Genomic DNA, 57671 nt, shown 5'->3' on the forward strand with positions numbered 1-57671 from the left:
AGGCGGGGCGGTGAAGCGCCTCGTGCTCATGGGTGGGGAGTGGCGTCGGCTCGCTCATGGGCGTCAGGGTAGGTTCTATTGAACGAAAGTCAACAGTCCCTGGGTCTCAGGAGGGGGAGCGTGGGCGTCCCTTCATGGGGGCGGAGTTCGGCCCTTTTCAACGCGAGCGCGCGCCATGCTAGACCGCCCGTTCAAATGCTGTGGCCAGGGTCGGCCGCGCGATGAAAGAGGATCTGACGAAGCCTGGGCGCACAACTTTCTTTGCCCATCGTAAGTCTGGGATGATCTTGAGCCCGCTGCTCATGGACTGCGGCGCCATCCCGAAGGTCCCCGGGTTTTCGGCGATATCGCCGCCGCGGGGAGCTGCCCCGACCTCACGGTCGAGGCCCTCACGAGCCTCGACTTCGCCAAGGAGTTCAAGATCTCGGCCGAGGCGGGCGCCAAGCTCAAGGCGGGCGTCATCGCCAGCATCGAGATCAAGGAGTTCGCCGGGAAGATCGACGCCGACCTCATGACCGCCTGCGGCGGCATCGCGAAGGACCTCGGCGACGCGACCGCGTTCAAGACCGGCGAAGAGGCCTGCAAGGCCGCCGCGAAGGCCATGGGCGACGTGAAGGGCAAGATCGGCGCGAACGCGAAGATCGCCCTCGTGGTGAAGGCGCCCGTCTGCCGCGCCGACGTCGGCGTCATGGCCGACTGCGCCGCCAAGTGCGACGCGAAGGTCTCCGGCGGCAGCGCGAAGGTGGAGTGCGAGCCCGGCAAGCTCTCGGGCTCCTGCGACGCGAAGTGCGAGGGCACCTGCGAGGTCGAGGCGGGCGCCAAGTGCGACGGCGAGTGCAGCGGCAAGTGCGACGCGGCCATGAAGGGCAGCTGCTCCGGCAACTGCACCGGCAAGTGCGACGGCAAGGACTCGAAGGGCGCGGCGTGCGCGGGCACCTGCGACGGCAAGTGCGACGCGAGCGTGCAGGGCGAGTGCAAGGGCAAGTGCGGCGGCAGCTGCAAGCTCAAGGCGGCCGCGAAGTGCGAAGGCACCTGCGGCGGCTCGTGCTCGGCCGAGATGAAGGCGCCGAAGTGCACCGGCGAGGTCAAGCCGCCGGAGATGAGCGCGGAGTGCAAGGGCCAGTGCGACGCCAAGGTGTCCGCCAAGGCCGAGTGCAGCCCGGCGCAGGTCGGCGTGGTCATCACCGGCGCGGCGGACGCGAAGGCGGCGGCGGACTTCAAGGCCACCATCGAGAAGAACCTCCCCATCGTCCTCAAGGTCGCCGTCGGCCTCGCCACCTCCGCGCCCAAGGTCGCGCTGAGCGGCAAGGCGGCGGTCGAGGGTGTTCAGGCGAGCATCAAGGACATTGCGGCCAGCGCGGGCGCGGCCCAGGGCGCGATGGTCACGGGTCGCCTCACGAACTGCTTCGCGGCTCCCTTCAAGGGCGCGATCGACGGCGCGGCGAGCATCCAGGCGAACGTGAGCGTCTCGGTCGACGTCAAGGCGAGCGCCTCGGCGAGCGGCGGCGGCAGCGCGGGCGCGAAGAAGTGAGCTGAAGCTCGGCCCTCCAGGGTCGTGGCGCGAGATCCGTGCAGTTTGCACGGGTCTCGCGTCGTTTTGTGGGGAGCGTGAAGCACCTCCGGGAAGGCCCATCGCGCGAGGCCACCTCGACCGCGCCTCGACCGGAATCGTTCGGCCGCGGACACGCCTCGCGACGTCCGTGACGGCACCCACCCGGCTCGTCGCCCCGCGAATCGCGCCGCCACGCTTACGGCACGAGCGCTGCAAAGGCCCTCGCATGCAGCCGGCGCCGAGGTGGCCTACGATGGGGAGCATGACGAGCGCTCCGCTCCGCCAAGAGGGCGTCACCTACGTCCGCGCCATCCGGCCGCTGCACTTCCCCGACAGCGATCCGGAGTGGGAGATGAGCGAGAGTCACCGCCACAAGCGCCTGTGCGAGCTGCTCTATCAGGTCCTCGCGGCGGTGCTTCCGGGCGACCACGCCTCGATCGGCGCGGATCAGTTCGTGTATTTCGATCCGCTGGACCCTCGTCGGAAGTGCGCGCCGGACGGGTTCGTGAAGCTGGGCGTGCCCGGCGAGTCGATCACCTCCTGGAAGACCTGGCAGAAGGGCGCGCCGGAGCTGTGCGTGGAGATCCTGAGCCCGTCGGACACGGAGGAGAAGCTCACGCTGCCCCAGAAGCTCGAGCGGTTCGCCGCGATGGGCGTGCTCGAGGTCGTGACGTTCGACGTCGACGCGAAGATCGGAGAGCGCATCCGGGCGTGGGAGTCGGTGAGGGGCGATCTGGTCGAGCGCGTGGTCCTGAACGAGCGCACGTACAGCGTGGTGCTGGGCAAGTGGTTCGTGGTCGCGCCGTACCTGGCCGAGGGGCGTCCCGCGCTCCAGCGCCTCGACGCGGCGCTGCGCCTCGCCGAGGACGCCGAAGGCCGAACGCTCGTGCCGACCCCCGACGAGCTCGAGCGTGCGCGCGCCGAAGAAGAGCGTGCGCGGGCGGAAGAGGAGCGTGCGCGGAAAGGGGCGGAAGAGGAGCGTGCGCGGGCCGAAGAAGACCATGCGCGGGCGGTGGCTCGCATCGACGAAGAGCGCGCGCGCGCCGACGCGGCGGAGGCCGAGCTGCTGAGGCTCCGCGCCGCGCTCGCCGAGCGATTCGGCTGAGCGCCACCACCGTCGTTTCTCGCCGCAGGGCCTTCCACGCGCCGAGCCACGAGCCGCCCACGGACACCCCTCGCGACGTCCGTGACGCCACCCGCCCGGCTCGTCGCCCGCGAATCGCGCCGCCCCGCGCACGGCACGGCCGCTGCAAAGGGCCCAGACATGCAGCCGGCGCGAAGGTGGCCTACGATGGAGAGCATGACGACCGCTCCGCTTCGCCAAGAGAAGGCGACGTACGTCCGCGCCATCCGGCCGCTGCACTTCCCCGACAGCGATCCGGAGTGGGAGATGAGCGAGAGTCACCGTCACAAGCGCCTGTGCGAGCTGCTCTATCAGGTACTCGCGGCGGTGCTCCCCGGCGAGCACGCCTCCATCGGCGCAGATCAATTCGTGTATTTCGATCCGCTGGACCCACGGCGGAAGTGTGCTCCAGACGGCTTTGTGAAGCTGGGCGTGCCCGGCGAGTCGATCACGTCCTGGAAGACCTGGCAGAAGGGCGCGCCGGAGCTGTGCGTGGAAATCCTGAGCCTGAGTGACACCGAGGAGAAGCTCACGCTCTCCCAGAAGCTCGACCGCTTCGCCGCGATGGGCGTGCTCGAGGTCGTCACCTTCGACGCCGACGCGAAGGTGGGGGAGCGCATCCGAGCGTGGGAGTCGGTGAAGGGCGATCTCGTCGAGCGCGTGGTGCAAGACGAGCGCACGTACAGCGTGGTGCTGGGCAAGTGGTTCGTGGTCGCGCCGTACCTGGCCGAGGGGCGCCCGGCGCTCCAGCGCCTCGAGGTGGCGCTGCGCCTCGCGGAGGACGCGGAGGGGACAGCGCTCGTCCGGACGTACGACGAGCTCGAGCGCGCTCGCGCCGACGAAGCGAAGGCTCGCGCCGACGAAGCGCGTGCGCGCGCGGACGCCGCAGAGGCCGAGCTCGCGAGGCTCCGCGCGGCGCTCGCCGAACGATCCGGCTGAGCGGCGCGCGCGTCGTCACGCCTCCACGAGCACTGTGCCGACGGAGCCCGGGGCCTCGATCTCACGGAACAGATCGGTGGGCGCGAGCCGCCCTACGACGTGGACCGCGCGCACGCCCTCGGCGATGGCCGCGAACGACTCCTCGAGCTTGGGGATCATGCCCTTCGTGACGACGCCCTCGGCGATGAGGCGGGCCTTGTCCGCCCGCGTGATCCGCGGGATCCGCGTGGCAGGATCGGCGAGGTCGCCCATGACTCCGGGCACGTCGGTCACGAGCACGAGCGCGGCCGCGTCGAGGAACACCGCCACGCGGTTCGCCACGACGTCGGCGTTGATGTTGTAGACTGCACCCGTCTCGTCGGCGCCGAGAGACGCGAGCACCGGGAGGTAGCCGGCCGACACGAGCGTCGCGAGGAGCTCCTCGCCGAGGCCGACCACGTCGCCCACGTGCCCGAAGTCGATGGGGTCGGGGCCGCCGCCCGCGACGACCCGCGGGGGGCGCTTGACCGCGCGCACGACGCACGAGCTCGCGCCGTGGAGCCCCACGGGGCGGGCCCCGGCGCGGACCAGCGCGGCGCACAGGTCGACGTTGACCTGGCCGGCCACAGTCATCTTCATGACGTCGAGGGTCGCCGCGTCGGTGATGCGCCGCCCGGCGACCACGTTCGGGGTCTGGCCGAGCTGCTTCTGGAGCTCGGTCGCCTGCGGGCCGCCGCCGTGCACCACGACCACCGGGCGCGTATGCGCGAGCTCCTTCAAGTCTCCGCAGATCGCCGAGAGGTAAGGCCCCTTGACCACCTCGCCGCCGAGCTTCACGACGACGGCGCGCCCCTTCTCGATCGCGGTCACGGGTACCCGCCGGGGTCCTCGAGCGAGAGCCGCTCGTCGAGGCCAAGCAGGAGGTTCATCGACTGGATCGCCTGCCCGGCGCCGCCCTTGATGAGGTTGTCGGTCGCGGCGAAGCACGCCACCACCGAGCGACCGGGCTCGGCCGTGTCGGCGCCGAGCTCGAAGCCGACCTCGGCGTAGTTCGTGCCGGACACCGCCACCACCTCGGGCAGGCGCTTCTGCGGCACGCGCACGAACGGCTCGTCGGCGTAGAGGTTCGTGTAGAGTGCACGCAAGACGTCCTTCGTGACGCCCGCCACGTGGGCGAAGCAGGTCACGAAGATGCCTCGCGAGAGCGGCGCGCTCACAGGCACGAAGCGGAGGGCCAGGTTCGTCGCGCCGGCCTCCTCGAGCGTCTGCACGACCTCGGGGATGTGCTGGTGGTCGAGCGGCTTGTACGTGCGAAGGTTCACGGCGCGCACCGGGTGGTGGGTGCCCGCGCTCGGCACGGCGCCGCTGCCCGAGGAGCCGGTGATGCCGACGACCTCCACCGGCCCGGTGAGCAGCCCGGCCCGCGCGAGGGGCAGGAGCGCGAGCTCGATCGTCGTCGCGAAGCACCCCGGCGACGCCACGTACCGCGCCTCGCGGATGCGGTCGCGATTGAGCTCGGGCAGGCCGTACACGAAGGTGCCCGCGAGCTTGTCGGGGCAGGGGTGCTCCGCGTGGTAATAGCGCTTGTAGACGGCCGGATCACGCAGGCGGAAGTCGCCCGAGAGGTCGACGATCTTCGCGCCCGACGCGAGCAGCTCGGGCATCTTGGTGGCCGCGACCTTGTGCGGGAGCCCGAGCAGCACCACGTCCATGTCGCGCGCCGCCTCGGCGGGCGTGAGGCCCTCGAACACGAGCGACGATCGACCCTCGAGGTTCGGGTGCGCCGCCGAGAGGGGCTCGCCCACGAGGTCGATCGACGCGACCCGCGCGAGCTCGACCTCCGGGTGGAGGAGGAGCCGTCGAATGAGCTCGCCGCCGCCGTAGCCACTTCCGCCGATGACGGCGGCCTTGAAGCGCTTTGTCATGGGCGCAGCCTACCGCAACTCGCGTCGCGCGGCGCTGCCCGGCCCGACATGGCGCAGGGAGGGGGGAGCGCGGCCGCCCACGCGCGCAAAACTGCTGTATTCCTGAGACGATGTCCTGCAGAGCTCGGAGCGCGCGCGCCCAGGTCCCGTGGACGCGGCGCGCCGCCGCCGCGTCCTCCGCGTTCGCCGTCGCGGTCGCGGTCGCGTCCGCGTTCGTGGCGCCGCTCGCGTGGGCCGACAGCACGCCGCCGCCGCCGACGAACACGCTGCCGATCCCCGCCGAGCCGCCGCCGAGGGCGCGGCCCATCCCGCTCGCGCTGGTGGTGTCCGGCGGCGTGTCGCTCGGCGCCTACGAGGCCGGGTTCCTCCACGAGCTCCTCGAGACCCTGAAGACCTCACCAGGCTTCGTCGAGCTGAAGGTGGCCACCGGGGCCTCGGCGGGCAGCATCAACAGCCTTCTCTCGCTGCTCACCGGGTGCTCGCCGAAGATCGACGACCCGCAGCAGGGGCCGCTCTTCCAGACCTGGTCGGACGTCGGCTTCCCCGGGCTCTACGATCCCAAGGGCACGACCGCGATCGCGCTCTTCTCCCGCGCGACCATGCGGGCGGTCACGACGCGCCTCGAGCAGCGCTTCTCCGCGGGGCTGCCCTCGTCGTGCGACGTGGTGCTCGGGGTCTCGACGACGCGGCTCGCGCCCCAGAAAGAGTCGCTCGCCGGCGATCCCGAGCTCCGCCTCGCCCGCACCGAGGAGCGCTTCGTGGTGCGCCTCCGAGGCGAAGGCGTGGGGCGCGCGCCGCGCACCGAGAACTACGTCGACGTGGGGTACGGCTTCCCGCAGGCGCTCCTGCCGCTGGAGGAAAACCCGACACCTTTCGCGGAGATCCGCGATCTGCTCTATGCGTCGAGCGCGTTCCCGTTCGCGTTCGAGCCCGTGCCCCTCGCGCACTGCATGACCGGCGGCGGGGGCGCGTGTACGCCGCGTTCGGCGAAGCGGACCCTCTTCGTCGACGGTGGCGTGTTCGACAACCAGCCCCTCGGCCTCGCCGCGCGGCTCATGAGCGACGGGCTCGGCGCGAGCGGGCCGCCCGGGCCCCGCGGCGAAGCGGCCGCGTTCGTGGCGCCCCTGCGACGGGGCGTGGGGGGCCTGCCGGACGACGCGCTCTTCGTGTACGTCGATCCCGAGATCACGAGCTACCCGGCGCTCCCGGAGGGCACGGTCGCCGAGAAGACCGTGAGCGCGCAGAGCCTCGTCACGCACTACCTCGGCATGTTCATCGAGTCGGCGCGCTCGTCCGAGCTCGTGTCGGTGCTCGAGGGTTCGCCCGGCCTGCGTGACAAGCTGGCGATCGCAGCCGCCGACGTGCCGCCGGTGAGCGGATCGCTCGCGTCGTTCTTCGGGTTCTTCGACAAGAACTTCCGAGTCTTCGATTTTTACCTTGGGATGCGCGCCGCCCGGCGCTTCGTCGACGACCGCCTCGCGCCTCGGGTCGCGCGCCGCTTCGGCCCGCGCGCCACGCTCGCCCCGCCGCCGCGGGGTGCCCACCACGAGCCGTACCGCTGCCTCCGCGCGGTGCTCGACGGCGAGGGGCGCCCCGAGGCCGCGTGCGCGGGGGTGTCGCTCGACCTTCGGGCCGCGCTGCAGACCTCCCTCGCGAGGCTCTACGACCGTTGCAAGGGCGCCCGCGAGGCCGGCGCCGCGGAGACCGGGGCGAACGCCTCCTGCGCGGCCGCCATGCGAGGCTCCGAGCCGCCTCAGGTGCCCGGCGTGCCCGCCGCGCCGCGGGGATTCTTCCGGCAGCGCCCGGGCGAGGCCGAGCTCCCGTACGTGGTGCGGCTCCTGTGCGCATACGGCTTCGTGTTCCGCGATCTCGGCGTCGACACGCCGGACGCGGCCCGCGTGGAGCGGGCGATCCACGAGCAGCTCCGCGAAGTGATCGACAGCTTCCGCAAGGCCCAACCCGAGGGCGGGGCGATCGTCGGGGCGCTCGGGCGCACGCTCATCGGGCAGCTCACGTACGTGCCCGCCACCGCGATCGCCCACGTTTCCATTGGCCCAGTGCTCGAGACCGGCATCAGCTTTCGGCTCGGCGCAGGCCCCACACGCTTCCTCCGCGGGGGGGCGGCGCTCGACTTCGGCGGGCTGTCGAGCTTCTCCGGTGGCGGCGGCGCGTACGTGACGGCGGCCCCCATGGCGGGCCTCGAGGCCGAGCTCCTGCCCATCTCGGGTCCGACGGTGCAGCCGCGCCTGGGCCTCCGCGGCGGCTACCTGTTCTCCAGCGTCGACTCCTTCGCGTCCTCGCGCTGCGAGCAGCCCGACAAGCGCGTCTGCTCGCGCCCGACGGTGCAGGCCTACGTCGCGGCGTCGCTCTTCGACCGGCTCCGCCTGCAGGTGGCGTTCGCGATGTTGCCGGCCTCGCGCGCAGGCGAAGACTTCTCGTGGTCGATCCAGCCGACCGGCGGTATCCAGCTGCTCTGGCCGTGAGCGCGCCACCCGCTTGCCGCTGGACTCACGTCTCTTCGATGCGTTCTGAATGAATAGAACGCAAGCCGCCTTCGCGCCGCCCGCCAAGAAATCGGTGCACACTGCCGTCATGCCTACCCACTCGGACGACGCCGTGAAATGGCTCGCGGAGCGCGAGGGCGCGATGCTCGATCGGCTCGCCGAGCTCGTCTCGCAGAACTCGTACACCGACAACGTCGAGGGCGGCCTCGCCGTGGGGCGTCTGCTCGAAGACACCTTCTCCGTCGAGGGGCTCGGGCTCTCGCGCGTCCCGTCGGCGCGCTTCGCCGACCACCTCGTGCTCTCGAGCCGGGGTGCTCCGGGCGTGGCCCCGCTCGCCCTCGTGGGGCACCTCGACACGGTGTTCCCGCCGGGCACGTTCGAGGGCTACCGCGACGACGGCGATCTCGCGCGTGGTCCGGGGGTGCTCGACATGAAGGGCGGGCTCGTGGTCGTCGCCTACGCGCTCCGCGCGCTCGCGGCCACGGCCGGGCTCGACGCGTTGCCTCCGCTGCGCGTCGTCATCGTGGCCGACGAAGAGGTGGGCTCACCCGAGGGGCAGGGGGTCATCCGCGAGGCCATCGCGGGCGCCTCGGGCTGCCTCGTGTTCGAGGCGGGGCGCAAGGGCGACCTCGTCATCACGCGGCGCAAGGGCACGGGCGGCATGACCGCGGTGGCGCGCGGCCGCGCGGCGCACGCGGGCGTTTCTCATCGAGAGGGCGCGAACGCGATTTGGGCGCTCGCGCGCTTCGTCGACGCCGCGCAGGGCCTCACCGACTACGCCCGCGGGCTCACGGTGAACGTGGGCAAGCTCACCGGCGGTCAAGGCAAGAACACGGTGCCCGACGAGGCCACGGCGCTCCTCGACCTCCGCTTCGAGAGCGCGGCCGACGGCGCCTGGCTCGAGCAGCGCCTCCGCGACGCCGCGCGTGTGGCCGCCGAGGGCGTGCCCGGCACCTCCGTGCAGCTCACCGGCGGGGTCTCCCGCCTGCCGCTCGAGCGCACGCCCGAGAGCGCCGTGCTCATGGATCGGTACCTCGAGGCGGCCCGCGCGGTGGGGCTCGGCGCGGGGGAGGCGCCGCTCATCGGTGGCGGCTCGGACGCGAGCACGGCCTTCGCGATGGGCATCGCCTCGATCGACGGGCTCGGCCCGCGGGGCGTCGGCTTTCACACGAAGGACGAGCAGATCGAGCGTGCGACGCTGGTCCGCAAGGCGCAAGCGCTCGCGAGGTTCCTGCTCGCGACGGTCCGCGCGTGAGCGCACCGCCGCCCGCCGCGGACCAGGCGTCGCCTCGCCGCGAGCACCCATGGCGCCGCGCGTGGCGCGTGTCCCATCGCGCGATGTCTAGCCGCTGGTCTCCCTTGTGGGTCGCGACGATGGGGCTCGCGGCGATCGCGTCGCTCGCGGGGTGCCCGCGCGAGGGCGAGGTCACGCCGCCCATCGCGGTGTCGCCCGGCGTCGCGGGGCGCATGGGTCTGCTCGCGCGGCGCGCGGGAGTGTCCGGCGAGCGGGCCGGCGGCGACGCGGGGCCGGAGTCCCGCGCGAGGGCCCACGTGATGGCGCGCGGCGAGGAGCTGCGGGGCACCAACGCGGTCGGGCGCCCCGGCGACATCGTGCTGGAGAACGACGAGGTCGTGTTCGTCATCGATCGCCTCGGCACGGGCGCGGGCTTCGCCGAGTCGGGCGGAAACATCGTCGACGCGGCCGACGCGAAGGTGCGAAAAGACGAGCTAGGACAACTGTTTAGCTACTTCGGTCGGTTCCCGCGCCAGGGCGTCTACGACCGGCTCACGTTCCGCGAGGAGTCCGACGGCGGCGCGCTCGTGGAGGCTCGCGGCCACGAGCTCACCGAGCCGAAGCTCGCGGTGGTGACCACCTACCACCTCGCGGGGAGCGATCGCGCGCTGCTCCTGCGCACCGACGTGACCAACACCGGCAACACGCCCGTCACGCTCCCCGGGGTCGGCGACGCCATCCAGTGGGGCTTCGCCGAGAAGCTCGCGCCCGGCAAGGAGCGAGGCTTCCGGGGCAAGTCGAGCGGCTCGTTCATCGGCGGCGTGGGCCGCGAGACCAGCTACGCCATCACCTCCACCGAGGGCCGCATCGACGCGGTGAGCGGCGAGTCGTGGAGCGACACGGTGCAGGAGGCGAACGTCACGCTCCCGCCCGGCGTCACCAAGACCTACGACCGCGTCTTCCTGGTCGGTGCGCGCGGAGACACGGCGAGCCTGGTGGCCGAGCTCGCGAAGAGCGGCGGCGCGCAGGTCGGCGCGCTGCGCGTGGCGCTGCACGCGGCCTCGTGCGCGGGGCCTCCGGTGGCGGCGCCGCTCGGCGCGAGGGTCTCGGTGCGCGCGCCCGACGGCCACGAGGTGGCCACGCTCGCGGCCACCGGCGCGGCCGTGCTCGAGGGGGAGCTTCCGCCGGGCAAGTACCTGGTCACGTACGCTGGGGGCGCAGGGCGACGCGGGGTCGGCCCCGAGGTCGGAGTGACCGTGGTCGCGGGCCGCGTGGCCGAGGCCGAGATCGCGGTCAGCGAGCCCGGCGCGCTGTCGTTCACGTGCGAGGACGCGACCACGGGCGCGAGCCTGCCGTGCAAGGCCACGCTCACGGGAGAGGACCGCACGCCCACGCCCGACCTCGGCGTGCGCCACCAGGCCGGGCCCGCCAGGAACCGCGTGACGACCGAGACCGGCCGAGCGGAGGTCGCGCTCGCCCCGGGCACCTACACCCTGACGCTCTCGCGCGGGCCCGAGTACACCGCCCCCACGGCGCGCGTCGTCGTGAGCCCCGGCGCCACCGCGACCGTCAACGGCAAGCTCGCGCGCGTGGTCGACACCGCCGGGTACCTCGCGTGCGATCTGCACCAGCACTCGATGCTCGGGGCCGACGCGCCGGTCGCGCAGCGCGACCGCGTGATCTCGAACGCCGTCGAGGGCGTCGAGCTCGCGATGACGACCGAGCACAACCTCGTGGCCGATCTCTCGGGGGTCGTGCGGGACCTCGCGCTCTCGGCCTACTTGGTCCACGTGCCTGGCGACGAGGTGACCACCGACGCGCAGGTGACCCCCTTCGGACACCTCAACGTGTTCCCGCTCGCGGTCGACGCGACGAAGCCGCGCGGCGGGGCGTTCGCGGTGCGCGGCAAGTCGGCCACGGAGGTGATCCAAGAGGCCCGCGCGCGCGGCCCGGTCGTCGTCCAGGTGAACCACCCGCGCTCCGGCAACAACGGGTATTTCGATCGACTCAAGTTCGATCCTGCGAAGGGTCGCGGCGAGGCGCCCGGATACGCGGAGGAGTTCGACGCCGTCGAGGTGTGGAATGGGCGCGATCTCGGGCAACGGGCGCGCTGCATCGACGACTACTTCGCGCTCCTGCGCACGTCTCATCCGGTCACGCCCACGGCCAACACCGACACCCACGGAATCGTCGGGCAAGAGCCCGGCTACCCGCGCACGCTCGTCCGCGCGCGCGACGGCGACCTCGCGGGGTGGGACGCGGGCCGCACCTCCGAGATCGTGACGCAGCTCCGCGCAGGCCGCGACGTGGTGCTGACGAACGGGCCGTTCCTGCGTGTGACCGTCGAGGGCAAGTCGCCGGGGGAGGTCGCGCGCGTCCCCGCGAGCCGGGTCGTCGCCGTGAAGGTGCACGTCGAGGCGCCGACATGGGTCGATGTGCGTACGGTCTCCCTCCGCAGCGCGCGGGTCGAGGCCGGGCCCTCGGTCGACCTCCGCCAGGCGAAGGACGCGGCGGGCAACCTCGCCTTCCGCTGCGACGCCGCGGGGCGCTGCCGCGGTGACGTCACGCTGCGGCTCCGCGTCGAGGCCGACGACGCGGTCGCGGTCTTCGCCACCGGAGAGCGCGAGCTGCGCGAGGTGATGGACGGCGAGGGCCCGGAGCTGCGCCCGTTCGCCATGACGAGCGCGGTGTTCCTCGACGCCGACGGCGACGATCGCGCGCTCGGCGTGCGGGCGCGCTGACCCGATTCCGCTCGCCAGGCAGGGGATTCTCGGCCCATCCTGTCGGGATGAAGCGACCCCTGCTCTTGTCGTACGCCGCGTGTGGGACCTGCAAGAAGGCGCGCAAGTGGCTCTCCGAGCGCGGCATCGAGGTCGACGTGCGCGCCATCGTGGACGATCCCCCGCGCCCCAGCGAGCTCGACGCGTGGCTGCCCGCGAGCGGCCTGCCCGCGAGCAAGTGGCTCAACACGAGCGGCGCCTCGTACCGCGAGCTCGGCGGGAAGGCCACGTTCGACGGCGCGAGCGACGAGCGCATCGCCGCGATGCTCGCGGGCGACGGCAAGCTCGTGAAGCGGCCTGTGCTCGTCGACGAGGTCGCCGGGCTCGTCGTGCTCGTGGGCTTCTCCGAGGCGGCCTACTCGGCCCATTTCGAGCCCCCCGCCACGCTGAGGTCGGGGAAGGCGCCCTCCGCCGCCTCGCCCAAGCCGGTCGCCCCCAGCGGCGCGGCCGCGACCGCGAAGAAGCCTGCGAAGAACCCCGCGAAGAAGGCGGCCAGCGCGACCCCCGAGAGCCCAGCGACCCCCGCGAAGAAGCCCGCGAAGAAGCCCGCGAAGAGGGTGCCCTGATTTTCCCTTGCGGAGTGCGGGCTCCGAGGTCTATGGTCCGCCCGCTTTCGCAGAAACGCGACGGCGGATCGGGGCGTAGCGCAGCCTGGTTAGCGCACTAGACTGGGGGTCTAGGGGTCGGAGGTTCGAATCCTCTCGCCCCGACAGAGGTTCGGAAGGCGAAAGCCTCCGAGCCTTTTTCGGTTTACAGGGGTCGCGGTTTGCGGGGTCGGCCGACGGGCCGCGGCCGCCAGACGTGGGGGCCCCGAGCGCCCTGCCCAGGCGCCTCAGCGCCTGAGGCTCCGGTCGATCGGGCTCGTCGGTGGCCCTACGCTCCGGGCGTGCGAAGGCGCTTCACCGCCTGCGTGACGTCCTTGCCGTTCGCGTCGACGCCCGCGGCCTTGAGCGCCTTCATGGCGAGCCCCGTGGCGGCCCCGTCGTTGGGCGCGGCCACGAGCGCCTCACGCTCCGCGGCGAGCTTCGCGACCAGGTCGTCGACCGACAGGGTGGCCGGCATCAGCGAGCGGAGCACGGTGAGCTCGGCCTCGAGCGTCGCCCGGGTCGCCGCGTCGGAGGTCTGCGCGAGGGTCTCGGTGATCGACTTGGCGAGCTTGCGCACGACGGCGAGCGCGGCGGCGTCGCTCGCGGCGGGGTCGATCGGCCCGGACTCCCGGGACTCGGCGGTCTGGATGTCGCCCAGCGCCACGCGCAGGACCTCCTTCTCGACGACGTCACCGCTCTTCATGGCCTGCTTGATGCGACGGGCGATCTCTTCTCGGAGCATGCGCGCATCATGCGGCCGAACGCCGCCCGCGTCGACGCGCGAGGAGGCCTCGCGCAAAAGTGAGCGCGCGCTCGCCACTTCGGGGTAGGGTCTCCGCCGAACCGCGTATCGAGGAGCTGCCCGTGAGCGTCACACCGAACGATCTTCGTAAGATTCCGCTCTTCTCCGACATCTCGGACGCGCACCTCATCGAGCTGCTCGCGAGCCTCACCCGCAAGACCTACGCGAAGGGCCACGTGCTCTTCAAAGAGGGCGATCTGCCGGACAGGTTCCTCCTGCTCGTCCGCGGCTCGGTGAGCCTCACCGAGAGCCAGGCGCCCCGCTTCGTGCTGCACCCCATCGCGCCCATCGGCGAGCTCGGATCGCTCACGGGCATCCCTCGGAGCAGCACCGCCGTCGCGCAGACCGAGATCGAGGTCTTGGCCGTCGGCGTCGCCGACCTCCGCGCGTTCTTCGAGCGGCGCGCCGAGATCGCCTTCCCGTTCTACAAGAACCTCCTCGCCGTCGTGACCGAGAAGGTCGTGCGCGATCGCCGCCGCCTCGAGGAGATCCGGGGCAACGTCATCCGCACGCAGAAGGCGATGAAGAAGCTCCGCGAGGTCGTGCTGCACGCGCCCGAGACGGCCATCTCGAAGCCGGTGTGCGACATGCTCGACGAGCACATCGAGCAGAACCGCAGGGCCCACTACCGCGTCGCCCCGGTCGAGGGGCTCCCCGCGCGCCTTCGCCTGAAGGACCGCACGGAGCTCGCGATCGTCGACCTCTCGGACGCTTACCTGAAGGTCGACGCCCCGAAGACCCAGGTCGCCCCCGACGGCGATCTCGTGGCCGTGCTGGTGCTGCCTTCCACCGAGATTTTGGTGTCTGGCAAGGTTCACCGCGCCGGCAAGGACGGCGTCGTCGTGAAGCTCGACGTGCTGGCAGACGAGTACCACGCCGCGCTCGAAGACTACGTGACGCGCCTGCAGATGCTCGACTTCGTGGTCTGAAGTGCGGCGCCGCGGCCTCGCTGCGCTCCAGTCCCGACAGTAAGATCTGCTCTATTTTTGGTGGCGCGGAGGGGCTCGGTGGAGTGGGCGCGCGCCTGCGCCCACCCCCCCTGAGCACTCGCGCTCACGCCGCCTCTAGCCGCAGCCTCCAGCCGCCGCGCCGCCAGCGCCACCAGAAGAGCCCCGCCGAGACCGCGGTCTCGGCGACGAACCCGAGCCACCCCCCCAGCGCCCCGAGCTCGAGCCGCTTGCCGAGCACGTACGCGGCGGTGGGGATGAACGCCCACGTCGCGAAGAGCCCGATCGCCGCCACGCCCGCGACGTCCTTCGCGCCGCGCAGCGCCCCGCGCAGCACGATGTTCGCCGCGTCGAGGAGCTGGAAGACCGAGGCGACCCAGAGCAGGCGAGTGGCGACGACGACCACACGCTCGTCCGGCGAGAAGAACCGCGCGAGCGAGCCGCCGAAGACCGCGAAGCCGATCCCGCAGAGCGACATGAACGCCATCGCCACGCCCAGGCCGGCGCGGGTCGCGGCGTCGGCGCGGTCCACGCGTCGCTCGCCGAGGGCCCTGCCGACGAGGACGCTCGTCGCCTCGGAGACGGCGATCCCGGGGAGGAACGAGACGCGGATCGTCGAGAGCGCGATTTGGTGGGCGGCGATCTCGTGGGCGCCGAGCGAGCCGAGCACCGCCGTGAAGGTGGTGAACGCGAGCAGCTCGCCGGCGAACTGGAGGCCGGTCGGAGCGCCGAGCGAGGCGACCTCACGCAGCGCGACGCCGAACGCGAGCGGCGCGATCGCGCGCGACTTCGCGGCGCTGCGGCGGGCGCGGGCCTCGTCGCGCACGAGCAGCGCGCCGAGCAGCGCGAGCTCCGAGGTCTTCGTGATCGCGGTCGCGTAGCCAGCGCCCGCGACGCCGAGCGCGGGCAGCCCGAGCTTGCCGTACACGAGCGACACCGCGAGGGTCGCGTTCAGCGCGTTGGCCGCGATCCCCACGATCATCGTGAGGCGCACGTGCCCCATCCCCTGGCGATGTTGGATCAGCGCCGCGCTCGCGCACGTGGCGGGCGCGCCAAAGGCGAGCGCGCGGAGGAAGTCGGTGGCGTAGGGGAGCAGCGCGTCGTTCGCCCCGACGAGGTGCAGCAGCGGGCCCGGGTGGCGCATGACCGCGGCCACGCCGAACCCGTACACGAGCCCCATCAGCACGCCGGCCCGCGCGTACGCGAACCCCTTGTTGGGCGCGCCCTCTCCGATGGCGTGGCTCGCGCGCACCTTGACCGCGCGCATCGCGCCCCAGGCGAAGGCGTAGAGCGCGTACATGAGGGTGGTGGCGAGGCCCACTCCGCCCAACGCGGAGGCGCCTAGGCCGCCAGTGATCTTGGTGTCGACGAGGCCGAGGGCGGTCTCGCCGAGCATGGCGGCGGCGATCGGCCACGCGAGCGTCAGGAGCTCACGGACCGCATCACGCGCGCGAATGGCGCCGCGCGGCGAGGGCGAGGGAGTCGGTCGCTTGCCGTTGCCGCGTGGACGGGCGGAAGCGACCCGCCGTCTTTTCCTGTAGTATGCACGATTCTTCACGACGCACTCCTCGCGAGCTCCTTGGGGCCTGGCCGAACCGGCCTCCTCCTTGAGCTCGCGGGTGCGAGGGGAACCGGTGAGTCAGCGCTGGACGCGCTTGCACGCGACCTGCGGTCGGCACGTGAAAGCGGAGCGGGACATCACCATGGGAATGTCATGACAGCGCGGACGCGCTGCGTCAAGCGCGCGCCCCAAGAAAACGCGAGGCGACCGGTCGACCTCCGTCAGGCGCGAGGCGGCGAGCGAAACCGGTAGACCTGCGCGGGCTTGGACGACGTGAGTCGCTTGCCACGCGCGTGCTCGAGCACGCCGTCGTCGAGCATGCGGAGGAAGCGCTTCCGGAAGTTGCCGGGGTCGAGCGCGGTGCCCTTGACCACCTCGTGCACGGCCCGGAGCTGCTGGACGGTGAAGGTGTCGGGCACGAGCTCGAACGCGAGGTGCGAGCGGTCGATCTCTTCGCGGACGCGCGCCAGGGCGCAGGCGACGATCGCGTCGTGGTCGAAGGCGAGCTGCTCGCCCTGCGTCGCCTCCGCCAGCGACTGCCAGCGGACCTTGTGCACGTCGCCGCCGGGCCGCACGAGCGGGGCGAGCGTGGGGCGCACGAGCGCGTAATACGCGACGCTGATGACGCGCATCCGCGGATCGCGGCCGGGCGCGCCGAACGTGTGGAGCTGCGCGAGGTAGATCGCGCCCTCCGGCAGGCCGGTCTCCTCGTGCAGCTCGCGCCGCGCGGCCTCGTCGACGCCCTCTCCCTGCTGCTCGCGAGAGGGCCCGACCCTCACGAACCCGCCCGGCAGCGCCCATCGCCCCTTGAACGGGGGCTCGTTGCGCTGCACGGTGAGCAGCTTCAGATCGCAGTCGTCGACCGTGAGCACGACGAGATCGACCGCGACGGAGGGCCGCGGGAAGTCGGCGGGCTGGTAGCTCTCGAGGAACCGGGCTTCGTCCTCGTCGCGGGCGGCCATCGGCGGAGAGCCTACCACGACCTCACAGGCCCGTGCACGACGCGGGCCTCACGGCCCGAAGAACCCGCCCATCGGCACGCCGGCGCGCGCTCGGCTCATGCGCAGCGTCGACTGGCTCACCATCTGGAACAGCGCGCGAATGCTGGACGCCGTCGCCTGCGCGCTCACCGCGACCGAGCCCCGCGGGAAGCCCATTTTCCTGGCCACCTCGTGGAAGTCGACGTCGGCGCCGACGCCCACGAACGCGAGCTGGAAGGTCTCGGTCGCGAGGACGTCTCGGGCGAGCGCGTGGCAGTGCGATGCCCGCCTACGCGAGCCGCAGTCTTCGCCGTCGGTGAGCACCACGACGATGCTCCGCGTGGGCGTCCCCGCGGCGCGGAGCCGCTCCGCGTAGGCCACGTTCGCGAGGACACCGTCGCAGAACGTGTCGTAGAGCTTGGTGCCGCCGAGGCCGCGGTAGTTGCTCGGGTCGAGCCGCGTCGCGTCGGTGACCGGGACGTACGAGTGGACGACCCGCGCCTCGTCGTTGAACGTCCACAGGGCGAGCACCACGGAGTCGCGCTCACGTGCGTCGACGAAGGCGCTCACGAGCTCGCCGTAGCCCCGCATGACGGCGTCCTCGAGGCCGCGGGTGTGGATGCTCGTCGAGGCGTCGACCAGCACCGTGACGAGGGTCACGTCGGAGGCCACGAGGTCCTCGGCGTCCACGCCGGCGGCCCCGGCGATCACGATCTGCCCAAGGTCGCCACCAAGGGCGGAGGTCTGGGCGGCGACGGTCGCCTGGCTCAAGGTGCCCGACGCGGCGGCCTGGCCGAGGAGCTTCGAGAGATCGGAGGAGTGGCTCATGGGAGTCCTTTCGCTTCAATGGGTGTATACTGCATGTGAATGGGGCGAGCGCGCCGGGGCGGAGACCGCGCCGCGGTCACTCAGGCTCTCTGTCCGGCTTTCGAGGGGCGCGACGTCGGCGCCGCGCGGCGGTCAGATCACGATGGGGTCGGTGGTCTTGACGATGCGCATACCGGCGGCGCGCAGCTCGTCGAGCCCGGCCTCGGCGATGCGGGGAAAGTCGAGCTCGGCCGGCAGGGGGGAGAGCGGCGGCGCGGGCACCGGGCTCATCGCGTCCTCGAGGACGTACACCTTGTCCATGAGCGAGCGGTCGGTGGCCTCGATGTGGGTGCGCATGTCGCGCAAGGTCGAGAGCACGCAGTGGCTCTTCGCTTGGCCAAACACGTACACGCGGTCGTATTCCATGAGCATCTTGAAGAAGGCGGCGTTGAACGTGCCGACGCTCCGACCGCCGAGCTCGAGCACCTCGGGCGACATGACCGAGTAGTTCTCCGTGAGCGCGTGGGTGCCCTTGGTCTCGAAGTGGGTCTGCTGGCGGCGCGCGACGGAGTGAAAGATCGCCGCCTCCATGAGCGCCGGCACGAGCGCGTGAGAGAGCCCGCCGAGGAGCGTATGATACGGCCAGATCGTGAGCACGTATTTGCCCTGCTCGGCGAGCCGCCGCGTGTACTCGAGCGACTCGCGAGGGTGGGCGACCGGCTGCCACTTCCCCGCGCGCACGTCGTCGTGCGTGATGACCGAGAAGGGCGCCGGATGGCGACCGTCGGCGTCAACCCACCAGGAGGGGTGGAAGATCTGAAAGACGCGGTGGGTGTCGAGCGAGAAGTGGAGCCCGGTCACGAGGTGGAGATTCCCGTAGAGCCACCGCAGGGTCCGCCGGGTGTCGTCCACCGCGCCGGGCACGAACAGGCTCGCGCCGGGGACGCAGAAGCCAACCTGGCAGTCGATGCCGAAGGCGGCGATCCGGAACGTGTCGCGCGTGGCCGGGGTCACGTTGTGGGCCTGCGCGTACGCGGTGGCCTCCTCGGCGACGAGGGCGGCGCGCTCCAGTACGAGCTCCGAGACGCCACCGGGACGGGCGGGATCGTAGAACGAGGGGAAGGGGAGCATGGGTCGGGTCCTTTCTGCGGGATGGCCCGCGAGGGGTCGTGGGCGTGGTCAAGGGAAGGGTCAGGAGAGCGCGAGCCGCACGATACGTGTGAAGTGCACGGCGTAGAGAGCTCCGCGCGCGTCGACGTGGAGCTCGGGGGCGCCGTCGAGCCACGGGGTGATCTCGGGGAACGAGCGCACCTCCCGCAGCGCGCCGGACACCGGCCCGTAGAGCCGCACGCCCTGGGCGGAGGGCACGGCGAGCAGACCGCGGGCGAGGGCGCCACTTCGGGCCTCGGCGAGCAGCGGCGACGAGTCCGCCGGGCCGGAGGCGGAGGCGAGGAGGCGGCCGCCGCGTTCGAACATATGCAATATGCAGATAGTTTCGCGGCCGTCGTCGAGGGCGAGGCCGAAGAGCACGTGGGCGTCGTCGAAGTGAGCGAACGCGTCGACCGTGCGCCCCTCGAGCGCCGGGAGCTCCACCTGCCGTAGGCCGCCCGACGTGGGCGAGAAGAGGAAGCCGAGCGCGACGCGCCCAGCGCGGTAGAAGGCGAAGGCCTGGTGCTCGCCCGAGAAGACGCGAGTCCGCCCCGCGAACACGGCCCCCACGCGGGTGCCCGCGCGGACGCGCTCGAGCCACCCGTCGCGGACGCGGAGCGCCTCGCCGGCGCCTGTGGTGGCGAACGCCTCTCGCGCGAGCGGATCGCCCCCGCCGATTCGCTCGACCGTCCCGTCGTGGCCGTGGCGGACCGCCGCCTCCGCGGTGACCACCCAGGTCGCGCGCGGCTCGAGCTCGATCCTCGCGAGCGGCGGAGGCTCGGGCAGCGAGAAGCCGCCCTCGCGCACGAGCCGGCCGGCTCGCGCGAACGCGAAGAGGAGCGCGCCGCCCACGACGCGCGCCGCGACGACGCCCTCTCCTTCGTGTAAGATGCACGCATCGACGCGCTCTCGCGCGCGCGGTCCGGCGCTCGGGGTGGCGCCGCTTGATCGTGTGCAGGCCGGGCAGGCGCGCCGCGCGTGCTCCGCGCCGCAGCCCGCGCAGCGTGAGAAGCGCGCGCCGGCGAGCGCGGGCGGCGGGGCGACGCAGCGATCGCGCTCGAACACGCCCTCGAAGTAGTCGAGCCACGCGTCGTCGAGCGAGTCGGGTCGCGCGGCGACGCGCGGGCGCGCCACGTCGTGGCGGAGCGCGGACACCCTCGCCGCGGCGCGGCGCGCGAGCGTGGCGTGCGACGCGTGCACGCCGCCGTAGGGGTGCATGAAGAGGAGCGCCTCGAACGCCAGCACGGCGAGCGCGTAGAAGTCCGTGCGTGGCGAAAAGCACGGCGCCTTGGCCAGATCGCGGCCGTAGAGCGAGGGGTGCACGTACCGCTCGTGCGCCACAGGGCAGCCGAACGCGCCGTGCTGCATCGAGTCGGCGTCGATGAGGTGGGTCTCGAGCGCCTCCGGCGCGCGGCTCAGCAGCACGTTCCCCGAGTTCAGGTCGCCCACGACCACGCCGCGCGCGTGGAGCGTCGCCAGCAGCGCAGCCGCAGAGAGCACCCACCGCGCGACGTCGTCGCCGGTGACGTGCTCGCGCTCGCGGAAGCGGCGGTCGCCGAGCCGCCCGGCGTCGAACGCGCCGTCGACGAGCCGCATCGCGTACCCGCTGAGCTCGCCGGTGCGCGGATCACGCGCCAGCCGTCGTGGCGCGACGACCTGCCGTGGAAGCCCCGGCGGGAAGGCCGCGAGCCTCCGGGCGCGGGCGCGTGAGGGAGCGAAGAAGACCTTCACGGCCTCGGCCCCGAGGCGGTACACGCGGCCCTCGCCCCCCTCGCCGAGGAGCGCGTCGTCCCCCAGCGTGACCGGCGCGCTGGCGCCGTCGAGCAGCACGGTGACCGGCGCCGTCGCGGACGCGCTCACGACGCCCTCGCCACGATCGCGACGGCCACGTCGTCCATGAACACGCCCTCGTGGCTGAGGGCGCGCAGGCGTCGCTCGAGCCACGATGGGTGCCGCGCACCGACCGCCCCGTCGCGGAGCGCCGCGAGCGGATCTTCGTCGGGGGCGCCGGTGCCGAGCAGCGGGAAGAGGCCGTCGGTCGCGATGAGCAGGGACTGCAGCTCGACCGCCGGCCGATCGAAGAGCACCGTAGGCCCACCGTGGGGGAGACCGAGGAGCCCATACCCCGGGTAATCGGGCGCGTTGCCTTCGCCCGGCAGCACGGCGCCCCGCTCGTCGTTGTACGCCGCGAGCCCGTCACCCTGGGCCAGCACCGCCACGCGCTCCGACGTGACGAACGCGCACACGAAGGAGAACAGGAACATCGACGCGACCGCCTCGTCGCGCGCGCCGTCGGCGTCGAGGGCGTCGACCACCGAGGCGAGGAACCCCTGGAGGTCCTCTCCGAGGCGCCGCGCGAGGTCCCTCGGGGCCACGGACGCGAGCGCACGCGGGCCGTGCGAAGCGAGCCAGGTCGCGGCGAGCCGGGCCCCGACCTCGGACCCCGGGGCGCTGCCGCATCCGTCCGTGACAGCGAGGCCGAGCCCGGCCGGGCCTCGCCACACGGCCAGCCCGTCCTGCCCGTCGCGCAGCGCGCGCCGGTGCTCGCGCCCCTGAATCCGCCCGCAGTGGAGTTCATACAACCGTGAAAGAGTCATATGTACTTGTTGTGGCGTGGGCGAACGGAAGTCAAGGCGCCTCGCGTCGCTTTTGCGAGCCGTCGGCGCCGGCTGAAGTCTCGGCGCGGGCGAGCTCAGCGCGTGATGGGCGGCATGGCTACGCGGACGAGGATCCCGTCCTGCGCGCTGGTGAACCACGAGGACCCGACGCCGCAGTGAGTGCAGCTGAGGCGGTACGCGCGCGTGCCGTCGATCGAGAGCGCGACGTTGGCGCCGTCGGCAGGACACACCGTGGGCGCACCCGCGCGGTAGCTGGCCCACAGCCGCTCGACCTCCGCCTCGGTATACTGGGGTGCGCTCATCGCGTTCTGCTCCGATGTTCGTGAAGATCCCGCCTCGGGGGCACTCGGCCGAGGAGCATAGTACGGCCCGTCCCCCGGTGGGGAGCGGCCGCGCGGGTCCTCGCGCTTTTGTGGCGACGCTCGCTTAGCCAAGGCTTCCGCCGGAGCCTCCGGCTCTGTAATGTTCGCCCGATGCCACACGGAGAGCGGAGGGGCCGAAAGGTGCTGGTGGTCGGCGCGACCGGGCGCCTCGGCGTCGCGATCGCGCTCGGGCTCGCGCGGCGGGGCGATCTGCCCGTGCTCACCGCCCGGGATCCGGCCAAACTGGCCAGCTTGGCGGACCTCCTGGCTGCCGAGGTCCCTGGCCCTCCCGCGCCCACCGTGTGCGCGGATCTATCCCGGCCCAACGCGGTGGACGACATCGTGGCCGGGCTCCGCGCGGGTGTGGGAACGGTGGACGACGTCGTGCTCGCGTGCGGCCCATTCCCGCGCACGCCGTTCGAGGCCCTCTGCCGCGAGGACCTCGAGCGGACGCTCACCGTGCACGCCGTCGCGCCGCTCCTGCTCGTGCACGCGCTCGCGCAGGATCTCGCGACCGCGCAGGGCGCCGTGGTCGCGCTCGGCGACGCGGGCACCACGAGGCCGTATACGAACCACGTCGCCTATCTCACGGCGAAGGGCGCGGTGCGCACCGGGCTGCAGGCGCTGGCCGTCGAGCTGGCGCCCGCGGTGAGGGTCAACCTGGTTCAGCTCGGCATCGTCGCCGATCCCGAGGCGGACGCCGATCCTACGAGGCATCACCGGCTCGCGACGAGGTCGCTCCTCGGTCGGTTCGGCACGCCCGAAGAGGTCGTGCACGTCGTGCTCTCCCTGCTCGACGCTACCTGGGCGACGGGCGAGGTGTGGGGCGTCGGCCGGTAGTCGAGCTCGGGATCGCCCGTCACGTCGACCCCGAGCGTCACGAGCGCGCCCTCGACCTCACTCCGCCGCGCGAGCCGAACGCGCTCTAGTCGCGGCCGTCGAACCGGGGGATGTAGAAGCCGTCGCGCTCGGCCTCCGCCTCCTCGCGCTCGGTCTTGGGATCGCGCGCGGCGTCCAGGACCGCTTGTTGCGGGGGCGGGCCGCTAGGAAACCAGATGGGTCGCATCAGGTTGCCGTAGGGCAGGCGCCGCTCGCGCGCCCGCTCGGCGGAGAGCGGCACGGGGATGCCCATCGGCGTGCCGTTCCAGTTCACGGCGTCGTACGGCAGGGGCACGTAGGGTTGCGCGCACTCGGCCACGCCGTCGGGCCTGCGCCGGTACACGTCGAAGGCCGCGAGGCGGTACTCGAAGCAGTAGTGTTCGAGGAGCCAGCGACCAGGCTTCGCGTAGGCGCGCATGGGCCTCGCCATCATCACGCTGCCCGCGTCGACCACGATCTCGGGGCGTTCGCGGTCGAGGTCGGCGAGCAGGGCCTCGACGCTGCCCGGCACGATCCGGGAGCGCTCGAGCTCGAGGCGGTCCCAGAACCAGGGCACGAACCCCGTGACGTAGGTCTCGAAGACGAACCGCCCCGCGGGCCTGCGGTGCGCGTACTGGTAGATCCACGGGGAGAAGCCCCACACGAAGATGCGATCTTCCGGCTTCGTGCCGGCGGCGATGAGCTTGCCGCACAGCTGCGGGGTCCTGTCGTGGGTCACCCGGCCGTCGACGCGCTCGCCGAACACCGTGCTCAGCCCAGACGCGAAGATGAGCATCCCGAACGCCCCGATCGCGAGGCGGTTGAAGGCCGCGCGGTGTCGCAGGCGCTCTGCCGAGGGGCCCAGCATGGCCCCCGCGGCCAGCGCCAAGAACGGCAGCGACTGCACGAAGTAGTGGGGGAAAAAGCGGTACATGGCCGACGCCGACAGCACCGCGAGCGCGAGGTTCGCGACCAGGTAGCGCCGCACACCAAAGCCCCGGAGCACGGGCCAGGCGACGCGCGCCTGCATGGCGCGCACGAGGCGCCGCGCGCCGCTAGGGATCGCCGCGCTCGCGATGCCGAGGAGGAGTAGGAAGTAGCCGGTCTGCTCGGTGAGGCGGAGGAAGAACGGGGTGAGGAGCGGGAAGAGCTTCCGCGTCGGCCGGAGGTGGACGTCGCGGTTGTAGACCACCGTGTAGTAGTAAAGCTCCTTGAGCGTTCCCTCGTGGGCCGCGTGCGCGATGAAGAGGGCGGGGAGCAGGGCGGTGCTCGCGGTGATGATGCCGAGGTCGGTGAGCCACTGCTTGGCCGGTTGCCGGTTGCGCCGGGCGCTCGCCAGGAGCCATACGCAGAGCGCGACGGGGTGGAGCGCCGCGCTCTGCTTGATCGCGACCGCGATCCCGAAGAGCAGCCCGGACCCCGCGAGGAGCCACCGCCTGAGGTCCGCCGCGCGTGGGCTGGGCTGAAGCGCGAGCGCGCCGAGCAGACACCCGAACGTGAGGGGTGGGAGCTGGAGAGACTCGCCGTGGAGCGCCAGCCCGTCGAATGGGGGCACACCGAACGCGAGCGCGTACGCCATCACGAACGTGGCGATGAGCACACCCGCGCGCGGCAGGAACGCCCGCGCGAACAGGTACACCGCGTAGAGGTTCAGCAGCGCCACGCCGAGGGCCCACAGGCGAAGCGCCCGGAGGTTGTCCCACCCGTGGAGCCACGCGACGAGCGTGTACACGTAGTACATCAGCGGGCCGCGCTGGCTCACGGCGCCGACGTAGAGCTTGTGCCCGTCCAGGATGCGGCTCGCGAGCGCGCCCGCGTAGGCCTCGTCCACGTTGGCGAACGTGCCATAGGCGACGAGCGGGCTGTGCACGGCAGCGATGCTCGCGACGCCCCCGAACAGCGCCAACCGCTCGGACCAGTGAGCCTGGCGGTCAGCCATCGCCCGGCCTCTCCCGTGCGTCTCGCGGGGCTCGCACGCGCATGGGATGCGGCGGAGGGAGGCGCAGGCGCGGGGATGCGCTCTCTAGGGCGATCGGCGACACGCCGCGGAATCTAGAGCACGCCTCGCGAATCGCGAACCCGATTCGCGAGACCTGGGCCAAACGTCGCCCCGAGCCGGCCGCCGGACCCCTCCGCGACGGGAACCTCGGCAGGCGCGCGGCGCTCTCGCTCAGTTCTTGCCCTTGCGCTGAAGCTGGTTGCGCGCGGCGTTCGCGACCGCGCCCGCGACGTCCTTGCTCTTCGCGACGTTGCGCAGATCGCTCTCGCGCAGGTGCGTGACCCACTGCGACGCGAAGGCGAACGGGGTGCGCGGGTTCGCGACCAGGGCGTACTTGATGGCGTAGGAGCGGGTGTAGTCGCGGTTCATGGCGATGATGCGGAGCACGTCTTCGGACACGTTCCGCATGCCCGCGATGCGCTGGATCTCGCTCTCGGTGATGCTCGGCGACTTGACGGCGGCCACGGAAACGAGCGGGTTCGGATCGCGCACACCGAGCATACGAACGGCGGCCGCGTCGAGCGTGCCCTCGAAGTCGGGGTTGTCGCGCTTGTACGAGTCGACGCCGAGCTGCAGCAGGCGGATCTTCGCGGGCGGGCGCATCTCGGCCCAGATGCCGTTCAGGGCCTTCGCCTTCTGCGTGACCTCCTCCTTGCCCGTCTCGTCGACGACGTGGGTGTCTTCGTCGGGGGCGAGCTGGGTCGTGGCGGCGAGGCCGTGCAGCTCGTCGAACTGGTCGTCGTCGAACGTGCGCTCCTCGGTCGCCTCGGCGACGAGCTCCTTCGCGATGGCCGCCGCGGCCTCGCGGAACGCGGGGATTCCCGGGAGGTCGATTTTGTTGCGAACCGCGAGCTCGATGATGCGGTCGGCGGTCGACATGCGCGTCGACTTGTTCAGGTAGAGCTTCTCGATGATCGTCGGGTTCGCGAGCAGGCGCTCTTCGTTCGTGGCGATGAGCTCGGCGACGCCCTCGCTCGCCACGGCGGCGAGCTCCGCGACCGTCTCGTTCGCGAGCGAGCGGTGCTGGAGAAACTGGCCGATGAAATTGAAGTCCCCGGCGTAGGTGAGCGTCAGGCGATCGAGCACCCAGGGGTGCAGATCGCCCGCCAGCGCGCCGGTGATGAGCGGCTTCGGCAGCTTGCCGAAGGTCTCGGACGCGGTGGTGGCCGTGGGCCCGTCGCCTTGCGCGAGGAGCGCGATGACCGTGACGATCTCGCCGGGCCGCAGGCCGGGCACCACGCCCTTCGCGGCCATCTGCTTGAGCGGCGCGGGCCCCGCGGGGTCGAGGATCTTCTGCGCGGGGCCGGGGAGTGAGGAAATGTCGACGGGCTCAATCACGCCCGCGAGAGTAGCAGATGCGGGCGCGTGCCATCACCCCCGTGACGCGCCGAAAGGCCACGAAAAGTCGTGCGTTTTCGCGGGCGCAGGCGCGTCGGAGGCGAAACGAAGCCCCGCGTCGCGCCGATGTCGCTTCCGTCTGGCGTCGCTGGGGAGAGGGTCTTATTCTGCTCGAAACCGGCGGCACGTTCGCCGCCGCTTCGGAGGCAGAAACGATGGGAGTGTTCGACTTCGTCCAAAAGAACGTGAGCGCGATGATGATCGCGCGCGCCGACAACCAAAAACACCTCATCGTCTACAAGCATCCCGATCAGAACTTCCCGATGTACTCGCAGCTCACCGTCGACAGCGACGAGTGCGCGGTGTTCTTCAAGGATGGTCGGGTCGTCGGCGTGCTGCCCCCCGGGCGGCACACGATGCACACGCAGAACATCCCGTTCCTGGGCAGCATCGTGAACCAGTTCACGGGCGGCAACGTGTTCATCAGCGAGATCTTCTTCGTGAAGACCACGCCGGTGCGCAGCATCCCCTTCGGCGGCCCCGCGGGCGAAATCGTCGATCCGGGCACCGGCCTGCAGGTGCCCATCCGCATTTTCGGTGAGTTCTCGGTCGTCGTCACCGACCCGGTGCGCTTCATCGTCGGCTACTCGGGCCAGGCGGCGGCGGGTGACAACGACCAGATCCTCCAGTGGGTGAAGGGAAAGTTCATCAACTCGGTGGGCACCGTCCTCTGCGAGCTGGCCGAGGCTGAGCAGAAGAGCATTCTGTCGGTCATCAACAACAAGGAGCGCCTGGCCCAGGCCTTCGTCGCGCGGGCGCCCGCCCTGAACGACATCGGCATTCGCATCACGGAGATGGGGAAGATCGACCCCAACATCCCTGAAGAGCACATGGTGGAGCTCCGCCAGGCTGTCAAGGAGCTCGCCGACGCCCAGCGCGAGGTGCGCAAGAAGCAGATCGCGATCGCAGGCGCTGCGGCCGACGCCCAGGCGAACCAGTTCGCGCTCGACCAGAAGTTCGGGCAAGACGCCCGCTACGTGAACCAGCTCGCCGGCGGCAACTTCGGCGCCTACGCGGCCGGCCAGGCCATGATCGGTGCTGGCCAGGGCATGGCGCAGCACGGCATGGGCGACGGGCTCGCGGGCGCCGGCGCCGGCATGGCCGTGGGCATGGGCATGGGCAACATGATGGTCGGTGGCTTCCAGCAGGGCATGCAGCCCGGCATGGGCGCCATGGGCGCGCCCCCGCCGCCGCCCGCCTCGGTGAGCCCCGGTGGGGTGCTCGTCACCTGCGGGGCGTGCAGCTTCAAGCAGGGCGCGGGCAAATTCTGCTCGAACTGTGGCACCGGCCTGCCCCAGGCGCCGAAGAACTGCACGGGGTGCGGCACCATGCTCAGCCCCGGCGCGAAGTTCTGCGCGAACTGCGGCACCAAGACGGCGTAGGCCACGCCTCGAGGGCAGGGGACGCACCTCCGGTGGCGTCGCGCTTCCGTAAGCGCTTCGCGAAGGCCGGGCAGCTTCCCCCGACGCGGTCGTCGCGCGTTGCTTGACCGCACGCGCGGCGGTCCGCATCCTACGCTCCGAGATGGCCAAGGAACAGCTCCTCCTCGTTGACGCCGACATGCGCAGTCTGCGCGTGCTCGAGGTGAGCCTCCGCAAGGCGGGCTACAACGTCACCGTCGCGACCGACGGAGAGGAGGCGCTGCGCTGCGTCGAGAGCGCGCCCCCGGACCTCGTTCTTTCGGACACCAAGCTGCCGAAGCTCGATGGGTACGCGCTGGTGCGGCGCCTGAAGGAGCGCGCCGAGTGGGCCCGCATCCCGGTGGTGTTCCTCACGAGCCAGCGCTCGGTCGAGGACAAGATCCGCGGGCTCGAGCTCGGGGTCGAGGACTACCTGACGAAGCCCATCTTCGTGCGCGAGCTGCTCGCGCGCGTCCAGCTCCTGCTCGCGCGTCGCGACAAGGAGAGCATGTCGCGGCCCCAGCACGCCGCGCGCACCCAGTTCTCGGGCTCGATCGAGGACATGGCGGTGGTCGACCTCCTGCAGACCTTCGAGGTCTCCAGAAAGACCGGCGTCGTCAACCTCAAGAGCGGTGTGCGGAACGCCACGATCTACTTCCGAGACGGCAAGGTCCTCGACGCCGAGCTCGGTCCCCTCACGGGCGAGGAGGCCATCTACCGCGCGCTCACCTGGAACGAAGCGACCTTCGAGGTCAACTTCGAGCCCGTGTCCCGCGGGGAGGCGATCGAGGTCTCGACGCAGGCCGTGCTGATGGAGGGCATGCGGAGGCTCGACGAGTGGAGCCGGATGACCGAGCAGCTCCCGGCGCTCGAGCAAGCCCTCGTCGTCGATCACGCGGAGCTCGCGCGCCGGATCGGCGAGATCCCCGACGAGGTGAACGGCATCCTGCGGCTCGTCGACGGTCGTCGCTCGACCCTCGAGGTCGTCGAGGAGTCGCCGTTCGAGGACCTGTCCACGCTCTCCACGCTCTCGAAGCTGTTCTTCGAAGGGCTGCTCATCAGCGCGAAGGACGCGCGGGCGCTCGAGCCCTTCGTGCCGGGCGTGCCCATCCACGATCCCGAGACCCTGCGCGGGCTCGCCGCGGCCATCCCCGCCGAGGCCCTCGAGCTCGCCTCGCCCTCCTCCTCCGGCGCGGAAACCCTTGTAACTCCAAATGCTTACGCGCCCGGCAAGGCCGAGGCCTCGCGGCCTACGGTGCCCTCCAAGCTCGCCGAGCTCGCCAAGCTCGCGATCGCCGTCGCCGGCGTCGAGCGTGCGCCCGAACCGCCCCCGCGCGCGCCGACTCGCGCGCCCTTCTCGCCGATCGCGACGCCGTCGGAGACGGAGCTCGCGCTGACCCAGCCGTCCGCGGCGCTCCGCGCGAAAAAGGACGACGCCCCCGCGAAGACGCAAACGCCCGCCAAGGCGAAGCCCCCAGAGGCGAAGCCCGCCACCAAGACGGCCGAGGCGACCGCCGCGCCCAAGGCCCCCGAGCCGGTCAAGCCCATGAAGACGGCGGAGGCCGTGAAGCCGGCAAACGCCGAGCCCGCGAAGGCGGAGCCCGTGAAGGTGCCGGCAAAGGTAGAGCCCGTGAAGGCGGAGCCCGCGAAGGTGCCCGCGACGCCGGCGGCGGAGCCCGCAAAGGCGCCCGCGAAGTCGGCGCCCGCGCAGCCCGCGCGGCCTGCGACGGCGCCCGCCGCGTCGAACGTGACGCCCGGTGCGCTCGGGCTCCCCAGCCTGAAGGCCACGCTCGCGCCAGAGCCGCTCTCTCCCGCGCCCGCCTCTGTGGGGTCTGCCGCGCGCGGGGCCCCTCGCATCGCGCTCGCCGACATCGTGGAGGCGACGAAGGCGCCCGTGGCACCGGCGCCCGCGAGCTCCCAGCCCGCGCTGACCGACTCGGTGATGACCGAGCTGCGGCGCATCGCAGACGCGCCGCTCGACGGTCCGGACGAGACCCAGCTCGTGCCCGAGGTGTCGCCGAAGTTCCCGGCTCCGCCGGCGGTGCTGATCGCCATCCCAATCGACGTCTCTCCAGCCGCCGCGAGCTCGGCGCCCGAGACCCAGCCCGAGATCGTGACCGTGCCGGAGCCCTCGCCGCCGTTCGAGGTGAGCATCGACGAGCTCGCGTTCGACCCGACGCCGACGTCCGGTCCCGTCTCCAGCCGCCAGCAGTCGAAGGCGCGGCCGCCGCCGTCGCGGCGCAACGTGAAGCTCGAGCCGAAGGTCGTCGTCGCCGACGAGGATCGCGAGCCGGAGCCGCCGCCCTCGCGGTCGAGGCGCCGCGCCGTGGCCGACGACCAAGTGGCTCACGACGACAGCGAGACCGCCCCGTCGCGGCGCAGGCAGGCCGAGGGGCGCGCCCCGGAGCGCATCCCGGGGCCACGCGTGGCGCTCTGGCTCGTCGGCGGCATCGCGCTGGTGCTGGTGTTCGGGATCTTCGCGCGGCGCGTGGTGAGGGGCGAGCACGACACCGCGGCCGGCCTCGGCACGGGCCCGGACGCTGAGGCGCTCCAACCGCGGCCAAGCGGGACGCCCACCGCCTCCGCGCCCCCGGGCCTGCCCGCCCTATCGTTCACCTCGATCGACCCGGCGCCGATCCCACCGGAGACGGCGTCGGTCGCCGCGAGCGCGGTTCCCCCGCCGACCCCCGCGCCTCCGTCTCCCCGTACGTCCGCTGCTCCCGCGCCCACGCCCACGCCTGAGCCGCCTGCGCCCACGCCCGCGGCGGGCACCGCCCCGCCCGCCGCGGCCAGCGGCGAGCCCCCGCGCGTCAGCGACGTCAAGCAGGCGCAGCGCCTGCTCGAGCAGCACTCTCCCGGCAAGGCGGCCGAGGTCGCGCTGCGCGCGACCCGCCAACAGCCAGGCAACGCCGAGGCGTGGCTCACGCTCGGCGCCGCGTACGAAGCCATCGGGCGCAAGGCCGCCGCCAGGGAGGCGTATCGTTCCTGCGCGAAGCAGGCCTTTGGTCCTGGCGTGGTCGAGTGTCGGGCGCTCTCCGGCGACTGAAGAGCCGACGGCGAGGGGTCAGCGCGCGCGCCGGGCGCGGGGGTCGAGAAAGTGGACGCTCAGGTCCACGAACATCGTGGCGAGGACGACGCCGGCGCTCGTGACGAGCACCGTGCCCATGAGGACGGGGCCGTCGCGGTCGAGCAGCGCCGACACCGCCAGCGAGCCCAGGCCAGGCCAGCGGAAGAGGGTCTCGGTGACCGCGGCGCCGCCGACGAGGGCGCCGAGGTCGAGCCCCACGACCGTCACGAGGGGCACGAGCACGTTGCGCAGCGCGTGGCGGAGGACGCCGAGCTCTCCGAGCCCCTTCGCGCGGGCCGTGCGCACGTAGTCGTGGGAAAGCGCGAGGATCATTTCGTCGCGCGTGAGCCGCGTGTAGAGCGCGGCGCCGAAGAGCGCGAGCGTGCTCGCCGGCAGGATCACCGAGACGAGGTGCTCGAGGGGCGTCGCCCCGAACCCGTCGAGCGGCAGAAGGTGGAGCGTCTTGGCGAAGAGGAGCTGGAGCCCGAGCCCGGACATGAAGGTGGGTGCGCTCGTCGCGAGCAGGCTCGCGCTCACGGTCGCTCGATCACGCAGCGTGCGCTTGTGCCGCGCCGCGTAGACACCCAGCGCCACCCCGAGCAGCGACTGGAGCGTCACGGCGGTGAGCGCGAGCAACAAGGTGCGCGGGAGCCGCTCGCCGAGGATGGCCACGACGGGGCGTCTCTGTTGGTAGCTCCTGCCGAGATCGACGTGCACCGGGCCCATCGCCCCGCACGTCGCGTGGCGTGCGTCGCGCCCGCGGTCGAGGGGCCCGAGGTGGACGAGCCGCCGGAGGTAGGCGCCGAAGCGGACGGGCATGGGCCGCTCGAGGCCGAGCTCCGCGCGGATCTTCGCGACCTCCGCCGGTCTCGCCTGCGCGCCCGCCACCATGCGCGCGGGGTCGCTGGGGAGCACGTCGTTCACGAGGAAGGCGAGCGTCGCCGTGGCGAACAGGACGGCGAACCCGTGAGCCGCCCGCCGCGCCGCGGTCGCCGCCAGCGTAGCGCGCGCGCTCATGGCCCGAACAGGCTCCCGAGCGCGCGCGGTCCTACGACGGCCCCAGGCAACGCGCCGCGTGTCGCGCCCGACGCCGCGCGGTCGAGCCAGGCCGACGAGAGGTCGCGCGCCCACACCGCGTGGGGGCGATAGCCTCGGAGGTAGGGCTGGTGGACCTCGTAGAAGCGCACGGTGTAGGCGAAGGCGAACGGCGCCTCGTCGCACACGAGGTCCACGGCCTCCGAGATGAGCCGCCCGCGTCGCTTGGGCTCGAGCTCCCGCTTGGCGGAGTCGACGAGCGTGTCGAACCGCGGGTTCGAGTAGAACGACACGTTGTTCGCGTCCTCGTCGGCGATCGAGCGCGAGTGGAAGAGGGAGTCGAGGAAGTCGATGGGGTCCGGGTAGTCCTCCGACCACCCCCACGGCCCGATCGCGACCTGGCGACGCCGCGCCACCTGCGCCAGGTAGGTGGGGTAGTTCACGAGCCGGAGCTCGATGCGGAGCCCGATCTTCGCGACCTCCTGTTGGAACACCTGCGCGGTGTACTCGCTCGCTCCTTGCCGATAGGTGTAGTACGGAATGACGTGCGGATAGCCGCCCGTTTTCGTAGCAGGATCATAGGGATAGCCGGCGCGCCGCATGTGCTCGAGCGCCTTGGTGAGATCGTGTTGCTGGCCCCGCTGTGCGGCGTCGTACCCGGGCGTCCCGGGGGGGATTGGCTGGTTGGCCGCGCGGAGCAGCGAGGGCTTCACGGCCTCGTAGTGGCGGCGATCGATGGCCGCGGCCACCGCCCGCCGCACCTCGACGTTGTCGAACGGCGCGACCTCCGTGTTCATGGCCTCACCCATGATCTGGCGCTCTCGCTCGTAGGCGCCGAGGGGGCGCCAGCGCGCGTCGGAGGCGAAGCGGAGCACGTCGCCTTGCGTGAGGTCTCGGAGGGTGTCGAGGTCGCCGTGCGTGAACTTGTACTTCGACGTCGAGAGGGTCATCCCGAAGGTGAAGACCACGCGGTCGAGGTAGGGTTTCCCCGGCTCGTAGTAGCCGTCGTGCCTCACGAGGGTGAGGCTCTGTCCGCGCACCCAGCCGCCTTGCGCGAGCTTGAAGGGGCCCGCGCCGCACGCGAGGAAGTCGTCCGAATAGCGACGGCCCGCGCTCTTGCAGACCGGGCGCAGCGGCTGCATCGCGAGGAGCGGGAGGAAGGTGGAGTCGGGTTGCGACAGCCGGAACGAGACGACGTGCGAGCCCTCGACCGTGACGCCCGCGAGGTCCTCCCGGCGCTTGCTGGCGAGGTCGTCGTAGCCGACGATCGAGGAGTAGAAGCTGGAGTACGGGTTGGGCGCGGAGGGGTGCAATGCGCGCTCCACCGAGCGCTTGACGTCGTCCGCGGTGAGCTCCGTGCCGTCGTGGAAGAGCACGCCGCGCCGCAGCGTGAAGCGGTACTCGAGCCCGTCCGGCGCGGTCTCCAAACGCTCGGCGAGCCGCGGCACGACCGCGCCCTGCTCGTCGAAGTCGACGAGTCCGGCGAACAGCAGCTGGTGCATGCTGGAGACGAGCCCGTCCGCGATGTTCGCGGGGTCGAGGCTGCGGATGTCGCCGAACGAAGAGGTCCGTACCGTGCCGCCACGGCGCGGGATCGAGTCGTCGGGGTGGGCCGTGGGCAGCGGAGCGGGCAGCTCGCCGCTGCAGCCGAGCGCGCCGGCCGCGAGACACGCCGCGGCGGCGTGCGCACAGAGGTGGCGGCCCGCGTGGCGCGAGGCGTGAGGTGCACGCCGAGGCACCGTCACTCGCTCCGGGGGTCGAGGGCGTCGCGGAGGCCCTCGCCGAGCAGGTTGAAGCCGAGCACGCACGCGAGGATCGCCGCGAACGGCGCCGCGAGCAGCCACGGCGCGGTCGCGTAGACCTCCTGCCCCTCGAAGAGCATGTAGCCCCACGTGGCGGTCGGCGGTGACAGCCCGACCCCGAGGTAGCTCATCACGCTCTCCGCCACGATCATCTGGGCGACCGAGAGCGTGGCGAGCACGACGATCGGACCCGCGACGTTGGGCAGCACGTGCAGCCAGAGGATCCGCGGCGTGCTCTGGCCGAGCGCGCGCGCCGCGGTCACGTACTCCTGGTTGCGCACCTGGATGGTCTTCGCGCGCACGATCCGCGCGATACCGAGCCATCCCGTGAAGCCGAGGGTCAGCAAGATCGTCGTGGCGCTCGTCCGCTCGAAGACCGACGCGAGCGCCATCACGAGGAGCAAGAAGGGAAACGCGAGCCCGATGTCGACCGAGCGCATGAGGGCGGCGTCGAGGCTGATCTCAGGGCCGGCCCGCAAGAAAGCCCGCCCGAGCGCGGCGAGCCCCGCGAGCCCCACGATCGGGAGAACGCCGTGGTGCGCGAAGACCTTCGTCGTGACCACCGGCGGGCCGAACACCGTGAGCCCGAGCAGCGCGACCAGGCCGCCGACCACGAGCCAGGGGAGTCGGGCGCCGCGCGCGCCCTCGTAGTACCCCGCGAGCACGCCCACGAGCGCGCCGACGGACGTCGCCAGCGCCGTCGAGGCGAGGCCTATCCAGAGCGACGTGCGCCCGCCGAGCGCGAGCCGCGTCAGCTGATCGCGGTAGAGCCGGTCGGCGCCCAGCCAGAACTCCGAGCTCGGGCCGACCGGGCCCAGGGGCGCGGCGCCGCGCGAAAACTCGCTCGTGATGCCGTCGTGGGGCGAGAACCACGGGGCGAGGAGCGCAAAGAGCGCGACCGCGCCCACGAGCGCCGCGCCGAGCCTCACCTGCGCGTTGCGCAGCACGCGCGCGCGCCCCGAGACCGGCACCCTCAAGGGTCGTCCTTGCGCGAGGCCGGTCGTCGCGAAGGTGGCGCCGTGCCGGCCTCCTTGCGGCGCCGATTGGGCCGGGCCCGGCTGCGCTCGGTCTCGAGGAACTCGAGGGTATGGCGCGCCACGAGCTCGGGGCAGTCCTCCGCGGGAGAGTGGCCGCTGTCGACCACCTCCAGCCGCGCATGAGTGAGCTCGCGCGAGAGCTTGCGGCCGAGCTCGACCGGTGCCCTGGGATCTTCTCGGCCCCACACGATGAGGCACGGCGCGTTGACCCTCGGGACCTTCGCGACCACAGGGCGCGCGTCGAGCATCGCGAGGAGCGTCGCGTACGCGGCTTGGCGGGTCGATGGGGCGTCGAAGCGCCCGAGGTGCTCCTCGAGTCGCGCCCTCGCGGCGCCGGCGTGCGGCCCGCGGCTCCCGCCGAGGTACGTACGCAGGAAGCCCCGGCCGTACACCTGCTTGAACAAGAGCGGGCCGAGGAACGGCACCTCCGCGAGGCGCTCGAAGAAGCGCGCCCGTGAGGGGTAGACGTGCGGCGCCACGAGCACCACGCAGTCGATGAGGTCGGGGTGGCTCGCCGCGAGGGTGAGGGCCACGGCGGCGCCCATTCCACGCCCGCAGATCGAGACGCGGCCAAGCCCGAGGGCCGCGATGACGTCGGTGACCGAGTCGGCGAAGCCATCGAACGTGTAGCGATATTTCAGCGGGTCGGGGGACTCACTGGCGCCAAAACCAGGCAGATCGAGCGCGACGACGCGCATGCTCGCGGCGAGCAGCGGCCTCACGTGGTCCCACTCGAGCTGGCTCGAGAGAAAGTCGTGGATGAGGACGATGGGCGGCCCCTCGCCTTCGTCGACGAAGCGTATACGCGCGCCCCGAGCGAGGACGTCGTGGGCGTGGGCGCCTTCGGGCTTCGCACGCGCCGTCATGCGTGGGGAGAGTACCACGATGGGCGCGGCGCAGGGCTCTGTCGACGCGGGCCCGTCCGGATGGAAACACGGTAAGTTTGCCGCCTACATGGGGACCCACTAGCGTCGCTCCGCCGCTGGGGAAGCGAGCAGGGGCTCCGGTGCGTCGGCGCGCTCGAGAGGTCGTCATCGGGCGCGCGGTGGTATGACATTGTTCGTCCGGGCTCGCACCGGAGCGCGCGGATTCTTCTCCATTGCTGCGATGCTCATTTTTTTTGCGATCCGATGGATTGACCGTGGAATCCATCGCGGTTTATGGTCCGGCCCGTTCGGAACTCGCCGGCGTCCTCGAGGGTGGAACCTGCTCGTGATCGCCAGGCCCGCAGTAGACCCGTCGGCCACCTGAGGCCCTCGGGAAGCACAAGAAGCGCGTCGCCGTAGGCCGAGGGGGTCCCGGCAAGAGGGCCTCGGCCCTCGGGCGTGCTTGGAGAGGCACTCGCGCTCCTCGTCCGCCGGCGGTTTTCCGCAGCGTGCGTGGGGGGTGGGCGTGGAGGCGTGCGCCGCGCGCGCGACGGGGCGAGGTGGGTGGGGTTGTGCGCCACGGCGGGGCGGCCGTTGAGCGCTGGGGCAATTTTTGCGCGCGCTCTCTCCGGAGGGAGCGGGCGGTCGGCTTGGTGACTGGGAGGATTCGAAATGGACGCGAAGATCGAGGACGGCGAGCTCGAGCACGAGACGGCGGCGGACGCACCGACGCTGAGCACGGAGGGCGCGCTCGCGCTCTCTCCCTCCGAAGAGAGCGTGACGCGAGAGCAGCGGCGCTCGCGGCGCAAGCGCGACGTGCGTGCGCGCACCATCAGCGTGAAGCGCATGACCAAGCGCGAGCTCGAGCTCGGCCGCATGATGTACCCCGACTCCGAGGTCGAGCGGCCGAAGACGCGCGCCGAGTGCTCCAGCGGCGAGCGCCCGTGCCCGTTCGTCTCCTGCAAGCACCACCTCTACCTCGACGTCTCGGCGAAGACGGGCGCGATCAAGCTGAACTTCCCCGACCTCGAGGTCTGGGAGATGACCGAGACCTGCGCGCTCGACGTCGCCGACAAGGGCGGCACGACGCTCGAAGAGGTCGGCGCGATCATGAACCTCACGCGCGAGCGCATCCGTCAGGTCGAGGTGAAAGGCCTCGCGAAGCTCGAGGCGCTGAAGGACATGTCCGCGCTCCGCGACTACGTGGACGAGGGGCCCGTGGGCAAGCGTCGGCTGCCCGTGCTCACCAAGCCGGTGGACGACGACGAGGACGAGGACGAGGAGGACACCGCCGAGTTCGACGCCGACGACGCGGCCGGCGAGGCCCACGCCGACTAGGCAGGCCTCGGGCAGGCCGAGGCAAGTTCAGGCAACGCACGCGGCGCGCGCTCCCTCGGGATCGCGCGCCGCAGCCATTTTGTCGCGGGTCGAGCGCGCGGCCTTCGGCGGTGCGCGGGTGCGCTAAGTTCCGGGACATGAAACGGCTTCGCTGGGTCATCGGGTGCCTTGGGGCGTGCCTCCTTGGGGCGTGCGCGTCTTCGGAGCCCGGGGCGAGCCCCGCGTCGTCGTCGTGCCCCACCGCGTTCCCGCGGGAAGGGGAGCGCTGCAGCTCGTCCGGGCTCGTGTGCCCGTCGCCGCCGACTCCATGCGCGCGAATCTGCGGTGAGGGCTGCGGGAGCGAGACGGCGACCTGTCTCGCGGGCGGGACCTGGCGGGTCGTCAGCAACCCCGGCACGCCATTCAACGACCCTGTGACGTGCGGCGTCGGCCAGGTGTCGGACGCCTCGGTCGTGGCTGACGCGGCCGCGGACGGCGGCGGCGCCGACGGCGGCCTGGACGCGAGCGCCGACGGGTCTCGTGACGCGGCCTCCGAGTAGCGCCCGCTCCCTCCCGGCTCGCCTTCGGGCCGTGGACTCGCCCGTGTCTCGTGAGCGCTTCGTCCGCCCGCGGGGGGACCGAGCGATGGTGACGTGCGCCCTCGGGGCGCGATGATTGGCATTTAAGGTTGTTCGTAAGTCACTGATAACGATGAAGTAGTTGCTCTCGCTGGCTAATTTGCCGCCGCAGCTTTCTTGGCCCTCTCGTGCGGACTCTGGCACCTGCGATGGGCGCGCCGCTCCTGTGGTGTGGCGCAGGAGGACACCCCATCATGGCGGCCATGCACGAGAGCTGCAGCGTCTGCAATCGCGAGTTCGACGTTCAGTTTCGCTACCAAATGGAGGAGCGCGACGGGGGCTTCCTCTTCTTCTGCTCGCAGACCTGTCAGGGCAAGTCGGTCCGCGGCGAGACCTCCGGCGGCAGCGTCGTATGCGACGCGTGCTCCAAGCGATTCTCGGTCGAGCTCGTCTCGCAGGTCGTCCGCGGGTCGAAGGGCGCGCGCAAATACGCGTGCGGCGCCGAGTGCCGCGCGCAGCTGATCTCCGAGTCTCAGGGGGTGCGCCTCGCGCAGCTGGCGGCGCCGCCCGCCGCGCTCGTGCCGCCGATCGAGCCGGCCGCGCCGGCCGCCCCCACGACCACCGTCCCGCCGCCGCCGCCGTCGACCCGCCGGTTGGGCGCGAAGGCGACCAGCTCCGCGGCGGCATCGCGTGCGCTCGCGCCCTTCGACGGCCCCCGCCGCCTCGCGATCTTCAATCACAAGGGCGGCACCGGGAAGACCACGACGACCGTCAGCATCGCTGCGGGCCTCGCCGAGCGCGGGCTCCGCGTGCTGCTCGTCGACACCGACTCGCAGGGAAACGTCGCGGTGTCGTTCGGCGTGAAGCCCGAGAAGACGCTCTACCACGTGCTCGTGATGGGGCTCCGGGCCGAGCAGGCCGCCACCACGGTGAGGCCGAACCTCGATCTCCTCCCCTCGAACGAGACCCTGGCCGCCGCCGAGCTCTATCTCGCCGGCCGCCAGAACCGCGATCGCGTCCTCCGGGACCGTCTGGCCTCGGCGACCGACGCGTACGACGTGGTCATCCTCGACTGCTCGCCGTCGCTCTCCCTCATGAACCAGAACGCGCTCGTGTTCGCCGACGGCATCTTGGTCCCCGTCGCGTGCGACTACCTGTCGCTCGTGGGTGTCCGGCAGGTCATCAAGACCGTGAAGAACGTGAACGGGCTCTTGCGCCACCCGGTGCAAATCTACGGCGTGTTGCCCACCTTCTACGACGCGCGCGCGCGCATCTGCCGCGACGCGGTCGAGACCCTCACCCAGCACTTCGGCGAGCGCTGCTTCGCGCCGGTCCGCGCGGGCACGCGGCTCAAGGAGGCGCCCGCCCAAGGCAAGACGATCTTCGAGCACGCGCCCGACTCGCACGCGGCGGAGGATTACCGGGCCGTGGTCGAGCGGCTCATCACGGGGCGCGTCGCGGCGCCCGTCGATCTGGACACGACCCCCCCGAGCCAGGCGCTCGCGGCGAACGCCTAACGGCAGCGACGAGGAGCACGCCATGGCACACGACGAAACGATGAGCGGAATGAGCGGCACCACCGGCCTCGGCGGCGTGCTCGACGGCGACGAAGTGCAGGGGGTGCTCTCGGGCGCGTTCTACACGAACGACGGGCCGCCGGCGCCGCGGCGGGAAGCCGTGGAGAAGCCGCAGCACTACAAGGTGATCTGCATCTCGCTCTACACGAAGGATCTCGCGCGTCTCGACGCCCTGGTCGACGAGCTGAAGCAGCAGGGCGTCACGAAGGCGAACCGCAGCGCGCTCATTCGGGCCGCGCTCGACCAGGTGGACTTGGCGCGCGTGCCGCGAGGCATGTAGCCGGCGCGCGCGAGGCGCCTCAGCCAGCCGGCGCGAGGGACGCCCAAAACTCGGCGAGATCGTCCGGCAGCGGCGCCTTCGATGCGCAGACGCTCCCCCGTGACGGGGTGGGAGAGCTCCAGGCGATGGGCGTGCAGGGCGTGGCGCGGCAGCTCGAGCAGCTCCGCGTCTTCGGCCGTGAGCTCGCCGTCCGCGCCGCGCGGGAAGCAGCCGTCGTCGGGGCCGTAGAGCTTGTCGCCCACGATCGGCGCGTCGAGCGCCGCGAGGTGGAGGCGGATCTGGTGCTGCCGTCCCGTCTCGAGCAGGCACTGCACCAGCGCGTAGGCTTGTCCGGCGCGGGGCGACGCGTCGCCCGGCGGGCGCGTGCGCACCCCGAGCACGGTGAAGCGCGTGGCCGAGGCGAGCCCCTCGCCGGGCGGCGTGAGCTCCATTTTTACGCCGAATTTGGCCTTCTTCGGCAGGATCATCGAGGCCTCGAAGCGGAGCTCCTCGCCCACGGTCGCGCTGCGGGGGACGCCCCAGGTGATCGCGAGGTAGGTCTTCTCGATGTCGCCGCGCTCCTCGAACGCGCGCTTCAGCGACCGGTCGCAGTCGGGCGTACGCGGCACCAGGAGCACGCCGCTGGTCTCGCGATCGATGCGGTGCCCGAGGGACACGAACTCGCCGGGGCGTTCGCTCTTGAGCAGCATGATGAGGGTGTTCTTGTGGTAGCGCGCCGTGGGGTGCACGGGCAGGCCGGCGGGCTTGCTCACCGCGAGCAGGTGGGGGTCCTCGAACAGCACGGGCACGTCGTGTGGCTCGGGCGTCTCGTCCCACGCGGGGCGCCAGAGCAACACTCGCTGCTCGGCGAAGACGCGATCGTTCGCGCGGAGCTTGCGGCCACGGTCGTCGAACGCGCTCGCGCGGATGATGGCCTGCGCGCGCGTGCGGCTCGTCCGGCGCAGCTCGGAGACGAGGAAGACGTCGAGACGCAGCCCCGCGCTCTCGGGAGGGACCCGAAACACGCTCACGACCGAGCCCTCCGGCAGGCCCACCGGTCGAACGAGCTCGGTCTCGGAGGCCCGCAGTCGCGTCATCGCGCGCGAACTTAGGCCCGCGGTGCTCAGAAGTCTGCCCCTTCCGCGCGGGCCTCGGGCCTCCGGAGGCGACGCGCACTCTCGGGAACCTCGCGCGTCGGTCGCCCACGCTCGTGTCTCCCGGGAGCATAGAGCGGACTTATGTCGACGCTTCGCCTTACGCGCGCTCGCGGGACCCGTCACGTGGTAAGAGGCGTGCTTCATGGACATCCTCTTCGCAGTCACCGAGCTCGCTCCCTATGTGAAGGTGGGCGGCCTCGCCGACGTGGCGCTGTCGCTGACCAAGGCGCTCCGCGCGCTGGGCCACAAGGTCACGGTGATCGTCCCGCGCTTCCCGGGCTTCGAGGCGGGCGGCCTGCTCGTCGCGCGGCGCCTCACGCCGCTGCGCCTCGCGCACGGTGACGCGACGGTGGAGGTCACCCTCTACGACGGGCGCCTGGCGTCGCAGGTCGATCTGCTGCTGGTCGACGTGCCCTCAGGACCGGCGCTGTGGAACCGCCCGCACGTCTACGGCCCCGCGGGCGAGGAGTACCCCGACAACGCGCGCCGCTTCGCCGTGTTCTCCCGCGCCGTCGCCGAGGTCGCCCGCCTCCGCGCCCGCGAGGGGATGCCCTTCGACGTCGTGCACCTCAACGACTGGCCGACCGCGCTCGCCGCGAAATACATGCAGGACTCGCGCGTCGAGGGCACCCGCACCGTGCTCACGCTCCACAACGCCGCGCATCAAGGGGTGTTCCCGAAGGAGGCGATGACCGATCTCGGCCTGCCCTGGAGCGACTTCACGGTCGAGGGGCTCGAGTTCTATGGCGACGTGAGCCTGCTGAAGCAGGGCATCGTGTCGGCCGACGTCGTGAGCACCGTGAGCCCGCACCACGCGGCCGAGCTCGTCACGGCGGCGGGGGGCTTCCGGCTCGACGGCGTGCTCCGCGCCAAAGGGCGACTCACCGGGGTGCTGAACGGCGTCGACTACGCGGTGTGGAACCCGGCGACCGATCCGCACCTGCCGGCCCGCTACGACGCAGAGGATCCGTCCGCCAAGGCGCGATGCAAGGCCGCCTTCCGCAAGGAGCTCGGCTTGTCGCTGCAGCCGGACGGCGCGCCGCTCATCGTGAGCGTGGGCCGCCTCGTCGCCCAGAAGGGGACCGATCTCCTGCTTGGCGCCTTGCCGCGCCTCCTCCGCTCGACCGACGCCCAGGTCGTCGTGTGCGGGGACGGCGACGCCGCGCTCATCGAGCAGCTCGAGGCCGCGGCCACGAAGTCGCGCGGGCGCGTGGCGTTCCTTCGTGCGGCGCCCGAGGCGGTGGTCCATCGCGCCTACGCGGCGGCTGATCTCGTCGTAGTTCCAAGTCGTTACGAGCCGTGTGGGCTCGTGCAGCTCTACGCGCAGCGGTACGGCGCGCTGCCGGTCGCGCACGCGACGGGGGGCCTCGTCGACACGGTCGTCGACTGCGACGCGAAGCTGCAGACCGGCACCGGCTTCTCGTTCGACGAGCCCACGGAGGAGGCGCTCATCGGCGCGGTCCTGCGGGCGCTCGCCGCGCGCGAGCACCCTGCCTTTCCGGCGCTCGTGCGCCGCGTGATGCGCGCCGATCGCGGCTGGGAGCGCGCAGCGAGGCAGTACGAGGCGCTCTACCGCGCCGCGACCCGCGCCTCCTCCTCCGCGGCGTAGCAGCCCCGCGTCGCCGCATCCGGCCGTCGGGGCGATCCTGCCCTGGAGAGCTAGGCTTCGCGTCGCTCGTCGCGCGTCGTCGCGTTGATGGACGCGCGGGTCGTGCGCGCGGGTCGGCTACGCGAGCTCGCGTGGCGCGCCGTCCCGCAGGCCGCGCGCCTCGCGCACCGCGGAGGCCAGCCACGCCGCGCGCAGCACGACCTTCACGAGCAGCGCCGCCTGGTGTGCGACCAACATCGACCACGGCGCGCGAGGCACACCGAGCAGGCCCACCGCGGCGGTCGCGAGCGCCACCGCGAGGGCGCCGCCGCCGTACGCGAAGAGGGCCCGTCCGAGGGTGGCCACCGGCCGCGCCCGCACCGCGCGCACCGCGCCGCCGATCGCGCGCAGCAGCGTGCCGCGGGCGACGAAGAGCTGCACGTACGCGAGATCCGTCACGACCCGCAGCGTGAAGAGCACCAGCGCCGCGGGCAGCCAGGGCACCAACGAGACAAGGGTGATGGCCTGGTCGTCCAGCTTCCCCGTCAGGACGCCGCCGAGCGCCTCGCTGCCGAGCAGCCCCGCCGCCGCCGCCGCGCCCTGGGCCGCGAGCGACAGGGTGGTGAGCCCCACCATCGGGAAGAACGTCGCGAGGGCCCTCAGGTAGGCGGTGCCGAGCCGGGCTGCGCCGGCGCGCGCCCCTCGCGCCTGCTGCTCGAGGTGCGCGATGAGCGCGCCGAGCGGGACGTGGCCGAGCAGCGCCGTGAGCACGAGCAGCGTGGCCGACGCAGGCAGCGCCGCGGCGAGCGTGGCGGCGCCGCGGCCCGTGACGAGATCGGCCAGAGCGAGGCCGCCGGGCTCGACGAGTGGCGCGTCGCCGTGGACGTTGCCACCGTAGAGGGCGTGGGGTGCGCCGAGGACCGGGAGGGCGGCGAGGAGCGCGCCGCCGAAGCCGTAGGCCCACACGAGCGCGATCGCGACCGCGCTCCGGTAGACGCGCGCGCCGCGGGCCGATGAGGGCACGCTCGGCTCCGGAGGGGTCGCCTCCGGAGCGCCGGGGTCGGGGGCGGCGTCGCCTTCGAGCGCGTCGGTCGTCATGGCGACAGCCAGGAGTAGAGGTGCGCCGCCAGGGTGGTCGCGAGCGCGAAGACGCGGGGCTGTGGCGCTCGCGGCGCGTCGGCTACCATGGCGTGATTGTTAGTGAAATCGTCGTCGAGTAGCACCGTGTGCTCCGGGTCGACGACGACCCCCTTGAGCGGCCGCTGGCCCGTGTAGGGTACACGCAGCACCCGCCCGGCCGGTTGGAGTGCGCCGCCGATCCGGACCCGCGTCTCGCCGCCGTCGTCGTGGACGAAGGTGACGTCGACTGGGAACGCGAGGGTGCCCCGCACCTCGACGAACGCGTACCCGTCGTATTGATCGCCGACGACCGCGGCGTCGGTCTCGCGCTTGCCGTTGCGGTCGAAGAGCCCCGCCGGCTTGGCGCGCCGGGACGACGCGACCTGCGTGACGGCGTAGTCGATCGTGCCCTGGTCGAAGAGCGCGGCGCGGGCGAGGGCGCGGGCGTCCGCGCCGAGCGCCTCGCCGAGGACGACGAGCAGGTCTTCGGGCTCGGGGTGGCGATTCCAGAAGCGCGTCGCGTAGGCGCGTAGGGCCGCCGTGAGCTTCTCCTCACCGTACACGCGCCGCAGCGTGGAGAGGAGCGTCGAGGTGCGGCCGTACACCAGGCCACCGTAGGCGCGCCCGCTCGAGAAGGCGCGCGCCGGCTGGGCGATGGGCTCGACGCGCGCGTGTGCGCGGCCCGAGAAGAGCGCGACGGTCGTGTCCGACACGTCGAGCCCGAGGACGCTCGCGACCCCGCGGGGCCCGAGCCACGCGTCCAGGGCGTCGGCCTCCGCGTAGCTGTTGAGGCCCTCGTCGAGGAACGGCCAGCGCTCCTCGTTCGAGGCGAGGAGGTGGAAGAAGTACTGGTGTCCGAGCTCGTGGATCGTGACGAGCTCGAGCTCGCGCACGAAGGGCGGCCCATACCAGGCGCCGCCCGTGGTGATGAGCGTGGGGTATTCCATTCCGCCCGCCTCCCGCGCCCCGAGCGGCGGATGGACCACGGTGAGGGTGGGGTAGGGGTAGCGGCCGTAGCGCTCACGGAAGTGAGGCAGCGCGAAGCGCACAGCGGCCCGCTCGCGCTCGGCTGCGCCGCGGTAGCCGCGAGGGAAGAGGAAGGCCACCTGGACGCCGTCGATCGCCTCGTCGAGGCGCTCGAAGCCGTCGAACGCGGCGAAGGCGAAGTCGAGCACGGCGGGCTGGACGTGACGCTCGATGTGGCGCGGGCCCTCGTCGCGCGACTCGGTCGCCGGCCCCGTCGCGCCCACGACGAAGCCCTTCGGCACGTCGACGGTGACATCGTAGGTGCCGAAGTCGGCGTGAAACTCGGCGAGGTGGTGGAACGCGTAGTGCGCGAACGTGCCGTCCGGCTCGAGCCGCGCGAGCTTTGGGAACCACTGGCCGAGGAAGTGGAACGAGCCGGAGAAGCCGACGCGCTCGACGATCGTGGGCAGGGTGTCGTCCCACACCACGTCGAAGGTCACCGTGGCGCCGGGCGCGAGGGGCGCGGCGAAGGGCAGCCGAGCGTCGGTCTCGTCGTCGTCGCCGGGGCGCGAGCGCTCGACGCGCGGCCACAGATCGACCGGCCCCGTGGCGGTGCGCTGCGCGAAGCGCCGGACGTCGATCGCCCCCCACGTCTTTGGGACGGTCGAGCCGCGGAAACCGCCCACCGGGTCGCGCATGAACACCGAGCGCTGGTTCTTGAACGCGTTCAAGTAAAGGTGGACCCACACCTCCGAGATCGCCACGGACGATGTGTTCGTGAACTCTATCGCGCCCTCGCCGTGGAGCGTGTGCGCCGCGGGATCGAGCGAGGCTTTCAGTGTGTAGTTGGCCACGTCCAGCCGCGGCGACCCGTCTGCGCGCGCGTCGCCGCCGACGAGGAGGGCCGAGCACACGAGGCCGAACGCGGCCGCGGTGGCCGCCGAGGAGCGCATCCGGCACCTTGTAACCCAGGACGCTGGGCGCGTAGAGGGGAAGGTGAAGCGCCTCGCGCGCCACGTCGACCCCGCCCGCCTACGCCGGTGCGCGCCGGCTCAGTCGTCGAAGAGGCGAAGCTGTGGTCGGCGGTCCGGTCGCCGGAACGTGCCCTCCCGGTGAGGCTCGACGGAGAGCGAGAGCCCCGCGCTCCGCGCCGCGCCCTCGAAGAGCGCGCGCAGGGCTCCGGCGTAGACGCCCGTGCCTCGCTGGCGCACCAGGAAACGTGCATCATACAGAGAGTCGCCGTGCAGGTCTCGGAGCCTCGCCTCCACCTTCTTGGCGCGGAGGGGGAGGCGTTCGCGCAGCGCGCCGAGGAAGACCTCTCGGACGCTGCCTGGAAGGCGCAGGGCGACGGCGAACGTGCTGGTGGCCCCGGCCGCCCGCGCGGCCGCGAGGAGCGGCCGGAGGTCGTCCTCGCCGAGGCCCGGCACGAGCGGGGACACGCTCACGCCCACGCGTAGCCCGGCGGCCGCGAGCCGCTCGATCGTGCGAAGGCGCCGCGCAGGGGTTGGCGCGTAGGGCTCAAGCGCTCGAGCCACCTCCGCCGAGGCGAAGGGCACGCTCACGAAGACCTGCACGCTCGCCCGCGCGTGGAGCTCGACGAGCAGGTCGAGGTCGCGCTCGACGAGCGCCGATTTCGTGATGATCCCCGCGGGGTTTCGGTACTCCGCGCACACCTCGAGGCAGGCCCGAGTGAGCCCGAGCTCTCGCTCGACGGGCTGGTAGGGGTCGGTGACGCCGGAGAACACGACGTGCTCGCCGGTCCACGACGATCGCTCGAAGCGCGCGCGGAGCAGCTCGGGGGCGGTCCGCTTGACGACGAGCGTGCGCTCGAAATCGGTGCCGGCGCCGTAGCCGAGGAACTCGTGCGTGGGGCGCGCGTAGCAGTAGGCGCAGGCGTGGTAGCAGCCCCGGTACGGGTTCACCGAGAAGCGGAAGCCCACGTCGGGGCTGTCGTTTTCCGCGACGATCGAGCGCGACGTGTCGTCGACCAGCGTGACCGGCACGCTCGGCGCCTCGCCCTCGTCGTAGTCGAGGTGGGTGGCATGGAAGCGGCTCGGGGGGTTCTGCGCGCGGGGTCGCACCTCGCCAGTGTAGCTGCTCCTTTGTTCAGTTCGCGAGCTTTGTGGCCGGCTTCGCCTCGGGGAAGGTGAAGGTGAGCGCCCCGGAGCCGGCCTCGGCGTCGACCACGACGTGCCCACCGTGCTCGAGCTTGCCGAACAGGAGCTCCTCGCCGAGCGGGCGCTTCAGCTCCTCTTGAATGAGGCGCGCGAGCGGTCTGGCGCCGTTCTCTTCATCGTACCCCCGCTCGCGGAGGATCTCGCGGGCCGCCTCCGTGACGGTGAGCGTGACCTTTCGCGGCGCGAGGAGCGCGGCGAGCTCGTCCACGAACTTCCCGACGATGCTCGCCATGGTCTCCTTCGAGAGCGCGGCGAAGCCGATTCGCGCGTCGAGGCGGTTGCGGAACTCCGGGCTGAAGATGAGCTTGTACTCGCGCTCGGCGTCGCCGCTGGAGCGCGAGTCGCCGAAGCCGACCGCCCGCCGCGCGAGATCGCGCGCGCCGACGTTGCTCGTCATCAACAGGATGACGTGCCGGAAATCGGTAGATTTCCCGTTGTTGTCGGTGAGCTTGCCGTGGTCCATCACCTGCAGCAGCACGTTGAAGATCTGCGGGTGCGCCTTCTCGATCTCGTCGAGGAGGAGCACGGAGTGCGGGGTCTTGGCGATGGCGTCGGTGAGCAGGCCTCCCTGGTCGAAGCCCACGTAGCCGGGCGGCGCGCCGATGAGCCGGGAGACCGTGTGGGGCTCCATGTACTCGCTCATGTCGAACCGGACGAAGCCGATGCCGAGGGTCTTCGCGAGCTGCTTGGCCACCTCGGTCTTGCCCACTCCGGTGGGTCCGGTGAGCAGGAAGCTGCCGATGGGCTTCTCGGGGGCGCGGAGGCCCGCCCGCGAGAGCCGGATGGCGCTCGTGAGCTGCCGCACCGCCTCGTCTTGGCCGAAGATGACGCGCTTCAGGTCGTCGCCGAGCGAGCGGAGCTTCTCCTTGTCGTTGGTGTTCACCTCTCGCGCGGGGATCTGAGCCATGCGCGCGAGCACCGCCTCCACCTGGGAGACGCCCACCACGGCCTTTGGGCCGTCGGTAGGGGCCGCGAGCTTGGCCGCCGCGCCCGCCTCGTCGAGCAGGTCGATCGCCTTGTCGGGGAGCTTGCGGTCGTGCAGGTAGCGCGCGGAGAGCTGCGCCGCCGCCTCGATGGCCTCCTCCGTGTACGTGATGCCGTGGAAGGTCTCGTACTGCTCTCGAAGGCCGAGGAGGATCTTCACGCAGTCTTCGACCGAGGGCTCGTTCACCTCGACGCGCTGGAAACGCCGCGCGAGCGCGCGGTCTTTCTCGAAGTGCTGCCGGAACTCCTCGAACGTGGTCGACCCGATGCAGCGCAGCCGCCCCGAGGCGAGCGCCGGCTTCAGCAGGTTGGAGGCGTCCATGCTGCCGCCCGAGGTGGCGCCGGCGCCGACGATCGTGTGGATCTCGTCGATGAACAGGATGGCGCCTGCCCGCTCCTGGAGGCCCTTCACGACGCCCTTCAGGCGCTCCTCGAACTCACCGCGGTAACGCGTGCCGGCGATCAGGGCGCCTAGGTCGAGGGCGTACACCGTGGACTCGCGGAGCGCGGGTGGCACGTCGCCGAGGACGATCTTGCGCGCGAGGCCCTCGACGATCGCGGTCTTCCCGACGCCCGAGTCGCCCACGAGCAGCGGGTTGTTCTTCTTCCGCCGCGCGAGGACTTGCACGATGCGCTCCACCTCGGCGGTGCGGCCGACGAGCGGGTCGATGCGCTGCTTCTTCGCCTCCTCGTTGAGGTCGGTGGTGTACGCCGCGACCGGATCGCGCGCCGAGCGCGGGCCATCGCGGTCGGGCTCGCCGGCGCCCACCGAGGCAGGCGAGGGCTCGTCGACCTTGGAGCGGCCGTGGGAGATGAAGCTCACCACGTCGAGGCGCGTGACGTCGTGCTGCTCGAGCGTGGCGACGGCGTGGCTATCGGGCTCGGCGAAGAGCGCGACCAGCACGTTCTGCCCCTTCACCTCCTCCTTGCCCGACGACTGCACGTGGGCGTACGCGCGCCGGATGACGCGCTGGACACCCAGTGACGCCGTGGGGGTGTCGAACTCGTCTTCCGGCTGACTCGGTACCTCGTCGTCGAGGAAGGTCTCGAGCGCCTTCTTCAGCTTCGCGACGTCGCCGCCCGCGTGTTTGACCACGTTGGCGGTGTCGGCGTCGAAGAGCAGCGCGTAGAGGAGGTGCTCTACCGTCACGAACTCGTTGCGCCGGCGTGCCGCCTCGTTCGCGGCGAGCGAGAGCGCGATCTCCACTTCGGGGCTGATACGCATGCTCACTCCGGCTCCGTGGTGACGAGGAGGGGCATGCCGTTTTCTTTTGCGTAGTCCATAACTTGCGCTGTCTTTGTCTCCGCGAGGTCGCGGGTGGTCACGGTGGCGACGGCGGCGCCCATCTTGTGGACGGTGAGCATCACGTGCATCGCCTCGGTGGTGGTCTTCTGAAAGAAGCGCTGCAGCACTTCGACGACGAACTCCATGGTCGTGTAGTCGTCGTTGTGGAAGATGACCTTGTAGCGTCGGGGGACGCTCGAGACGGGCTGGGTCTCGACGTCGGTGTCCTCACCGGTGTCGGGGCTCTTCGGGTCGTTCGTGCTCATGCGGTGGCGGCTCGTGCGGGGGCCGCGCGGCGCACGCGGCGGAAGGGTGGGCGAGGGTGTGCGCGAGAAGATGGGGACGCGGGCTGCCTCGCGCAAGGCGCGGCGCGCGACGTGCGCTGCCGAGCCGACGTCTGCTAGTCTACTGCCAAATGGTCGCGAACAGACTCGTCCGTTCGCTCCTCGCGCTGGGCGACAGTCAGCTCAGGCAGGCGTACGCCGAGGACATCCTCCTCCGGTACGAGCCCGGCCTGCTGGCGGACGCGCTCGACGAGCTCGCGCGTCTGGCCGACGCGTTCGACCCTCGCGCGCGTGAGGCGCTGCTCTCCGTCGTCACGGCCATGAACCAGGCGCGGTGCGAGGCGCGCCTCCAGGTGTTGCGCGAAGAGGCGGCGGGGCGCGGTCTCGGCGGGCTCGAGCGCCTCCTCCGCGCGCGCGCGCGCGCCCAGTCGACGGAGCCTGCCGACGTCGTGGACGACGACGAGTCGCGCGTGCCCGACTACGGCGCGGGGCGGGTGCTCACCTTGGGGGAGCGCAAGAGCCTCGCGCGACGCCCCGACCGCGACATGCTGGAGCGGCTGCTGCTCGACCCGCACCCGGACGTCATTCGGCGGCTGCTCGCGAACCCGCGGCTCACGGAAGAGCTCGTGGTGCGCCTCGCATCGCGACGCCCCGGCTTGCGGGCGGTGCTCTCCGAGATCGCGCGCGCCCCGCGGTGGGGTGGCCGCGCCCGCGTGCGCCTCGCGCTGATCCTGAACCCGTCGCTGCCGGAGGACATCGCGGTGCGCCTCGCGAGCCTGCTGCTGCGGCAAGAGCTGCAGCTGGTGCTGAGCCGAACCCCCGAGGGCTCGCCGGTCCACGGGTTATGCGCCGACCGCCTGCGCGCCGCGCCCCCAAGAGCCTCCGCGGTGCCATTTCCGGCGCCTCGCGTGACCGCGGTCGATCCGAAGCTCCTCAACTGAGCACTCGGGCCGAGACCTGCTGATGGGCCGGCGCTCAGCCGCCTTCTTCTTCGATCGCCCAGCGCGTGAGCGCCGTCAGCCCGATCGCCGCCGCGCACGGCGGACATAGGGGGCGCTTCTCTTCGCGGAGCCGTCCGTCGCGCCACCAGAGCAGCGCACCCTCGCCGACGGGCGCGTGGGCGAGGTCGTCGTCGGAGCTCGGCTGCAGCTCGTCGCCGCACGCGTCGCAGGCGGGGGCGGTGTCACGGAACAGCTCACGGCTCGAGGCCACACGTAGCCCTTGGGAACTCTCTCGCACACCGGCACACTAGCGCGATTCGCGGCGGGGCGGGAGAGGCTGCCTGCGGATTCCGCGGCATCGCGTGCGGTTCGCCTACTTGAGGAGGAGCACGGCGGAGACGAACAGAGCGCCGACGACGCCGAGCACGATGAGCGCCACAATCCACGCCGGGACATGGGTGCCCGGGATGTCGATGCGGTCATCCTCGAGCGGGCGCTCGCGCCAACCGCCCGGTGGGATGCTCATGGGCTGGATCCCCGCGCTGGCCGCGGCTGGGTCGTCCGGGCGGAAGAGGTTGCCGGGGGGCGCGTCGCCGAGCTGCTGGGGGTCGCCCCCGCCGTCGTTCTCGAGGGCGAACTTCCGGTAAACGAGCTCCTGGCCGTCCTCGGGAGCGCGGAGGCCCTCGCCGTCGAACTGGACGATGATGACCGTGATGTTGTCGTGGCCGCCGGCGGCGTTCGCGCGCTCGGTGAGCTGCTTGCAGAGGTCGAGCGGCTCCCGCGAGGAGCGCAGGATGTCGCGCAGCTCGTCGAAGCGGAGCATGCCGGAGAGGCCGTCCGAGCAGAGCAGGAGCATGTCCCCCTTGCAGAGCTCGACGTACGTGAGGTCCACCTGGACCGTGTCGGACGTGCCGAGGGCCTGGAGGATGATGTTGTTGTGCTCGAAGGTCTCGGCTTCTTCTTCGGTGAGCTGCCCGGCCTCGATGAGCTGGTTCACCAGCGACTGATCGCGGGTGACCTGCACGAGCCGGCCCTGGCGGAGAACGTAGCCCCGCGAGTCGCCGACCTGGCCCAAGAAGAGGTGGTCGTCGAGCAGCGCGGCGCCCGTGACGGTCGTGCCCATTCCGCGGCGCGACCTGTCGTTGCGCGCCTCCGAGAAGATGCGGTGGCCGGCCACCTCGATGGAGCGGACCAGACGACGAGCCAGGTCGTTGCGGTCGACCACCGTGACGCTCTCGTCCGACATCATCTCGTAGATGATGTCGACCGCCATCTGGCTGGCCACCTCGCCGGCCGCTGCGCCGCCCATGCCGTCGCACACGGCGAACAGCGCACCCTGCGCGCCGAGCGGCGTGGTCCTGTTCGCCTCGAGCAGACCGCGTGACCTCCGCGTGAGGTCGGCCACCAGGAAATTGTCTTCGTTGTGCTCGCGGACCTGCCCCACGTCGGTGCGGGCAAAGAGGTGCATCTCTACGCCCTGCGCACGGGCGCCGGACGGGCCGGGGTCGGCGGGAGCCGGCGCCGCGAGCGCGGCCATCACGGCGGTGACCTCCACCGGAGCGGGTGCGGGCGCCACCTCCGGCGCGGGCACAGCCGGCGTGGGGTCCGGAGTGGCGACGACCGCGACGGGCGGGATGGGCACGACCGCTTCGGGCGGGGAGGGCGTGGCCGAGGAATCGGACATGGGCAGAGTCGCGGGGGCCATCGTGGCTGGCGAGGGGTCGACCGCCACGTCCGGTGGCGCGGCGGGGGCCACGGGCTCGTCGGCCACGGCGCCCTCAGCGCCCTCAGCTCCGGTGTGGGTGGGGGGCTGCGTCACGAGGACCACCCGCGCGGGTGGAAATTGCGCGTGGGGTTTCGCCGGCTACTCATGGGAGTCCTCGAGGTCGACGCGAAAGAGCTGTTGGCCCATGCGGACGAGGTCTCCGTTGTGGAGCGCGCTCTCCTCGCGGACGGCCAGGAAGGTCCCGTTCGAGGAGCCGAGGTCGACGATGTGCACGGAAGAGCGCTTCCGCTCCGCCGCGGCAGGCAGCACGAGGAACGCCGCGTGACGCCGCGAGAGGAAAGGATCGTCCGTGAACACTACGTCTCCCGACTCCCGCCCGAGCACGGTCTCCACCTTCCGAATGTAGTACACGTCCCGAGTGACACCTTCCACGGTGCGCTGGCTGAGGCGAGCGTATCGCGGTGCTGTGGGCGTACCGAAGAGCAACGTTCCGTGCTCCGAAGCCGCCCCGAGGCCACCCTCGGCGTCCCTCAGCGCCTCGAACCTTAGCACCTGTTGACCGATGAGGATCAAGTCTTGATCTTGGAGGGCGACGGCGACGTTGGTGTCCACGTTCGCCACGGCCGACGGCGGGGTCCCCAGAGGGAAGGGCGCGCGCTCGAGCTCGCCTACCGGGCGGCCCCGCGCGGCCGACACCCGAAGAAACAGGCCGTTGACGCTGTTCAGATCGCGGAGGAAGGCGCGCGTCCCGCGGAACACGACCCGCGCGTGCCTGGGAGACAGGTAGGGGTCGTCCGGGATCAGGATGTCGCCCTCGGTGCGACCGATGTCGACCTGTTCGGCGAGCGGGTAGCTGGCGCCCGCGGTGCCGTCTTTGGTGATGACGACCAGTTGTCCACGGGACTTGCTCCGCGAGCGCGCGCCGACACTCCGGCGACCGCTGTCTCGCTCCGTCGAGGGCTCGACGCTCGCCTCGCCGGCGTGCGGGGGCGCGTTGGAGAGCTCGACGGAGGGCTTGGCGAGCTCAAAAACCGCGGGCTCGCGGGGAGGGGCGATGCCCGCGGGATCGGGCGCGGCGCGCGGTGGGCTCGACGGGCGCGCCCTCGAGGGGGCCGGCGGGCGGGGCGGCTCGGCGCTTGGCGCGGGCGGCTCGGCGCTTGGCGCGGGCGCTCCGGGCGCCTGTCCGAGCGACGCGCCGCAGTAGCGGCAAAAAAGGGAGCTCGCCTGGTTGGCGCCGCGGCAGCGCTGGCATACGACCGATGAGGGCGTCTCGGCGGCGGGGGCGGCCACGGCCACGACCGCGTGGGCCGCCACGGCCTGGGGCGCAGCGGCCTGGACGGGAGGCGCCGGTGGTGCGACGGCGGAGGGCGCCGGCGGCGGCCGGGGCGCCGGGGGCGGCCGAGACGCGGACAGGATGGGCGGAGGCGCGGGCGCGGCCGGGCGCGGTGCCTGAGGAGGCGGAGCCGCCGGGGCGGGCTGGGGGGCGACGTAGACGGGCTGGGGCGGCTGGGGAGCGACGTAGACGGGCTGCGGAGGCGGTGGGGGCTGCGGAGCGACGAACGCGGGCTGCGGCGCCGGCGCCCGCGCGCCGGCGCCCGGCGGTAGCGGCTGCCCACAATCCATGCAGTACCGATCGCCGACGGGGTTCACGGTGCCGCAGACCCCGCAGCGAGGCGGGCCTGGGCTCGCCTCGACGAGCGGCGTCGGAGGCGCCACCTTCGCGAGGCGGTTGCCACACTCTTCGCAAAATACGAGGTGTGCGGCGTTGTTACGACTGCAGAGGGAGCAGATCACGCGACAGGATGGGACAATATGCGACGCCCAAACGTCAAGCGCGGTCGACCCGAGCGGCACGTCTTTTTTTGTCAACGTCCCCGGCGAGTGGGACGCGAGTGCGACAAAAGCGCCGCGGGCGCGGTGCGCGCACGCCACGCGCACGCCGCAGCCTGGCTGACGTGACGCGGTCCTGTTGACATGCGAGGCGCGCATTGCGTAAAGCAGCCCGCAGCCCACCGAGGCGGCGGAGAAAAGCGGCATGGAGATCGTTCTCGACAAGCGTGCGGTACGGCAGATTCGGCTCTCGGCGCAGGACGCGATCGAAGAGGGCGACACCGAGACCCTGCGCGAAGACATACTCGAGGCCTTCACAGAGGAGCAGGTCGAGGAGATCGAGCGACGGCTCGACAGCGGGGACTTCTTCGAGTTCCTGACGGACATGCTCGACGAGTGGTCGGGCGACGACGTCGACGAGCTCTTCGAGCTCATCGACGCTCAGCTGGGCGACGTCGGCATCGACATCAAGTTCGACAAGAAGGCGTCGGTGGCCGTCGATCCCGACGACAAGGACGAGGACGAAGACGACGAGTTCGACGACGAAGACGAGGACGAGGACGAGGACGAAGACGATCTCGACGCCGAAGAGTCCGAGGACGAAGAGGAGAAGTAAGCCTGCGCCGCGCGGCGCGAGCTCGGGGGGCGTCCGGGGGTTCCGGGCGCCCCGTCCTTTTTGTGGCGCGCTCGCTCTCTGGGGCTACTCGGAGGCGCGCGGCGCGGAAGGCGGGGACGCAGTTGCTTCGCGCAGCAGGTACGAGTGGCACGCCTTCGGTGCGCGGCTGTCCTTTGGGCGCACGATCTCTGGACATAGCGCGCTGGCGCACGGCACGAAGCGCGAGTCGCGCAGCTCGGACACGAGCGTTCTGAGGCGGTCGCAGGCCTCCGCTGGCTGACGGTCCTCGCGAAAGAGCCGGGCCTCGTTCCAGAGAGCGTCGTCGCGCAGCTCGGAGCTGCGAAAGTTGGCGTAGAGCTCGTGCAGCGTGCGGCGCGCCCCCTCGCGATCGCCGAGCTTCTCCTGCAGTCGCGCGACCCGCAGCTTGGCGGGCGTGTAGCGCGGGCGCTGATACGAACCGATGACGTCGGAGGTCTCGCGCTCCGCGAGGAGCCGCGTGAGCAGCGCGATCGCCTCCCGCGGGCGCCCGAGCGTTTCCTCGAGCTCGGCGGCGCGAAAGAGCGCGTCGTCCCAGTACGACCCGCGCGGGTAGGGGAAGCGATCGGCGTGGGCGATCAGCGCGTCACGACGAGCCGGCAGGCCCTCGGTGCGGAGCGCGCGCTCGTAGGCGATCCGTTGCCCGAGCGGGGTGCCCTCGGGCACCTTCGCCGCGAGCCCCTCCACGGTGGCCCGGGCCCCCGCCTCACCCGACGATTCTTCTTTGAATCGAATGACTTGCGCGAACGCGGAGAGCGCCAGAGGGCTCTCCGGATGGCGAGGGAGGAACGCCTCGAGCTCGGCTCGCCCGCGCTCGACGGCGCCCGTGCGGAGGCGGAGGCGCGCCGCCTTGTATTCGGCCTCCGCCGAGACGTCGGTGGGGGGCGAGGCCTTCGCGAGCGCGTCGAGCTCCGTGAGCGCGCGCGCCACCTCGCCGGCGCGCGCTCGCTCGACGGCGGCGAAGAGCGCGGCGTGCTGCTTGCCCCGCGCCGCGTTCGTCGCGGTGCCCGCGCGGGCGTAGGCGTCTGCGGCCTCGGCGAAGCGCCCCGCCGACGACGCGCGGTGGGCCTCCGCGAGCGCGCGTTCGTAGTCTCCGGCGCGCGCCCCGCCGCAGGCTGCGAGCGCGCCGAGCGCGAACGCGGCGAGCCCCGCCCTCGCCCTCGCCCTCGCCCTCGCCCCTCGCCTCGCGCCGCTCACGCGCGCTCCGAGCACGCGTCCGCGGCGCGGGCGAGCGCGGTCGCCGCGCGACGGACCTGGTCGGCGCCCACGTCGAGGTGGGTGACGGCGCGGAGCGTGTGGGGCCCGGAGGCGGCGACGAGCACGCCGTGCTCTCGGACGCGCTGGGCGACGCTCGCCGCCGCGAGCGCGCCGGTGTGCAGCTGGACGATGTTCGTCTCGGGCGTAGAGGGCGACAAGCTCGAGCCCGCCTCGCGGACGAGCTCCGCGAGCAGCGTCGCGTGCTCGTGGTCGATCGACAGCCGCGGGCGGTGGTTCGCCAGCGCGTGGCGTGCGCCGGCCGCGAGGATTCCCACCTGGCGCATGCCGCCGCCCCAGCGTTTGCGCGTGCGCCGCGCCTCCACGAGGAGGTCGCGCGGCCCCGCGAGGGCGCTGCCGACCGGTGCGCCCAGCCCCTTCGAGAAGCACACGCTGACGGTGTCGAATGGGGCGGCGAGCTCGGCCACCCCGAGCCCGGACCGCGCCGAGGCGTTCCACAGGCGCGCGCCGTCGAGGTGCAGCCGGAGCCCGAGCGCCCGGGCCCGGACCGTAACGCGCAGCACGTCGGCCTGCGGGAACACCTTGCCGCCCGCGCGGTTGTGCGTGTTCTCCAGGCACACGAGCGACGACCGCGGGCAGTAATACGCGTCCGTTGCGTGCACCCGCTCGGCGAGGTCGTCGGGGCCGAACAGCCCGCCGCGCCCCGCCACCGCGAGCTGCACACCCGAGAGCGCGGGCGCGGCCCCGCTCTCGTAGAAGGCCACGTGGGCGCCCTCGCCGACGATGACCTCGTCGCCCGGGCGGGTGAGCAGCGAGATGGCGAGCTGGTTGCCGAGGGTGCCGGAGGAGACGAAGAGGGCCGCCTCCTTGCCGAGCAGCTCCGCGACCTCGCGCTCGAGCGCGTGGACGGTGGGGTCCTCCCCGTAGACGTCGTCGCCGACCTCGGCCTCGGCCATCGCCAGGCGCATCGCGGCGGTGGGCCGCGTGACCGTGTCGCTGCGAAGATCGATGAGCGTCACCCCGGCGAGGGTAGTGCACGGCGCATCGATTCGCGACGCCCAATTCGCAGTGCCACGGGCCTCGCGCGGGGGCGCCTGCGCCGGGCACGGAAAAGCAGTTCGCGAGGTGCGAAAGTTCTTGCGCACTCGGCGTGCGGTGGCTAACTGGTTGAACCAACAGCCATGCCGCGAGCCCGTCCTCCCGCCCGCCCCGTCTTGCCCTCTCGCCCCGCGCGCGACGCCCAGCCCGAAGACCTCGGCGCCCTCGGCGGGCTCGTCCCGATCGCGCGCTCCAGCGTCGTCGACGCCGTCGCCGAGCAGCTCCAGGCGGAGATCCTCGCCGGCCGGCTGGCCGCGGGCGCTCGCCTGCCGTCGGAGCGCGAGCTCGCCCTCGCGCTCGGCGTGAACCGCCTCACCTTGCGCGCGGCGCTGGCCCGGCTCGAGGCGCTCGGCCTCGTGACGACCCGGCATGGCGCTGGCACCTTGGTCACGTCCTGGCGCGAGCGCGCGGGCCTCGACACCCTGCCAAGCCTCATAGGCTCCCTTTCCCCGGGGGATCCCCAGTGGCGCAAGCTCGTGAAGGACGTCCTCGAGGTGCGTCGGGTCCTCGCGGCCGAGGCGGTCGCGCTGGCGGCCGTGCGGTACACCGAGGGCGACCTCGCCGAGCTCCGCCGCATCCGCGACGACCAGACCACGCGCCTCCACGACGCATTGTCCTACGCGCGCGGCGACATGGCGTTCCAGCGCGTGCTGGTGCGCGCCGCCGGGAACGTGGGCTTCGAGCTCGTGCTCAACTCGTTCGCCCGGTTCCCGGACGAGCACCCGGAGCTCGTCGCGAAGCTCTACGACCGCCGCCACGAGGCCGTCGACCTTTACGATGCGATGCTCGCGCTCCTCACCACGCGCGACCCCGAGCTGGCGCGAACGTCAGTACGCAGCGCCCTCGAGGCGATGGACGCCGCTTGGTTGGATCGCCACGCCCCCGAGACCCCTGCCAAGGCCTCGAAAGGAAGGAAGAAGCCATGAACGCCAGCTCCGCGATGGTCACGCCCGGGGGCTCGCGAGAGCCCGCCGCCGCCCCCCCGCTCACGCGGTTCGAGGCGCAGTGGTTCGCGTGGATTTGCGCCGCCCTGTTCCCCGAGCCCCCCCGCGGGCCGTACCCGGTGGCGATCACGTCGCTCGAGCCCGCTCGGTTCTATGCGCGCCTCTGCGCGGAGGCGCGGTTCGACCATCACCTCACGCTTCGTGCCGCGCTCTGGGTTGTGGCGCTCGTGGCCCCGGTTGTGGTGCTCGGGCGCCTCCGCACCTTCGGTGGCCTCACGGTCGAGGAGCGCGAGGCCGTCCTGCTCGGCATGGTTCGGAGCCCGCACTACCTCCTCCGGCAGCTCGCCTTCCTCATGAAGGCCCAGGCGGGGCAGGTCTATTGCTCCCACGAAGGGGTCCGGCGCCGCCTCACCGAGTCACACCACCGGCCTCGCGCGGCGAGCGTCGAAGGCCTCGTCACGCTCCGCAGGAGCGCGGAAGCCACGTCCATCGCCACGTCCATCGCCACGTCCATCGCCACGTCCACGACCTCCACCGACTCCGCGGAGCACCCTCATGATCGCGACGAGCACGCCGCCTGACACCTTCCCGGACGAGGGACACGACTCCCAGGTCGTCGACGGCGACTCGCGTCGTCGCGATTTTGCTGATGATTTCGACTTC

At 72.0% G+C, this 57671-nt stretch carries 47 protein-coding genes, 1 tRNA gene and 1 pseudogene (1 of these 49 running past the window's edge); 22 read left to right on the forward strand and 27 right to left on the reverse strand.

Annotated elements, in window-relative coordinates; all coding sequences use genetic code 11:
* Positions 1-511: 511 nt before the first annotated feature.
* The 3 genes from IPQ09_23955 (at position 512) to IPQ09_23965 (ending at position 3614) form a co-directional block, all read left to right on the forward strand.
* Positions 512-1531 carry a hypothetical protein gene (locus tag IPQ09_23955; GenBank protein ID MBL0197225.1) on the forward strand — a complete coding sequence of 340 codons (1020 nt, stop codon included), beginning with the start codon at positions 512-514 and terminating at the stop codon, positions 1529-1531.
* Between the two features lie 373 nt (positions 1532-1904).
* The gene (locus IPQ09_23960) at positions 1905-2657 is read left to right on the forward strand and encodes a Uma2 family endonuclease (GenBank protein ID MBL0197226.1); all 753 of its coding nucleotides are present in this window, start codon (positions 1905-1907) and stop codon (positions 2655-2657) included.
* A 195-nt stretch (positions 2658-2852) separates the two neighbouring features.
* Entirely contained in the window at positions 2853-3614 is a 762-nt protein-coding gene (locus IPQ09_23965; protein ID MBL0197227.1) for a Uma2 family endonuclease, read from the forward strand.
* Positions 3615-3629: 15 nt separating this feature from the next.
* Here the strand turns inward: IPQ09_23965 and argB are convergent, their stop codons facing one another.
* Complete coding sequence (gene argB / locus IPQ09_23970) at positions 3630-4454, reverse strand: acetylglutamate kinase (protein MBL0197228.1); 825 nt, start codon at positions 4452-4454, stop codon at positions 3630-3632.
* A 5-nt stretch (positions 4455-4459) separates the two neighbouring features.
* The gene (argC, locus tag IPQ09_23975) at positions 4460-5518 is read right to left on the reverse strand and encodes an N-acetyl-gamma-glutamyl-phosphate reductase (protein MBL0197229.1); all 1059 of its coding nucleotides are present in this window, start codon (positions 5516-5518) and stop codon (positions 4460-4462) included.
* A gap of 110 nt (positions 5519-5628) precedes the next feature.
* On the opposite strand from argC, the gene IPQ09_23980 reads away from it, so the two are divergent.
* The 5 genes from IPQ09_23980 (at position 5629) to IPQ09_24000 (ending at position 12746) form a co-directional block, all read left to right on the forward strand.
* Positions 5629-8001, forward strand: a complete 2373-nt coding sequence (locus IPQ09_23980; protein MBL0197230.1) for a patatin-like phospholipase family protein — start codon at positions 5629-5631, stop codon at positions 7999-8001.
* A gap of 109 nt (positions 8002-8110) precedes the next feature.
* Entirely contained in the window at positions 8111-9277 is a 1167-nt protein-coding gene (locus IPQ09_23985; GenBank protein ID MBL0197231.1) for a M20 family metallopeptidase, read from the forward strand.
* Positions 9278-9360: 83 nt separating this feature from the next.
* Positions 9361-11997 (forward strand): CehA/McbA family metallohydrolase, encoded by a 2637-nt coding sequence (locus IPQ09_23990; GenBank protein ID MBL0197232.1) that lies wholly within the window; start codon positions 9361-9363, stop codon positions 11995-11997.
* 47 nt (positions 11998-12044) lie between these two features.
* Complete coding sequence (locus IPQ09_23995; protein MBL0197233.1) at positions 12045-12602, forward strand: Spx/MgsR family RNA polymerase-binding regulatory protein; 558 nt, start codon at positions 12045-12047, stop codon at positions 12600-12602.
* 69 nt (positions 12603-12671) lie between these two features.
* Positions 12672-12746 (forward strand) — tRNA-Pro (locus tag IPQ09_24000).
* Between the two features lie 163 nt (positions 12747-12909).
* Here the strand turns inward: IPQ09_24000 and IPQ09_24005 are convergent.
* Entirely contained in the window at positions 12910-13365 is a 456-nt protein-coding gene (locus IPQ09_24005) for a GatB/YqeY domain-containing protein (protein ID MBL0197234.1), read from the reverse strand.
* Positions 13366-13487: 122 nt separating this feature from the next.
* Between IPQ09_24005 and IPQ09_24010 the strand changes: the two genes are divergently transcribed.
* Positions 13488-14354, forward strand: a complete 867-nt coding sequence (locus tag IPQ09_24010; protein MBL0197235.1) for a cyclic nucleotide-binding domain-containing protein — start codon at positions 13488-13490, stop codon at positions 14352-14354.
* A 124-nt stretch (positions 14355-14478) separates the two neighbouring features.
* Here the strand turns inward: IPQ09_24010 and IPQ09_24015 are convergent, their stop codons facing one another.
* The 7 genes from IPQ09_24015 to IPQ09_24045 form a co-directional block, all read right to left on the reverse strand.
* A complete protein-coding gene (locus tag IPQ09_24015; GenBank protein ID MBL0197236.1) occupies positions 14479-15930 on the reverse strand; it encodes an MATE family efflux transporter in 1452 nt (483 codons plus the stop codon).
* Positions 15931-16154: 224 nt separating this feature from the next.
* Positions 16155-16895: an NUDIX hydrolase gene (locus IPQ09_24020; GenBank protein ID MBL0197237.1), complete on the reverse strand. Its 741-nt coding sequence runs from the start codon at positions 16893-16895 to the stop codon at positions 16155-16157.
* Between the two features lie 48 nt (positions 16896-16943).
* Positions 16944-17741 carry a VWA domain-containing protein gene (locus IPQ09_24025; protein MBL0197238.1) on the reverse strand — a complete coding sequence of 266 codons (798 nt, stop codon included), beginning with the start codon at positions 17739-17741 and terminating at the stop codon, positions 16944-16946.
* Between the two features lie 132 nt (positions 17742-17873).
* Positions 17874-18851 carry a nicotinamidase gene (locus IPQ09_24030; GenBank protein ID MBL0197239.1) on the reverse strand — a complete coding sequence of 326 codons (978 nt, stop codon included), beginning with the start codon at positions 18849-18851 and terminating at the stop codon, positions 17874-17876.
* Positions 18852-18911: 60 nt separating this feature from the next.
* Positions 18912-20729 carry a hypothetical protein gene (locus IPQ09_24035; protein ID MBL0197240.1) on the reverse strand — a complete coding sequence of 606 codons (1818 nt, stop codon included), beginning with the start codon at positions 20727-20729 and terminating at the stop codon, positions 18912-18914.
* Complete coding sequence (locus IPQ09_24040; GenBank protein MBL0197241.1) at positions 20726-21451, reverse strand: protein phosphatase 2C domain-containing protein; 726 nt, start codon at positions 21449-21451, stop codon at positions 20726-20728. The genes IPQ09_24035 and IPQ09_24040 overlap by 4 nt, the downstream gene beginning before the upstream one ends.
* A 110-nt stretch (positions 21452-21561) precedes the next feature.
* The gene (locus tag IPQ09_24045; GenBank protein ID MBL0197242.1) at positions 21562-21789 is read right to left on the reverse strand and encodes a hypothetical protein; all 228 of its coding nucleotides are present in this window, start codon (positions 21787-21789) and stop codon (positions 21562-21564) included.
* A 171-nt stretch (positions 21790-21960) separates the two neighbouring features.
* On the opposite strand from IPQ09_24045, the gene IPQ09_24050 reads away from it, so the two are divergent.
* On the forward strand, positions 21961-22689 hold the full coding sequence (locus tag IPQ09_24050) for an SDR family oxidoreductase (protein MBL0197243.1): 729 nt from the start codon (positions 21961-21963) through the stop codon (positions 22687-22689).
* Positions 22690-22774: 85 nt separating this feature from the next.
* On the opposite strand, the gene IPQ09_24055 is transcribed toward IPQ09_24050, so the two are convergent.
* Both IPQ09_24055 and IPQ09_24060 read right to left on the reverse strand, forming a co-directional pair.
* The gene (locus IPQ09_24055) at positions 22775-24646 is read right to left on the reverse strand and encodes a glycosyltransferase family 39 protein (protein MBL0197244.1); all 1872 of its coding nucleotides are present in this window, start codon (positions 24644-24646) and stop codon (positions 22775-22777) included.
* 231 nt (positions 24647-24877) lie between these two features.
* Entirely contained in the window at positions 24878-26044 is a 1167-nt protein-coding gene (locus IPQ09_24060; GenBank protein ID MBL0197245.1) for a hypothetical protein, read from the reverse strand.
* 215 nt (positions 26045-26259) lie between these two features.
* Here IPQ09_24060 and IPQ09_24065 point away from each other — a divergent pair, with 215 nt between their 5' ends.
* Positions 26260-27486 carry an SPFH domain-containing protein gene (locus tag IPQ09_24065; protein MBL0197246.1) on the forward strand — a complete coding sequence of 409 codons (1227 nt, stop codon included), beginning with the start codon at positions 26260-26262 and terminating at the stop codon, positions 27484-27486.
* 142 nt (positions 27487-27628) lie between these two features.
* Positions 27629-30550, forward strand: a complete 2922-nt coding sequence (locus tag IPQ09_24070; GenBank protein MBL0197247.1) for a response regulator — start codon at positions 27629-27631, stop codon at positions 30548-30550.
* An 18-nt stretch (positions 30551-30568) separates the two neighbouring features.
* On the opposite strand, the gene IPQ09_24075 is transcribed toward IPQ09_24070, so the two are convergent.
* From IPQ09_24075 to IPQ09_24090, 4 genes are read right to left on the reverse strand one after another with little or no spacing between them, the layout of a single operon-like run.
* Positions 30569-31588: an ABC transporter permease gene (locus IPQ09_24075; GenBank protein MBL0197248.1), complete on the reverse strand. Its 1020-nt coding sequence runs from the start codon at positions 31586-31588 to the stop codon at positions 30569-30571.
* Positions 31585-33345 carry an ABC transporter substrate-binding protein gene (locus tag IPQ09_24080; GenBank protein MBL0197249.1) on the reverse strand — a complete coding sequence of 587 codons (1761 nt, stop codon included), beginning with the start codon at positions 33343-33345 and terminating at the stop codon, positions 31585-31587. Before IPQ09_24080 ends, IPQ09_24075 begins: the two co-directional genes overlap by 4 nt.
* A gap of 2 nt (positions 33346-33347) precedes the next feature.
* The gene (locus tag IPQ09_24085; GenBank protein MBL0197250.1) at positions 33348-34385 is read right to left on the reverse strand and encodes an ABC transporter permease; all 1038 of its coding nucleotides are present in this window, start codon (positions 34383-34385) and stop codon (positions 33348-33350) included.
* On the reverse strand, positions 34382-35311 hold the full coding sequence (locus IPQ09_24090; GenBank protein MBL0197251.1) for an alpha/beta hydrolase: 930 nt from the start codon (positions 35309-35311) through the stop codon (positions 34382-34384). Before IPQ09_24090 ends, IPQ09_24085 begins: the two co-directional genes overlap by 4 nt.
* A 672-nt stretch (positions 35312-35983) precedes the next feature.
* On the opposite strand from IPQ09_24090, the gene IPQ09_24095 reads away from it, so the two are divergent.
* From IPQ09_24095 to IPQ09_24110, 4 genes are all read left to right on the forward strand, one after another.
* Complete coding sequence (locus IPQ09_24095) at positions 35984-36649, forward strand: hypothetical protein (GenBank protein MBL0197252.1); 666 nt, start codon at positions 35984-35986, stop codon at positions 36647-36649.
* Positions 36650-36786: 137 nt separating this feature from the next.
* A complete protein-coding gene (locus IPQ09_24100) occupies positions 36787-37188 on the forward strand; it encodes a hypothetical protein (GenBank protein MBL0197253.1) in 402 nt (133 codons plus the stop codon).
* Between the two features lie 338 nt (positions 37189-37526).
* Positions 37527-38723: a ParA family protein gene (locus IPQ09_24105; GenBank protein MBL0197254.1), complete on the forward strand. Its 1197-nt coding sequence runs from the start codon at positions 37527-37529 to the stop codon at positions 38721-38723.
* Between the two features lie 40 nt (positions 38724-38763).
* A complete protein-coding gene (locus IPQ09_24110; protein MBL0197255.1) occupies positions 38764-39063 on the forward strand; it encodes a hypothetical protein in 300 nt (99 codons plus the stop codon).
* Between the two features lie 19 nt (positions 39064-39082).
* Here the strand turns inward: IPQ09_24110 and IPQ09_24115 are convergent.
* Positions 39083-40139 (reverse strand): annotated as a pseudogene (locus tag IPQ09_24115) (RluA family pseudouridine synthase).
* Positions 40140-40341: 202 nt separating this feature from the next.
* On the opposite strand from IPQ09_24115, the gene IPQ09_24120 reads away from it, so the two are divergent.
* Positions 40342-41808, forward strand: coding sequence for a glycogen synthase (locus IPQ09_24120; GenBank protein MBL0197256.1), 1467 nt, complete (start codon positions 40342-40344; stop codon positions 41806-41808).
* A 117-nt stretch (positions 41809-41925) separates the two neighbouring features.
* On the opposite strand, the gene IPQ09_24125 is transcribed toward IPQ09_24120, so the two are convergent.
* From IPQ09_24125 to IPQ09_24145, 5 genes are all read right to left on the reverse strand, one after another.
* On the reverse strand, positions 41926-42885 hold the full coding sequence (locus tag IPQ09_24125; protein ID MBL0197257.1) for a hypothetical protein: 960 nt from the start codon (positions 42883-42885) through the stop codon (positions 41926-41928).
* Positions 42882-44825, reverse strand: coding sequence for a M1 family metallopeptidase (locus IPQ09_24130; protein MBL0197258.1), 1944 nt, complete (start codon positions 44823-44825; stop codon positions 42882-42884). The genes IPQ09_24125 and IPQ09_24130 overlap by 4 nt, the downstream gene beginning before the upstream one ends.
* A gap of 99 nt (positions 44826-44924) precedes the next feature.
* Positions 44925-45953 carry a radical SAM protein gene (locus tag IPQ09_24135; GenBank protein ID MBL0197259.1) on the reverse strand — a complete coding sequence of 343 codons (1029 nt, stop codon included), beginning with the start codon at positions 45951-45953 and terminating at the stop codon, positions 44925-44927.
* 25 nt (positions 45954-45978) lie between these two features.
* Positions 45979-48258 carry an ATP-dependent Clp protease ATP-binding subunit ClpA gene (clpA, locus tag IPQ09_24140; GenBank protein ID MBL0197260.1) on the reverse strand — a complete coding sequence of 760 codons (2280 nt, stop codon included), beginning with the start codon at positions 48256-48258 and terminating at the stop codon, positions 45979-45981.
* A gap of 2 nt (positions 48259-48260) precedes the next feature.
* Positions 48261-48584, reverse strand: coding sequence for an ATP-dependent Clp protease adaptor ClpS (locus tag IPQ09_24145; GenBank protein ID MBL0197261.1), 324 nt, complete (start codon positions 48582-48584; stop codon positions 48261-48263).
* Between the two features lie 149 nt (positions 48585-48733).
* On the opposite strand from IPQ09_24145, the gene IPQ09_24150 reads away from it, so the two are divergent.
* Positions 48734-49543, forward strand: a complete 810-nt coding sequence (locus IPQ09_24150; GenBank protein MBL0197262.1) for a hypothetical protein — start codon at positions 48734-48736, stop codon at positions 49541-49543.
* Between the two features lie 34 nt (positions 49544-49577).
* Here IPQ09_24150 and IPQ09_24155 read toward each other — a convergent pair whose 3' ends face one another.
* The 3 genes from IPQ09_24155 to IPQ09_24165 form a co-directional block, all read right to left on the reverse strand.
* A complete protein-coding gene (locus tag IPQ09_24155; protein ID MBL0197263.1) occupies positions 49578-49814 on the reverse strand; it encodes a hypothetical protein in 237 nt (78 codons plus the stop codon).
* Between the two features lie 102 nt (positions 49815-49916).
* The gene (locus IPQ09_24160; protein ID MBL0197264.1) at positions 49917-51227 is read right to left on the reverse strand and encodes a Stp1/IreP family PP2C-type Ser/Thr phosphatase; all 1311 of its coding nucleotides are present in this window, start codon (positions 51225-51227) and stop codon (positions 49917-49919) included.
* Positions 51228-51407: 180 nt separating this feature from the next.
* Positions 51408-53063: an FHA domain-containing protein gene (locus IPQ09_24165; GenBank protein MBL0197265.1), complete on the reverse strand. Its 1656-nt coding sequence runs from the start codon at positions 53061-53063 to the stop codon at positions 51408-51410.
* A gap of 241 nt (positions 53064-53304) precedes the next feature.
* Here IPQ09_24165 and IPQ09_24170 point away from each other — a divergent pair, with 241 nt between their 5' ends.
* Positions 53305-53715 carry a hypothetical protein gene (locus IPQ09_24170; GenBank protein ID MBL0197266.1) on the forward strand — a complete coding sequence of 137 codons (411 nt, stop codon included), beginning with the start codon at positions 53305-53307 and terminating at the stop codon, positions 53713-53715.
* An 84-nt stretch (positions 53716-53799) separates the two neighbouring features.
* On the opposite strand, the gene IPQ09_24175 is transcribed toward IPQ09_24170, so the two are convergent.
* Positions 53800-54948, reverse strand: a complete 1149-nt coding sequence (locus IPQ09_24175; protein ID MBL0197267.1) for a tetratricopeptide repeat protein — start codon at positions 54946-54948, stop codon at positions 53800-53802.
* On the reverse strand, positions 54945-55985 hold the full coding sequence (locus IPQ09_24180; protein ID MBL0197268.1) for a DegT/DnrJ/EryC1/StrS family aminotransferase: 1041 nt from the start codon (positions 55983-55985) through the stop codon (positions 54945-54947). The genes IPQ09_24175 and IPQ09_24180 overlap by 4 nt, the downstream gene beginning before the upstream one ends.
* Before the next feature lie 162 nt (positions 55986-56147).
* Between IPQ09_24180 and IPQ09_24185 the strand changes: the two genes are divergently transcribed.
* The 3 genes in view from IPQ09_24185 to IPQ09_24195 are tightly spaced (each overlapping or abutting the next) and all read left to right on the forward strand, a layout consistent with a single transcriptional unit that may run on beyond the window.
* Entirely contained in the window at positions 56148-56990 is an 843-nt protein-coding gene (locus IPQ09_24185) for a FadR family transcriptional regulator (GenBank protein ID MBL0197269.1), read from the forward strand.
* Positions 56987-57589: a hypothetical protein gene (locus IPQ09_24190; protein MBL0197270.1), complete on the forward strand. Its 603-nt coding sequence runs from the start codon at positions 56987-56989 to the stop codon at positions 57587-57589. Before IPQ09_24185 ends, IPQ09_24190 begins: the two co-directional genes overlap by 4 nt.
* On the forward strand, positions 57564-57671 hold the 5' portion of the coding sequence (locus IPQ09_24195; GenBank protein MBL0197271.1) for a GMC family oxidoreductase. 1452 nt of this gene lie beyond the right edge of the window; the window shows 108 of its 1560 coding nt (coding positions 1-108); the start codon lies at positions 57564-57566; its stop codon lies off the right edge, out of view. The genes IPQ09_24190 and IPQ09_24195 overlap by 26 nt, the downstream gene beginning before the upstream one ends.

This window comes from Myxococcales bacterium (genome assembly GCA_016720545.1).
GTDB lineage: Bacteria > Myxococcota_A > Polyangia > Polyangiales > Polyangiaceae > JAAFHV01.

Coding starts and splice junctions, on each gene's coding strand:
- IPQ09_24185 (MBL0197269.1), top strand. CDS start 56,148: ATGCCGCGAGCCCGTCCTCCCGCCCGCCCCGTCTTGCCCTCTCGCCCC.
- IPQ09_24160 (MBL0197264.1), bottom strand. CDS start 51,227: ATGTCCGATTCCTCGGCCACGCCCTCCCCGCCCGAAGCGGTCGTGCCC.
- IPQ09_23965 (MBL0197227.1), top strand. CDS start 2,853: ATGACGACCGCTCCGCTTCGCCAAGAGAAGGCGACGTACGTCCGCGCC.
- IPQ09_24110 (MBL0197255.1), top strand. CDS start 38,764: ATGAGCGGAATGAGCGGCACCACCGGCCTCGGCGGCGTGCTCGACGGC.
- IPQ09_23990 (MBL0197232.1), top strand. CDS start 9,361: ATGTCTAGCCGCTGGTCTCCCTTGTGGGTCGCGACGATGGGGCTCGCG.
- IPQ09_24045 (MBL0197242.1), bottom strand. CDS start 21,789: ATGAGCGCACCCCAGTATACCGAGGCGGAGGTCGAGCGGCTGTGGGCC.
- IPQ09_24020 (MBL0197237.1), bottom strand. CDS start 16,895: ATGGCCGCCCGCGACGAGGACGAAGCCCGGTTCCTCGAGAGCTACCAG.
- IPQ09_24150 (MBL0197262.1), top strand. CDS start 48,734: ATGGTCGCGAACAGACTCGTCCGTTCGCTCCTCGCGCTGGGCGACAGT.
- IPQ09_24005 (MBL0197234.1), bottom strand. CDS start 13,365: ATGCTCCGAGAAGAGATCGCCCGTCGCATCAAGCAGGCCATGAAGAGC.
- IPQ09_24170 (MBL0197266.1), top strand. CDS start 53,305: ATGGAGATCGTTCTCGACAAGCGTGCGGTACGGCAGATTCGGCTCTCG.
- IPQ09_23960 (MBL0197226.1), top strand. CDS start 1,905: ATGAGCGAGAGTCACCGCCACAAGCGCCTGTGCGAGCTGCTCTATCAG.
- IPQ09_23995 (MBL0197233.1), top strand. CDS start 12,045: ATGAAGCGACCCCTGCTCTTGTCGTACGCCGCGTGTGGGACCTGCAAG.
- IPQ09_24075 (MBL0197248.1), bottom strand. CDS start 31,588: ATGAGCGCGCGCGCTACGCTGGCGGCGACCGCGGCGCGGCGGGCGGCT.
- IPQ09_24145 (MBL0197261.1), bottom strand. CDS start 48,584: ATGAGCACGAACGACCCGAAGAGCCCCGACACCGGTGAGGACACCGAC.
- IPQ09_24125 (MBL0197257.1), bottom strand. CDS start 42,885: ATGACGACCGACGCGCTCGAAGGCGACGCCGCCCCCGACCCCGGCGCT.
- IPQ09_24095 (MBL0197252.1), top strand. CDS start 35,984: ATGGACGCGAAGATCGAGGACGGCGAGCTCGAGCACGAGACGGCGGCG.
- IPQ09_24190 (MBL0197270.1), top strand. CDS start 56,987: ATGAACGCCAGCTCCGCGATGGTCACGCCCGGGGGCTCGCGAGAGCCC.
- IPQ09_24130 (MBL0197258.1), bottom strand. CDS start 44,825: ATGCGCTCCTCGGCGGCCACCGCGGCCGCGTTCGGCCTCGTGTGCTCG.
- IPQ09_24100 (MBL0197253.1), top strand. CDS start 36,787: ATGAAACGGCTTCGCTGGGTCATCGGGTGCCTTGGGGCGTGCCTCCTT.
- IPQ09_24120 (MBL0197256.1), top strand. CDS start 40,342: ATGGACATCCTCTTCGCAGTCACCGAGCTCGCTCCCTATGTGAAGGTG.
- argC (MBL0197229.1), bottom strand. CDS start 5,518: ATGACAAAGCGCTTCAAGGCCGCCGTCATCGGCGGAAGTGGCTACGGC.
- IPQ09_24055 (MBL0197244.1), bottom strand. CDS start 24,646: ATGGCTGACCGCCAGGCTCACTGGTCCGAGCGGTTGGCGCTGTTCGGG.
- IPQ09_23955 (MBL0197225.1), top strand. CDS start 512: ATGACCGCCTGCGGCGGCATCGCGAAGGACCTCGGCGACGCGACCGCG.
- IPQ09_24025 (MBL0197238.1), bottom strand. CDS start 17,741: ATGAGCCACTCCTCCGATCTCTCGAAGCTCCTCGGCCAGGCCGCCGCG.
- IPQ09_24065 (MBL0197246.1), top strand. CDS start 26,260: ATGGGAGTGTTCGACTTCGTCCAAAAGAACGTGAGCGCGATGATGATC.
- clpA (MBL0197260.1), bottom strand. CDS start 48,258: ATGCGTATCAGCCCCGAAGTGGAGATCGCGCTCTCGCTCGCCGCGAAC.
- IPQ09_24090 (MBL0197251.1), bottom strand. CDS start 35,311: ATGACGGCGCGTGCGAAGCCCGAAGGCGCCCACGCCCACGACGTCCTC.
- IPQ09_24070 (MBL0197247.1), top strand. CDS start 27,629: ATGGCCAAGGAACAGCTCCTCCTCGTTGACGCCGACATGCGCAGTCTG.
- IPQ09_23985 (MBL0197231.1), top strand. CDS start 8,111: ATGCCTACCCACTCGGACGACGCCGTGAAATGGCTCGCGGAGCGCGAG.
- IPQ09_23980 (MBL0197230.1), top strand. CDS start 5,629: ATGTCCTGCAGAGCTCGGAGCGCGCGCGCCCAGGTCCCGTGGACGCGG.
- IPQ09_24105 (MBL0197254.1), top strand. CDS start 37,527: ATGGAGGAGCGCGACGGGGGCTTCCTCTTCTTCTGCTCGCAGACCTGT.
- IPQ09_24050 (MBL0197243.1), top strand. CDS start 21,961: ATGCCACACGGAGAGCGGAGGGGCCGAAAGGTGCTGGTGGTCGGCGCG.
- IPQ09_24030 (MBL0197239.1), bottom strand. CDS start 18,851: ATGCTCCCCTTCCCCTCGTTCTACGATCCCGCCCGTCCCGGTGGCGTC.